46 protein-coding genes (2 of these 46 only partly in view) are annotated in these 56,424 nt (G+C 71.0%); 21 read left to right on the forward strand and 25 right to left on the reverse strand.

The annotated features are described in order from the left end of the window. The 4 genes from ACJ8AN_RS15930 to ACJ8AN_RS15945 all read left to right on the forward strand — a co-directional run. On the forward strand, positions 1–25 hold the end of the coding sequence (locus tag ACJ8AN_RS15930; protein ID WP_407756209.1) for a phospholipase D-like domain-containing protein. Its footprint begins 1,229 nt before the window's first position; only the last 25 of its 1,254 coding nucleotides appear in the window; its start codon lies off the left edge, out of view; its stop codon occupies positions 23–25. Between the two features lie 87 nt (positions 26–112). After that, entirely contained in the window at positions 113–1,021 is a 909-nt protein-coding gene (locus tag ACJ8AN_RS15935) for an energy transducer TonB (protein WP_407756210.1), read from the forward strand. 173 nt (positions 1,022–1,194) lie between these two features. Next, complete coding sequence (locus ACJ8AN_RS15940; RefSeq protein ID WP_407756211.1) at positions 1,195–2,037, forward strand: sterol desaturase family protein; 843 nt, start codon at positions 1,195–1,197, stop codon at positions 2,035–2,037. Between the two features lie 268 nt (positions 2,038–2,305). Then, a complete protein-coding gene (locus ACJ8AN_RS15945; protein ID WP_407756212.1) occupies positions 2,306–3,556 on the forward strand; it encodes an esterase/lipase family protein in 1,251 nt (416 codons plus the stop codon). Between the two features lie 9 nt (positions 3,557–3,565). Here ACJ8AN_RS15945 and ACJ8AN_RS15950 read toward each other — a convergent pair whose 3' ends face one another. Continuing rightward, the gene (locus tag ACJ8AN_RS15950) at positions 3,566–3,901 is read right to left on the reverse strand and encodes a ubiquitin carboxyl-terminal hydrolase 14 (protein ID WP_407756213.1); all 336 of its coding nucleotides are present in this window, start codon (positions 3,899–3,901) and stop codon (positions 3,566–3,568) included. Positions 3,902–4,144: 243 nt separating this feature from the next. Here ACJ8AN_RS15950 and ACJ8AN_RS15955 point away from each other — a divergent pair, with 243 nt between their 5' ends. The 5 genes from ACJ8AN_RS15955 (at position 4,145) to ACJ8AN_RS15975 (ending at position 11,040) form a co-directional block, all read left to right on the forward strand. Beyond that, a complete protein-coding gene (locus ACJ8AN_RS15955) occupies positions 4,145–4,756 on the forward strand; it encodes a DUF2378 family protein (protein WP_407756214.1) in 612 nt (203 codons plus the stop codon). Between the two features lie 200 nt (positions 4,757–4,956). Continuing rightward, the gene (locus ACJ8AN_RS15960; RefSeq protein ID WP_407756215.1) at positions 4,957–6,816 is read left to right on the forward strand and encodes a two-component system sensor histidine kinase NtrB; all 1,860 of its coding nucleotides are present in this window, start codon (positions 4,957–4,959) and stop codon (positions 6,814–6,816) included. Then, positions 6,813–8,162 (forward strand): ATP-binding protein, encoded by a 1,350-nt coding sequence (locus ACJ8AN_RS15965; RefSeq protein WP_407756216.1) that lies wholly within the window; start codon positions 6,813–6,815, stop codon positions 8,160–8,162. The genes ACJ8AN_RS15960 and ACJ8AN_RS15965 overlap by 4 nt, the downstream gene beginning before the upstream one ends. A gap of 3 nt (positions 8,163–8,165) precedes the next feature. Beyond that, positions 8,166–8,660 carry an N-acetyltransferase family protein gene (locus ACJ8AN_RS15970; RefSeq protein ID WP_407756217.1) on the forward strand — a complete coding sequence of 165 codons (495 nt, stop codon included), beginning with the start codon at positions 8,166–8,168 and terminating at the stop codon, positions 8,658–8,660. Positions 8,661–8,919: 259 nt separating this feature from the next. After that, a complete protein-coding gene (locus tag ACJ8AN_RS15975; RefSeq protein WP_407756218.1) occupies positions 8,920–11,040 on the forward strand; it encodes an alkaline phosphatase D family protein in 2,121 nt (706 codons plus the stop codon). A 12-nt stretch (positions 11,041–11,052) separates the two neighbouring features. Here the strand turns inward: ACJ8AN_RS15975 and ACJ8AN_RS15980 are convergent, their stop codons facing one another. The 12 genes from ACJ8AN_RS15980 to ACJ8AN_RS16035 form a co-directional block, all read right to left on the reverse strand. Then, positions 11,053–11,793, reverse strand: a complete 741-nt coding sequence (locus tag ACJ8AN_RS15980) for a hypothetical protein (protein WP_407756219.1) — start codon at positions 11,791–11,793, stop codon at positions 11,053–11,055. Positions 11,794–11,795: 2 nt separating this feature from the next. Next, positions 11,796–13,046, reverse strand: coding sequence for an oxygenase MpaB family protein (locus ACJ8AN_RS15985; protein WP_407756220.1), 1,251 nt, complete (start codon positions 13,044–13,046; stop codon positions 11,796–11,798). Between the two features lie 90 nt (positions 13,047–13,136). Further along, positions 13,137–17,159, reverse strand: a complete 4,023-nt coding sequence (locus ACJ8AN_RS15990; protein ID WP_407756221.1) for an AAA family ATPase — start codon at positions 17,157–17,159, stop codon at positions 13,137–13,139. A gap of 232 nt (positions 17,160–17,391) precedes the next feature. Beyond that, the gene (locus ACJ8AN_RS15995; RefSeq protein ID WP_407756222.1) at positions 17,392–18,018 is read right to left on the reverse strand and encodes a TetR/AcrR family transcriptional regulator; all 627 of its coding nucleotides are present in this window, start codon (positions 18,016–18,018) and stop codon (positions 17,392–17,394) included. After that, positions 18,015–19,355, reverse strand: a complete 1,341-nt coding sequence (locus tag ACJ8AN_RS16000) for a cytochrome P450 (RefSeq protein ID WP_407756223.1) — start codon at positions 19,353–19,355, stop codon at positions 18,015–18,017. Before ACJ8AN_RS16000 ends, ACJ8AN_RS15995 begins: the two co-directional genes overlap by 4 nt. 123 nt (positions 19,356–19,478) lie before the next feature. Next, positions 19,479–20,903, reverse strand: coding sequence for a reverse transcriptase family protein (locus tag ACJ8AN_RS16005; RefSeq protein ID WP_407756224.1), 1,425 nt, complete (start codon positions 20,901–20,903; stop codon positions 19,479–19,481). 413 nt (positions 20,904–21,316) lie between these two features. Beyond that, positions 21,317–22,045, reverse strand: a complete 729-nt coding sequence (locus ACJ8AN_RS16010) for an immunity 52 family protein (protein WP_407756225.1) — start codon at positions 22,043–22,045, stop codon at positions 21,317–21,319. 12 nt (positions 22,046–22,057) lie between these two features. After that, on the reverse strand, positions 22,058–23,437 hold the full coding sequence (locus ACJ8AN_RS16015) for a Tox-REase-5 domain-containing protein (RefSeq protein ID WP_407756226.1): 1,380 nt from the start codon (positions 23,435–23,437) through the stop codon (positions 22,058–22,060). A 28-nt stretch (positions 23,438–23,465) separates the two neighbouring features. Further along, a complete protein-coding gene (locus ACJ8AN_RS16020) occupies positions 23,466–25,310 on the reverse strand; it encodes an SWIM zinc finger family protein (protein WP_407756227.1) in 1,845 nt (614 codons plus the stop codon). Next, the gene (locus ACJ8AN_RS16025; protein ID WP_407756228.1) at positions 25,307–31,822 is read right to left on the reverse strand and encodes a HEAT repeat domain-containing protein; all 6,516 of its coding nucleotides are present in this window, start codon (positions 31,820–31,822) and stop codon (positions 25,307–25,309) included. Before ACJ8AN_RS16025 ends, ACJ8AN_RS16020 begins: the two co-directional genes overlap by 4 nt. 828 nt (positions 31,823–32,650) lie before the next feature. After that, positions 32,651–33,427: a hypothetical protein gene (locus tag ACJ8AN_RS16030; protein WP_407756229.1), complete on the reverse strand. Its 777-nt coding sequence runs from the start codon at positions 33,425–33,427 to the stop codon at positions 32,651–32,653. 3 nt (positions 33,428–33,430) lie between these two features. Next, complete coding sequence (locus ACJ8AN_RS16035) at positions 33,431–36,157, reverse strand: hypothetical protein (RefSeq protein ID WP_407756230.1); 2,727 nt, start codon at positions 36,155–36,157, stop codon at positions 33,431–33,433. Positions 36,158–36,450: 293 nt separating this feature from the next. Between ACJ8AN_RS16035 and ACJ8AN_RS16040 the strand changes: the two genes are divergently transcribed. Next, the gene (locus tag ACJ8AN_RS16040; RefSeq protein WP_407756231.1) at positions 36,451–36,909 is read left to right on the forward strand and encodes a DUF488 family protein; all 459 of its coding nucleotides are present in this window, start codon (positions 36,451–36,453) and stop codon (positions 36,907–36,909) included. A gap of 23 nt (positions 36,910–36,932) precedes the next feature. Here the strand turns inward: ACJ8AN_RS16040 and ACJ8AN_RS16045 are convergent, their stop codons facing one another. Then, positions 36,933–37,763: a hypothetical protein gene (locus tag ACJ8AN_RS16045; RefSeq protein ID WP_407756232.1), complete on the reverse strand. Its 831-nt coding sequence runs from the start codon at positions 37,761–37,763 to the stop codon at positions 36,933–36,935. Between the two features lie 244 nt (positions 37,764–38,007). Here ACJ8AN_RS16045 and ACJ8AN_RS16050 point away from each other — a divergent pair, with 244 nt between their 5' ends. After that, the gene (locus ACJ8AN_RS16050) at positions 38,008–38,547 is read left to right on the forward strand and encodes a hypothetical protein (protein WP_407756233.1); all 540 of its coding nucleotides are present in this window, start codon (positions 38,008–38,010) and stop codon (positions 38,545–38,547) included. Between the two features lie 238 nt (positions 38,548–38,785). On the opposite strand, the gene ACJ8AN_RS16055 is transcribed toward ACJ8AN_RS16050, so the two are convergent. Further along, on the reverse strand, positions 38,786–39,343 hold the full coding sequence (locus ACJ8AN_RS16055) for a Uma2 family endonuclease (protein WP_407756234.1): 558 nt from the start codon (positions 39,341–39,343) through the stop codon (positions 38,786–38,788). Between the two features lie 4 nt (positions 39,344–39,347). Next, positions 39,348–39,905, reverse strand: coding sequence for a Uma2 family endonuclease (locus ACJ8AN_RS16060; protein ID WP_407756235.1), 558 nt, complete (start codon positions 39,903–39,905; stop codon positions 39,348–39,350). Positions 39,906–40,039: 134 nt separating this feature from the next. Between ACJ8AN_RS16060 and ACJ8AN_RS16065 the strand changes: the two genes are divergently transcribed. Beyond that, positions 40,040–40,849 carry a hypothetical protein gene (locus ACJ8AN_RS16065; protein WP_407756236.1) on the forward strand — a complete coding sequence of 270 codons (810 nt, stop codon included), beginning with the start codon at positions 40,040–40,042 and terminating at the stop codon, positions 40,847–40,849. Positions 40,850–40,885: 36 nt separating this feature from the next. Here ACJ8AN_RS16065 and ACJ8AN_RS16070 read toward each other — a convergent pair whose 3' ends face one another. Together ACJ8AN_RS16070 and ACJ8AN_RS16075 are read right to left on the reverse strand one after the other, a co-directional pair. Beyond that, a complete protein-coding gene (locus tag ACJ8AN_RS16070) occupies positions 40,886–41,209 on the reverse strand; it encodes a type II toxin-antitoxin system RelE/ParE family toxin (RefSeq protein WP_407756237.1) in 324 nt (107 codons plus the stop codon). Between the two features lie 11 nt (positions 41,210–41,220). Beyond that, positions 41,221–41,478: an addiction module protein gene (locus tag ACJ8AN_RS16075; protein ID WP_407756238.1), complete on the reverse strand. Its 258-nt coding sequence runs from the start codon at positions 41,476–41,478 to the stop codon at positions 41,221–41,223. Between the two features lie 528 nt (positions 41,479–42,006). Here ACJ8AN_RS16075 and ACJ8AN_RS16080 point away from each other — a divergent pair. Beyond that, on the forward strand, positions 42,007–43,518 hold the full coding sequence (locus tag ACJ8AN_RS16080; protein WP_407756239.1) for an ATP-binding protein: 1,512 nt from the start codon (positions 42,007–42,009) through the stop codon (positions 43,516–43,518). Between the two features lie 94 nt (positions 43,519–43,612). Here ACJ8AN_RS16080 and ACJ8AN_RS16085 read toward each other — a convergent pair whose 3' ends face one another. Next, positions 43,613–44,371 (reverse strand): hypothetical protein, encoded by a 759-nt coding sequence (locus ACJ8AN_RS16085; RefSeq protein ID WP_407756240.1) that lies wholly within the window; start codon positions 44,369–44,371, stop codon positions 43,613–43,615. Positions 44,372–44,739: 368 nt separating this feature from the next. Between ACJ8AN_RS16085 and ACJ8AN_RS16090 the strand changes: the two genes are divergently transcribed. Next, complete coding sequence (locus ACJ8AN_RS16090; protein WP_407756241.1) at positions 44,740–45,537, forward strand: alpha/beta hydrolase; 798 nt, start codon at positions 44,740–44,742, stop codon at positions 45,535–45,537. Positions 45,538–45,541: 4 nt separating this feature from the next. On the opposite strand, the gene ACJ8AN_RS16095 is transcribed toward ACJ8AN_RS16090, so the two are convergent. After that, positions 45,542–45,997, reverse strand: coding sequence for a hypothetical protein (locus tag ACJ8AN_RS16095; RefSeq protein WP_407756242.1), 456 nt, complete (start codon positions 45,995–45,997; stop codon positions 45,542–45,544). Positions 45,998–46,163: 166 nt separating this feature from the next. On the opposite strand from ACJ8AN_RS16095, the gene ACJ8AN_RS16100 reads away from it, so the two are divergent. Beyond that, on the forward strand, positions 46,164–47,072 hold the full coding sequence (locus ACJ8AN_RS16100) for an aspartyl protease family protein (protein ID WP_407756243.1): 909 nt from the start codon (positions 46,164–46,166) through the stop codon (positions 47,070–47,072). A gap of 7 nt (positions 47,073–47,079) precedes the next feature. On the opposite strand, the gene ACJ8AN_RS16105 is transcribed toward ACJ8AN_RS16100, so the two are convergent. From ACJ8AN_RS16105 to ACJ8AN_RS16125, 5 genes are all read right to left on the reverse strand, one after another. Beyond that, the gene (locus tag ACJ8AN_RS16105) at positions 47,080–47,805 is read right to left on the reverse strand and encodes a hypothetical protein (protein WP_407756244.1); all 726 of its coding nucleotides are present in this window, start codon (positions 47,803–47,805) and stop codon (positions 47,080–47,082) included. Beyond that, positions 47,802–49,097: a sensor histidine kinase gene (locus tag ACJ8AN_RS16110; RefSeq protein WP_407756245.1), complete on the reverse strand. Its 1,296-nt coding sequence runs from the start codon at positions 49,095–49,097 to the stop codon at positions 47,802–47,804. The genes ACJ8AN_RS16105 and ACJ8AN_RS16110 overlap by 4 nt, the downstream gene beginning before the upstream one ends. A gap of 50 nt (positions 49,098–49,147) precedes the next feature. After that, positions 49,148–49,462 carry a hypothetical protein gene (locus tag ACJ8AN_RS16115; RefSeq protein ID WP_407756246.1) on the reverse strand — a complete coding sequence of 105 codons (315 nt, stop codon included), beginning with the start codon at positions 49,460–49,462 and terminating at the stop codon, positions 49,148–49,150. A gap of 73 nt (positions 49,463–49,535) precedes the next feature. Then, a complete protein-coding gene (locus tag ACJ8AN_RS16120) occupies positions 49,536–49,895 on the reverse strand; it encodes a hypothetical protein (protein ID WP_407756247.1) in 360 nt (119 codons plus the stop codon). Continuing rightward, the gene (locus ACJ8AN_RS16125; RefSeq protein WP_407756248.1) at positions 49,892–50,770 is read right to left on the reverse strand and encodes a Dyp-type peroxidase; all 879 of its coding nucleotides are present in this window, start codon (positions 50,768–50,770) and stop codon (positions 49,892–49,894) included. Before ACJ8AN_RS16125 ends, ACJ8AN_RS16120 begins: the two co-directional genes overlap by 4 nt. Positions 50,771–51,170: 400 nt before the next feature. Between ACJ8AN_RS16125 and ACJ8AN_RS16130 the strand changes: the two genes are divergently transcribed. The 6 genes from ACJ8AN_RS16130 to ACJ8AN_RS16155 form a co-directional block, all read left to right on the forward strand. Beyond that, positions 51,171–51,380 (forward strand): sensor histidine kinase, encoded by a 210-nt coding sequence (locus tag ACJ8AN_RS16130; protein ID WP_407756249.1) that lies wholly within the window; start codon positions 51,171–51,173, stop codon positions 51,378–51,380. A gap of 108 nt (positions 51,381–51,488) precedes the next feature. Beyond that, on the forward strand, positions 51,489–52,391 hold the full coding sequence (locus ACJ8AN_RS16135) for a halocarboxylic acid dehydrogenase DehI family protein (RefSeq protein ID WP_407756250.1): 903 nt from the start codon (positions 51,489–51,491) through the stop codon (positions 52,389–52,391). Then, positions 52,388–53,260 carry an alpha/beta fold hydrolase gene (locus tag ACJ8AN_RS16140; RefSeq protein WP_407756251.1) on the forward strand — a complete coding sequence of 291 codons (873 nt, stop codon included), beginning with the start codon at positions 52,388–52,390 and terminating at the stop codon, positions 53,258–53,260. The genes ACJ8AN_RS16135 and ACJ8AN_RS16140 overlap by 4 nt, the downstream gene beginning before the upstream one ends. A gap of 155 nt (positions 53,261–53,415) precedes the next feature. Next, entirely contained in the window at positions 53,416–54,603 is a 1,188-nt protein-coding gene (locus ACJ8AN_RS16145) for a tetratricopeptide repeat protein (RefSeq protein ID WP_407756252.1), read from the forward strand. Between the two features lie 117 nt (positions 54,604–54,720). Further along, entirely contained in the window at positions 54,721–56,145 is a 1,425-nt protein-coding gene (locus tag ACJ8AN_RS16150) for an MBOAT family O-acyltransferase (RefSeq protein ID WP_407756253.1), read from the forward strand. A gap of 4 nt (positions 56,146–56,149) precedes the next feature. Beyond that, positions 56,150–56,424, forward strand: the 5' end (the start) of a protein-coding gene (locus ACJ8AN_RS16155) for a hypothetical protein (protein ID WP_407756254.1). Its footprint extends 739 nt past the window's final position; 275 of the gene's 1,014 nt are visible here — the first part of the coding sequence; the start codon lies at positions 56,150–56,152; its stop codon lies off the right edge, out of view.

Raw genomic sequence — 56,424 nt, forward strand, 5'->3', positions numbered from 1 at the left:
GGTGCTCTTCGGCAAGTACCTCTGAGGCCTGGCGGTGCCTGGCGGGCCGCTCGCCCTGGGCCGTGGGGGCCGGTTGATGGCCGGAGCGCCATGACATACAGGCACGGAGGAGATGACGCCGGGAGCCCGCGACAGAGCCACGCAGCGCGATGCCTCGCGAGGGCCCGGGCGCTCCGTGTCCCGCGTCGGCCTGGCCCTGGGCGCCTCGGTGGTGCTGCACGCGCTCGGGGCCGTGGCGCTGTGGTGCGGTGCGTTGGCACCGGAGCCGCGGCCGGAGCGCGCCCCTCCGGCGCGGGCGTTGCTCGATGTGGAGCTCGTCTGGCGTGAGGCCGCGAGGACTGGAGGCCCCGGGCACGTGGAGCCGCTCGTGCCCGTCCGTCCGCCGCCCGAGCGGGTGCCGCGTTCGTCCCCGGTGGGGCCGGTTCGTGCGCGCGGGCCGGCCACTCCCGAGACAGGCGAGCAGACGTTGGCCACACGCGCGGAGCGGGTGGAGCCCCCACCCGAAGTCCGGGCGGAGGCCCCTGCCGCTCCTTCAGAGCCCGAGACGCCGGGAGCCACACCGGGCGCGGAGGGACTGGTGGCGACGGCTCCAGCAACCCCTGGGGGTGGAGGGGGAGGCGCGCCGGGCGGAGGAGGCCTGGTGGGGGAGGGGCGGGGCGCGGGCCCCTCGGGAGCGGGGGCCCCGGGAGGAGGCGCGCCAGAGGGGGGAGTGGACGCGGAGCTGAGGGCGTACGGCGAGCGGCTCTCGCGGCACATCACGCGGCAGCGGCGCTACCCGGCGCAGGCGATGCGGCTCGGCCTGGAGGGCACCGCGCTGGTCCGCATACGTATCAACCGTGACGGCTCGCTGGGGGCGCCGCCCCGGCTCGAGGGCTCCTCGCGCTTCCGGGTGCTGGACGCCGAGGCCCTGCGCATGGTGGAGGCGGCCGCGCCCTTCTCCCCCCTGCCCGCGGCGCTGAGCCGGGACTCGGCCGAGCTCGTCATCCCGGTGCGCTTCTTCCTCCGTGAAGGGGCGGGGTGAGCGCGGGACCCCGGAGGGTAGGGAGCGGCCACGTGAGAAGCATTCGAGCAGGGGACGGGGGTGATGGTCTCGCGGCCCGTGCGTTCACCCGCTAAGCTGGTGCCTTCGACAGGGAGGCTTCACGGAAAGGCCGGTTCAGGTGCTTCCCGTGTGCGTCACCGCGGGAGGGCGGTATGGACGGCATCAATACGCTCAACGGAATCCTGGCGATGTACCAGGAGGAGCGGTTCTTCCTCATCGCCGTCTGCTCCACGCTGTTGAGCATCACCGCGTTCCTGGCGTTCGCACTGCCATGGACGTGGGTGGCCTACAAGAATCCGGAGTCGCTGAAGAAGTACCGGGTGCAGGGCCGGGACTTCCCGGTGAAGCGCTGGCTGATGCCGTCGCTGGGGCGCTTCACCTTCAACAACCTGCTGTCCTTCATGAGCGTGCTGCTCTCGTGGCCGCTGCTGCGCCTGTCGGGCATCCACGCGGGGGAGCTGCCGGCCTGGTACGTCATCGTCGGGCAGGTGCTCTTCTTCATCGTCCTGGACGACTTCCTCTACTACTGGATGCACCGGACGCTGCACACGCCGTGGCTCTACAAGCACGTGCACTCGGTGCACCACCGCATCACGACGCCCTTCGCGCTCACGGGCAATTACATGCACGCCGTCGAGTTCATGTTGACCTCGACGCTGGTGATGACGGGCCCCTCGCTGGTGGGGGCGCACGTGGTGACGCTGTGGGCGTGGATTGTCTTCCGGCAGCTCGAGGCGGCGGATGGGCACTCGGGTTACGACGTGCCGTGGAACCCGGCGCTGCTGGTGCCCTTCTACAAGGGGCCGGCGTACCACGACTTCCACCACCGGCGTTTCTTCGGCAACTACGCGGGCTTCTTCGCGTACCTGGACAAGGTGTTCGGCGGCACGTACTCGAAGGGGTACGAGGAGTACCGCCGGGCGAAGCAGCCGCAGCTGGAGCCCGAGCCGCAGCCCCAGGCGGAGCCACGGGCCCAGGTGGAGCCGAGGCCGTAGCCGCGGATCCGTGGATGCCCCCTCGCCCTCCGGGAGAGGGCTGGGGTGAGGGTATCCGTCCCCGTACTCAGGTCCCCTGAATCAGGGCGCGGAGAGTGCGTCGTGCTCGACCCGGACGGCAACCGCCTCGAGCTCACCGTCTGAGTGTGGAGGGTCGGACGCCGCATGGGACCGGGGTGTGATTGTCTCGGGAGGCCTCGTCCTCTTAGCTGGCGCCGTTGACCCCGCCTCCCCGCGCCGGGGAGCGACTCCAGTTGAGGTGGTCCCGATGAACCGTCATCTCGTGCTCGTCCCAGGCTTCGGCGGGTTCGATGCCCTCGGCACCCTGCGCTACTACGAGGGTGTCACCGGTGTGCTGGAGCGCATGCCGCTCGTGCTGCACTACTTCCCCAACCTGCCCACCGCGAGCGTGCGCACCCGCGCCGAGCAGCTCCTCTCCTTCCTCAACGAGCGCTGGCGCCGCAAGGAGATCCGCCCGGGCGATGAAATCCACCTCGTGGGCCACTCCACGGGCGGGCTCGACCTGCGCCAGCTGCTGCTGCGCTACCGGGAGCTGGAGCGCGCCCCGGGCCCGCGCAAGGAGGAGTCCGCGCTGGAGGTGCTCGGCCGCATCCGCTCGGTGCAATTCCTCTCCACGCCCCAGCGTGGCACCAACCTCGTGTGCAGGCTGAACCACCCGCTGGCGCGCACGCTGCTCCTCCGTCCCCTGCTGCGCGCCTGCTACGAGAGCGTGCGCGGGCTGCGCGAGCGCGGCACCTCGGAGAGCGCCCGGCTGTTGCGTCTCCTCCTGCTGCGCGGCCGGCGCGTGGAGTCGGACAACTGGATTGATGCCCTGCTGGACACGGCGCAGGGCTGCTACTCGCGCGAGGGCGCGTACCCGAGCGCGCTGGCCCGCGCCTCCTACTTCGAGCTGCTGCGCTGGCTGCTGCACATGGCCAGCGACTCCTCGGCGCTGAGCGACCTGAGCCCCACGCGCCTGGGCGACGCGCCCCCGAGCCCCGCGCACGAGGACGACCCGGAGGGCGAGCGGCGCTTCCTCGACGAGCACGGCATCCGCTACGCCTCCATCGTCACCGTGGCGCAGCCGCGCTCGGGGCGGTGGTTGGACCTGTTCAACCGGCTCCACGCCTTCACCGCCGAGTCCCCGGTGCCGCGGCTGGGCCAGCCCCAGGGAGTGCGGAAGCTGCTGGAGCCGGGCTCGGTGCGCATGCTCTCGCTGGCGGACAACGACGGGCTCGTCAACACGCTCTCGCAGGTGTGGCCCGACGCGGCCTCGTGCTCCCTCGTGGACGCGGACCACGCGGACGTCATCGGCCACTTCCAGGCGGACACCGGCGGGGACACGCACGGCGCCTTCAAGCGCTACGACTTGCTCAACTCCGCCTCGGACTTCGACGCGCCGGCGTTCACCGCGCTGTGGACGCGCATCGCCGGCTTCGCGCAGGGGCGTGCCTACCACGAGGCCAGCGCCCCGCCGCACGCCTCACGGGGGGCCACCGGGAGCGAGAGCCACCCCTGAAGAAGGCACTCAGGCGGGCGGGGGGTGGGCCGCACGGCCGGAGGGGATGCGGGAGCGCAGCTCCTCCCCGTCGATCATCACCTCGTCCACGTAGCACCAGGCCCAGTCCTCGCCCGGCTCGAAGGAGCGGACCACGGGGTGGCTGGTGACGTGGAAGTGCTTCGTCGCGTGGTGGTTGGGGGACGAGTCACAGCAGCCCACGTGGCCGCACTCCAGGCACAGGCGCAGGTGCACCCAGCGGCCGCCGATGCGCAGACAGTCCTCGCACCCGGCCGTGGTGCTCGGGCGCACCTCGCGCAGGGACTTCAGGTGGGTGCAGCCCGAGGTATCGCCAGAGGTATCCATGGTGACGGCTCCTCTCTCTCTGGCTCTTCAAGTTACGCACCCCGGGCCCCGTCCCCGGCGGTGGCTCGGAGGGCATGCGATCAGCCGCTCCTCCCCGGCAGCCGGGAAGGGCGTCCGCCACTGAACAGCGCGGGGCTCCCGGCGGCGCATGCAACGTTGGCCAGTCATCACCGGATTGCCCCGCTGATCCCCCGTGGGCTGGGGAAACGAAGACTCCATTCCCAATTTTCCCATGTGACTGTCATGGGAGCGTGGAGCATGCAGGGGCTCGGGGAAACACGGGAGCTGGGGGTCAGGCGGCCGTCGGCGACCCAGCGGCGGTTGGTGTTCGAGCACACCGTCGAAGGGCTCTACCGCTTCTCGTTGCGCACCCGGCTGTCGTCGCAGGCCTGGCAGGCGCTGCGCGGGGTGGGCATCGACCTGTCCAAGCCGCTGCTGCCGGCCTACTCGTACGAGACGTGGCGGCGGGGGCTGGAAATCACCGTGGCGGACCTCTACCCGGTGTTGCCGCGCGAGGAGGCGTGGCGCCTGCTGGGGCGCGAGGTGGTCAACGGCATGGTGCACACGCTGATGGGCAAGGCGATGGTGGGGGTGGCGCGGCTGCTGGGGCCGCTGCGCTCGCTGCGCCGGCTGAACAACACCCTGCGCAGCGCGGACAACTACGTGGAGTCGCGCCTCACGGAGCTCTCGCCCACGGCGTGCGAGGTGTGGCTCAACGAGGTGATGGACCAGCCGGCGTACTACCAGGGGGTGCTGGAGGCGAGCGTGGCGCTGGCGGGGGCCCAGCGGGTGCGCACGCGGGTGGTGGCGCGGGAGGGGGCGGGCGCCCGGCTTCACGTGGAGTGGGAGGAGTAGCGCCGCCGGGCGTGAGGTGAACTCTACCCACGTGGGTAGTAGGGGACTCGGCGAGCGGATGTTTCCGCAAGAGGGGGGCTCGCACCACTCTGCGGGGCTCGCCGGGTTTCAGGCATACTCGGGCGCGGTTGTGGGGAGAGAGCGCCCGTTTCATGTCGAGCATTTCCACCAGGGTCGCGGGAGCACAGGGGGCTGGCGGGTTGGAGCCGTCGGGTCGGGGGCTCGCGCGCGCGAGCGTGACGGCGCGGCTGCTGTCCCGGCTGGACACGTTCCTCTCCGGCTCCCTGCGCCAGTCCGCCGCCGAGGAGCTCGGCCGCTGCCGCACGGTGGTGGGGGCGTGCCTGCTGCTGATGCTGGCGGCCGCCGTGCTCCTCGTCTACGCGCCGAGCACGCCCAACCCGCGCGCCGTGGGCACCATGTCCGTGGGCCTCCTGGTGGGCCTGGGGGGCGCGCTGGCGACGCTGCGCCGGGGGAGCTCGAGCCGGACCGCGGCGCGGCTGCTGTGCACCGTGCTGACGGCCGGGGTGCTCGGCATCGCGCTGCGCACGCACGAGACGAGCGTGGCCCTGCATCCCATCTGGATGCTGCTGCCCGTGCTGTCGCTCTACCTGCTGGGGCCGCGCGGCAGCCTGCCCTTCGTGGCGGTGGGGGCGGGGAGCGTGGGGCTGGTGCTGCCGCTGTGGCACGGGTGGCTCTTCCCCGACTGGTTTCGCGGGGGCTTCGCCGCGCTGGTGATGCTGATGGCCTGGGGGCTGAGCTGGCTGCTGATCGCCTCGCGCGACCAGACGGGCACGGCGCTGGTGCGGGCGCTGCGCACGCTGCGCGAGAGCGAGGCCAAGCTGTCGAGCCTGCTGGAGAACACGGAGGACGTCGTGTGCTCCGTGGACGCCGAGGGGCGGCTGATCGCCGCCAACTCGGCGCTCGAGGAGATGTACCGGGAAATCATCGGGGTGCGGCTCGAGTCCGGGGCGCAGCTGTTCCCCGAGCAGGCCCCGGAGTCGCTGCGCCGGCGCTGGCGCGAGTGCACCGCGCAGGTGCTCTCCGGCAAGCGGGTGCGCTTCGAGGCCTCGCCCTCGCGGCTCAAGCGGCCGCGGGTGTTGGACATCTCCGTCAACCCGGTGCACGACCTGACGGGCCGGGTGGTGGGGATGACGGTGTTCGGCCGGGACATCACGGACCGCAAGGAGGCCGAGGCGCGGCTGGGGGAGATGCACCGCAGCCTGCTGGACGTGTCGCGCCAGGCGGGCATGGCGGAGATGGCCACCGGCGTGCTGCACAACGTGGGCAACGCGCTCAACAGCGTGAACGTGTCCGTCAACGTCCTGTCCGAGCGGCTGCACCAGTCGCGGCTGGCGGGCCTGCGGAAGGCCACGGAGCTGATGGGCGCGAACGCGCAGGACCTGGGCGGCTTCTTCACCCGCGACCCGAGGGGCCAGCAGCTGCCGGCCTACCTCCAGGCGCTCACCCACCAGCTCACCGGGGAGCGCTCGGAGCTGCTGGAGGAGGTGCACACGCTGCAGAAGAGCGTGGAGCACATCAAGAACGTGGTGAGCATGCAGCAGGAGACCGCGCGCTTCTCGGGGGTGGTGGAGCGGCTGGAGGTGACGGAGCTGCTGGACGACGCGCTGCGCCTGCACGCGGTGGCCTTCGAGCGGCTGGGCATCCAGGTGAAGCGCGAGTACACCGACGTGCCCCTGGTGCGGGTGGACCGGCACAAGCTGCTCCAGATCCTCCTCAACCTGATGAGCAACGCGCGCCACGCGCTGCTGGAGAGCGGGCGGCCGGACAAGCTGCTCGTCATCCGGGTGGAGCGCATGGTGACCGGGCGGTTGCGCATCGCGGTGGTGGACAACGGGGTGGGCATCTCCCCGGACGACGCCCCGCGCCTGTTCAGCCAGGGTTTCACCACGAAGAAGGACGGCCATGGGTTCGGCCTTCACATCAGCGCATTGGCGGCGGCGGAGATGGACGCGTTCCTCTCCTGCACGAGCGAAGGCCGCGGCCAGGGTGCTACCTTTACGATTGATCTGCCCATCTCGGGCGAGGAGAGCAGGGCATGAGCGCCCCGACCGTAGCCAACCGCCGGATTCTCGTGGTGGATGACAACCAGGCCATCCACCAGGACTTCCGCAAGATTCTGTGCGCGCCCCCGGCGAGCACCGCGCTGGACGCGATGGAGGCGGCGCTCTTCGGAGGGGCGTCGGCGGCGCCCGTGGACTCGGGCTTCGAGGTGGACTCGGCCTACCAGGGCGAGGAGGGCGTGTCCCGGGTGAAGGAGGCGGTGGCGGCGGGAAGGCCGTACGCGCTGGCCTTCGTGGACATCCGCATGCCCCCGGGCATCGACGGGGTGGAGACGGCCCAGCGGCTGTGGAAGGAGGACGAGGACCTGCAGGTGGTGCTCTGCTCGGCCTACTCCGACTACTCGTGGGAGGAGATGACGCAGCGGCTGGGCATCAGCCAGCGCCTGCTGATTCTGCGCAAGCCCTTCGACAACATCGAGGTGCGGCAGCTGGCGCACGCGCTCACCGAGAAGTGGGAGCTGTTGCGCCAGAGCCACCGGCGGATGGAGGACCTGCAGCGCGAGGTGGAGGAGTGGACGCGCGAGCTGGCGGTCGCCAACGACAGGCTGCGCAAGGAGATGGAGGACCGGGCGAAGCTGGAGGTGCGCCTGGTACAGGCCCAGCGGCTCGAGGCGCTCGGACGGCTGTCGGCGGGGCTGGCGCACGAAATCAACAACCCGTTGAGCGTCATCATGGCGAGCGTGGGCTTCATCCGCTCGGAGCTGGACGACCAGGCGAAGGCCGGGCGGCCGGTGGACCCGGGCGAGCTGAGCGAGGTGTGCTCGGACGCGCTGATTGGGGCGGACCGGATTCTGCGCATCGTGAATGACTTCCGGCTCTTCTCGCGGCTGGACGGGCAGCCGCCCACGCGGGTGGATTTGCGCGAGGTGCTGGACCATGCGCTGAGCGGCGCCAGCTACAACCTGGGGCCCAAGACGCAGGTGGTGCGCGACTACCAGGACGTGCCGGCGGTGCACGGCAACGAGCAGGGACTGGAGCAGGTGTTCCTGGGCCTGCTGACCAACGCGGGCTACGCGGTGCAGGGCATGGCCGAGCCGCGGGTGAGCATCATCGCCCGCCAGCGGGAGGACGGCTGGGTGGTGGTGGAGGTGAAGGACAACGGGGTGGGCATCGCCAAGGAGCACCAGGGCCGCATCTTCGATCCGTTCTTCACCACCAAGCCGCCGGGCACGGGCACGGGCCTCGGCCTGTCCATCTGCTACGGCATCGTCTCCGGGCTGGGCGGCACCATCGAGGTGGACAGCGCGCCGGGCCAGGGCGCCATCTTCCGGGTGAAGCTGCCGAGGTCCGCGGAGATGGCGGCCACCTCGCTGTCGGGGCCGTAGGACATGCCCGTCTCCCTCCGTCCCGCGCGCCTCGAGGACGCGCCCGCGTTGGGCCGCATGGGTGCGGCGCTCGTGCGGCTGCACCACGCGTACGACTCCCGGCGCTTCATGACGCCCGAGGAGGACCTGGAGTCCGGCTACCGCTGGTGGCTGTCGCGGGAGCTCAAGCGTCAGGGCGCGGTGGTGCTGGTGGCGGAGCGGGACGGAGCGGTGGTGGGCTACGTCTACGCCACCGTGGAGGGGAAGGACTGGAACGCGCTGCTCGACGCGCACGGCCAGCTGCACGACATCTGGGTGGACGAGCCGGCGCGGGGCGCTGGCGTGGGCGCGCTGCTCGCCGAGGAGCTGCTGCGGCGGATGCGGGCCCGGGGCGTGCCGCGCGTGCTGTTGATGACGGCGACGCGGAACGAGGCGGCCCAGCGGCTCTTCACCCGGCTCGGCTGGCGCAACACCATGGTGGAGATGACGCGCGAGCTGGACGACTCCGAGCAGGAGTAGCCCTCCGGCGCGAGCCCAGGCGCCGGGGAGGACCTTCCGGTTCGAGTTCGTGTGAACTGGTACGACCATCGGACCAGTTGGGAAAAAACGCGCCCGGGAGGGGGCTGGCTCCGTACCGTGCTGGGAAGTGGACGCTCCCGGCGGCCCGCGTGCCCGGCGGAGGACACGCTGCCCCGGAGTCGCAGAAGCGTAGCCGTGAGCGCTCCGTACCCTCCTGCGCCCCGGGTTCCCCTGGCCCGGCCCGACGCGGAGGAGTCCCTTGTCCCAGCCCCTGCACCGCCGCACCGTCCTGCAGTGCATCGTCGCCGCGGCGGCGAGCACCGCCCTCGGCTGCCATGATGAAGAGTCGCCCGTGGAGGAGGGGCAGGCGTACTTCCCCCAGTCGGTGGCCTCGGGAGAGCCGCGCGAGGGCAGCGTGGTGCTGTGGACGCGCGCGGTGGACCCCGAGCACCCGCGCTCGGATGTCGTGCTCACCCTCCAGGTCGCGATGGATGCGGACTTCACGCTCCTCGTGGTGCAGCTCCGGGGACTGCGCGTCCCGTCCGAGCACGACCACACGCTCAAGGTGAAGGTGACGAACCTCGCGCCGCGCACGGACTACTACTACCGCTTCCTCGTCGAGAAGAAGGGCAGGCGTCTGGCCTCGCGCACGGGCCGCACCCGCACCGCTCCCGCCGCTGGCGCGGGAGTGCCCGTGCGCTTCGTCGTGGCCAACTGCCAGGACTTCCGCGGGCGCTACTACAACACCTGGCAGCACCTGCTGCAGCTCGACGAGGACCTCGACTTCATCCTGTTCATCGGCGACTACATCTACGAGGCTGACTCCTCGGCCGTCCCCTCGCCAGACCCCGCGCGCAACGTGAGCTTCACCGACCCGGGCTCCGCCATGCCGAGAGACCTCGGGGGAGGGCGCACCGAGCTCGTCGCCCACTCGCTGTCCAACTACCGTGACCTCTACCGCACCTACCGCTCGGATCTCTTCCTCCAGCAGGTGCACGAGCGCTACCCGTTCATCCTCACCTGGGACGACCACGAGTTCTCCGATGACTGCTGGGACGCGCACGCCACGTACACCAACGGGCGCGCCGACGAGCTAGAGCCCGGCCGCCGGCGCAACGCGGAGCTCGCCTTCTTCGAGTACCAGCCCATCGACGTCACCGACGCCCCCCCGGGTGCCATCGACGTGAGGAACGTGCCGCGCTACCCGGACACGCGCATCTGGCGCGACTTCGTCTTCGGCGGCCACCTGCGGCTGTTCGTCGCCGACTACCGCACCCACCGGCCGGACCATCTCATCCCCGAGGATGCCTACCCCGCCACGGTGGCCATGGACGCGGTGGTGCTCGGCTCGCTGGGCCTCTCGGGGGCCTTCGCATCGGACACCTTCGCGTACGTGGACATCGGTGAGTTCCCCGCGCAGCAGGCCGTGCTGCAAGGGGCGTACGTGCAGCTCGCGGTGGCGGCGGGGTTGACGGCGGCGGAGGCGGCGAAGCGGGCCTCGGAGGCGGTGAAGGGCAACCTCGCGCTGGCCTACGTCAACCCGGTGCTGGTGGGGGCGGCACAACCCGGAGCCGGCCCCATCGACCCTGCGGGCAGGCCGCGCGGACTGGCCTTCGTGCACCTGGGGAAGACGGAGCTGTTCACCCGCGTGGGCTCGCGCTACGTCGTCATCAAGGACACCTTCGACGTCTACGCGGCCTGGCGCTACGGCACCTCGGGGCACGCGGCGGAGGACGCGCTCGGCGAGGCCCAGGAGGCAGCGCTGCTGGAGTCCGCGAAGGGCCCCCAGACGTGGAAGGTGGTGGCGAGCTCGGTGTCCCCCACGTCGATGATCTGGGACCTGAGCAACAAGCCGGACGTCGAGCCGCCCTCGGTGCGCAACCGCTACTACTACAGCGTGGACCAGTGGGACGGCTTCCCCGACAAGCGGCGAGAGCTGCTCACCACCCTGAGAGACCTCACCCAGGGCCACGCGCTCTTCGTCGCGGGAGACATCCACGCCTCCTTCGCGTCGGTGGAGCTCGGGGTGCCGGCGCTCACCGCGCCCGCCATCTCCTCGACGGCGGTGCGGGAGGAGGCCGGTACCGAGGTGGAGGCCGCGGGCTTTCCTCCCGGCACGGCCGTCTACCGCTACGTCGTCACCGAGATGGAGGCCACCTTCCGCGAGGCCAACCCCGGCATCGCCTTCGTGGACACCGACGGCCACGGCTTCACGGTGGTGGAGGTGGGGCCCGAGGAGGCACGGGCCTCGTACCACCTGCTGCCGAGCGTTCACGTCCGGGAGGACTTCGCGGGCCGGCCCGAGGAGCTCGCGGCGCTCTTCACCCGCCGCGACTTCCGGATCCAGCCCGGTACCCCCGCGACCATCGACGGGCCGTGAGCCGCCCCGGGCTCAGGCCACCGCGAGGGCCGACTGCCGCGGCGCGAGCTCCGGCTCCTGCGACGTCGCCCTCGCCGCCTTCGTCACCATGTAGATGTAGAGGCAGTCGAACACGAAGATGGAGAGGCACAGGAAGGTGAGGAAGTTCAGCCCGCCCAGCCAGTCCTGCGTCTGGCCAATGACGAAGTGGCACTCGATGGAGGTGCCCAGCGTGCCGAGCATCTTGCACCACGCCGCCGGCACCGACAGCCCGCGCCCGCCCTGGTGCCGGCGCGAGAAGTAGAAGAAGACGAAGGTCACGCTCATGACGAGGTTCACCATGAACGCGCCCATCAGCCCCAGCATGTCGTGGTACTGCACGTAGAAGGCATACAGCCCGGAGAGCGAGAGCATCACCGTGCCGGCGATGACGGCATGGTAGTTCTGCTGAATCTCCGGAATCGTCTGCAGCTCACGCCCGTAGCGCAGCAGCTGGTAGACGATGACGAGGTCCACGAAGAACCACACCCGATCGAAGAAGTGCCAGAGCGGCACCGGATTGGGGATGACCCACGAGGCCAGGAACTCCCAGGCCAGGTTCATGCAGATGGCCACCATCGGCAGGCCGTAGGACTTGTCCTTGAAGCACTGCCGGATGATGAAGATGTAGGCGAGAATCCAGAAGGCACAGCCAATCTCGCCCACGATGTTGAACCAGGCGAGCGGATCGAACGGACCGCCGCGGAGCTGCTGAAGCGAAAAGGTCGGGTGCATGCTCAGGCCACCTTCGTGTGGGAGTCGCTGCGTCCGGCCTGGGCGGCCGCCGCCAGGTTGCGGGCCTCGGCCTCGGACCGGCGCCGGGCGTTCGCCGCGCGCGGGCCCTGCTCGAGGCGCCACCGGTCCTGCAGGTGGTCGGGAATGTAGAAGGGCGTGCGCTGGCCTCCGCGCTCCACCAGCAGCATCCCCTCGACGATGTCCTTGCTGATGAAGCGCAGCAGCTTCGCCGCGACGAAGGTGTTGTCCCCCACCCAGTCCGTCAGCGCGCTGAGGCCCTTGATGGCCTGGGGGATGATGGCCGTCCAGTCCGGCTTGGGCACCTGCAGCAGGTCCGCCACGTTCATCCCCTGCCACTGGTCCTGGTCGAGGAAGAAGTGAATCATGCTCACCGGCAGCCCATCCAACAGGTCCGGCGTGAGCCCCTGCATGCCCTCGACGAGCGCGGCCGTCATGGCCACGCCCTCCTGCGAGAAGGCCACCTGGCGCTGGCGGATGAGGTAGGTGAGCTCGCGCGCCTCGTCCACGTTGGCGGGAATCAGCCGCTCGTCCACGCCGATGATGCGGCCCACCGCCCGCCACGCGTAGAGCCAGGCCTCCTGCTGCGCGGGGGTGAGCTCGATGTGCAGCGCCTTCATGCCCTCGAGCACCACGTAGGAGAACGTCATCAGCGTGCCGGCCAGGTCCTCCTGGTTGATGGGCTGGCCCAGCTCCCGCGCGTCCCACGGGTGGCGAGGGTCGTGGCGGATCATGTAGCGGATGGCCGCGTGCATCAGCCGCACCTTCTGCGTGGTGCGCACGCCCCGGCCGTCGGGCTCCATGCCGCCCTCGGTCATCACGTCCACCACCATCTGCGCCGTCTCGAAGACGCGGCGGATGGGGCGCTTCTGCAGGAAGCCCGTGCGGTAGAGCACCTGCACGCCCTTGCGCGCCGCGTAGGACGCCGGCAGCGAGTAGAAGCCGAGGATCATCATCACCTCGGGCCCGAACAGCTCGAAGAGCTCCTGGCCCTGGCGCAGCTTCTCCGGGTCCAGCCGGGGCACCGACGCCTGCGTGTGCGCCAGGTACTCCATCACGTAGGGAGGCAGCCGGGCAGAGGGGAGGTCGTCATTCTCGACGAGGGTGCGCATCAGCTGGTTCACCCCGTCCACCTTGCCCTCGGTGAACAGCCTTTCGATGACGGCATCGGCGAGCGGATCCATCTTCGTCCGCAGCTCGTCCATGAAGTCGTGCGTCCAGAGGCCTGGTGCCATGTGAGTGCTCCCGCGGGTCGATGTGATGCGCTCCCCCCTCCCGCTGGCCCTGAAGTGTAGCGAGCGCGTGGCGCGATGCTGTGAAGCGATTCACAGGGCGGAGGATTCCGGTGCCGTCTCAGGTAGGGACTGAACGGGACGCTCCAACACGTCGAGGGCCTGCAACGAGCCCGTAGCACCCAGCCGCTCGAAGATGGCGCGGGCGCGCTCGAGGTGGAGGGCACGGGTGCCCCCGGGGCCGGGCGAGGTGCGCGCCAGCTCGTAGTGGGCGAGGGCCTCGTCGGTGGGCATGCGGTAGGTGCGCCCATGGTCGATGGCACGCTGCCAGAGCGTCCGGGCGCGCTCGGGGCGGCCCGCCAGCCAGGCCCGCGTCCCCTCCAGGCGCGCGGTGCGGCTGAGCGCGGTGGGGTAGAGCCGGCTCACCTTGCTGAGCACCTGGAGCGTCGCGGCGGACAGCTCCCGGGGCTCGGCCTCCGCGGCGCCTCCCGTGCCTCGCGCCTCCTCCCACAGCTCCAGGCTCGCCTGCACCAGCGAGGTGAGGGAGGTGAGGTCGGACCACACCAGCAGGGGGCGCTTGCCCACCATGCGCAGGGCCTCGCGCGCGTGCCGGACGACGCGGGCGTGCTCGCCCTTGCGCCGCGCCACCAGCGCCGCGTTGCAGTGGTAGCGCAGCACCGCGAGGGGGTCCGCGAAGGGCAGCAGCACCTCGGCCTCGCGCAGCCGCTCCACCGCCTCGTCCAGCCGGGAGAGCTGCAGGAGCGTGGGCGCCATCTCCGTGAGGGCCCACATCGCGTTGACGGCGTTGGTGGCCTCGTTGGCCACGCGCAGCATGGACTCGCGCACATACTGGGCGGCGCCCGGCTCGCGCGCCATCTCCAGCCCCATGCCCAGCACCTCCAGGCCCGTGCACATGGTGGAGCGGTCATTGACGCGCCCGGCCGAGGCGATGCCCCTCTCCACCTGGTCCAGGCCCTCCTCCCAGCGGCCGAACGTCAGTTGGTAGGCGCCCTGGACGATGTTGGTGATGGGCGGACACGCGTCCCCCGCGGCGCTGGCGCGGCGGAAGTACCGCTCCGCCAGCCCGTGCATCCGCCCCAGGCCCGCCATGTAGCCCATGGCGTTGTAGGCCACGGCCGCCGGGGTGTAGTCGCGCGCCGCCTCCGCGTGGTTGACGGCCGCGAAGTTGGAGGTCATGTGCTCGAGCATCCGGTCCGCGTAGAAGCTCTGCTCGCCGAGCGTGCTGAAGACGGTGGCGGCGAGCGCCAGCCGCTCGCGCTCCCCAGGCGACCCCGGCTCCGGCAGCCAGCGCCCCAGCGCCATGCGCGAGGCGTGCCGCATCAGCTCCCACGCCAGCCGGACGATCCAGCCCATGCGCGAGGCGGGCATGGAGAAGCCCAGCAGACGCAGCGCTTCACCGCAGTGCGTCCGGCTGAGCTCCGCCTCCCCGAGGACGTAGTACGCGCTGCCCAACCGCGCGTTCCACCGGGCCCGGCGCAATTCGTCCACCCGCTCGGCGCCGCTCGTGGCCAGCTCCAGCGCGCGCTTGAGCAGGGCCACCAGCTCGGCATGGGCCCCGCGCGAGAAGGCGGCCTGCGCGGCCTGCTCCAGGTGCTCCAGCGCCCGCTCGGGCTCCTCCGCCAGCCGCCAGTGGTGCGCCAGCAGCGGTTGGAGCTGCTCGCCCCGCTCCTCCTGCTCGCGCTCGTGCAGCAGCGCCACCGCCCGGTGCAGCTCCCGGCGCTGCGAGAAGGCCATCAGGTGGTAGGCCGCCTCCTGCACCAGCACGTGTTTGAAGGCATACACCGCGCCGTCCGGGGCGTCCTCCTCGCGCCGCACCAGGCCCAGCGCCTCCAGCGCGGCGAGCTGCTCGGGCAGGCTGGCCCTGTCCGCCTCCACCGGGTGCACGGCCCGCAGCCGCTCGAAGGGGAAGGTGCGGCCGAGCACGCTGGCCACCTTCAGGGTGAGCTGCTGCTGGGGCGTGAGCCGGTCGATGCGGCTGGTGAGCAGGCCCTGGATGGTGCCGGGCAGATCCAACCCCATCTTCTCCATCGCCCGCGACACCAGCCGGCACTCGCCGCCCTCGACGAGGAGGTAGCCCGCGTCACGCAGGGCACACGCCAGCTCCTCGCTGAAGAAGGGGTGGCCCTCGGCGCGGTCGCGGATGAAGGCGGCCACTGGGGCGGGCAGGTGGCGCACGCCGAGCCGCCTGCGCACCAGTGACAGCACGTCCTCGTGCGGCATCCGCTCCAGCGACAGGTGCACCGTGCCGGGGGCCTCGCGCAGCGGGTGGTACTCGGGAGGCGCGGACTCGCCCGGGGGACGCAGGGCGAGCACCAGCAGCAGCCGCTTCACCCGCCGCTGCACCGCCAGCGTCAGCTCCCACGAGGACGAGTCCAGCCAGTGCGCGTCCTCGAGCACCACCACCCGCGGCGCCTCCGCGGTGGACTCGTCGAGCAGTTGCACCAGCAGCTCGCGCGTGTTGGCGCCGCGCAGGGTGGCGGACATGTTGCGCACCACGTCGTTTTCCGGCACCGCCACCGGCAGCACGCCCTCGAGCAGCGGCGCCCAGGCCTCGCGCTCGGGCCAGGCCCGCAGCCGCTCCAGCACGTGCGCGGTGCGCGAGGCCTCGTCCGGCAGCGCCTCCAGCCCCAGCAGGCGCGAGAGCACCGGGCGCCACCCATGGTAGGCCGACGAGCGCTCCACCGCCGTGCCCGCGCCCCGCGCCAGGGACAGCCCCAGCGCCCGCGCCCGCTCCAGCACCTCGCCCACCAGCACGGACTTGCCGATGCCCGCCTCGCCCTCGAGCAGCACCGTGCCGCCCACGCCCCGCTCCGCCAGCGTCCGCACCCCCGCGACGAGCCGCGCGCGCTCCTCCTGCCGGCCCACCACCACCTGCGTGTTCCGCGCCTCGGCCTCCACGCCCGCGGGGCTCTCCTCGGGGCGGTATACCGGTACGGGGCCCGTAATCCCCTTCATCGGCAGCGGCGGGAGCGTCTCGAAGCGCTGCCTCGAGGAGGCCAGGCGCAGCGTGGTGCTGTCGCAGAGCACGTCGCCCTTCGCCGCCTGCATCAGCCGCGCGGCCAGGTTCACCGTGTGGCCCACCATCACGTACTCGCGCCGCGTGGCCCCGCTCGTGGTGCCGCAGAAGACGCGCCCGGTGGCCAGCCCCAGGCTGTGGCGCATGTCCATCGCCCGCAGCGCCGCCCGCAGGTCCAACGCCGTGCGCACCGCCCGCGCCGGGTCGTCCTCGTGCGACAGCGGCGGCAGCCCGAAGGCCGCCACCACCACCACGCCCTTGTCGTCCACCACCACCTGGTTGACGCTGCCCTCGTAGCGGAAGAGCACCGCCTGCACCGTGCGCAGCGCGCGCTGCAACTCCTCGGGCCGCTGCCCGGCGGCGAGCTCCCGCTCCCCCAGGTTGATGAACATCACCGTGACGGTGCGGAACTCGGAGAGCCACTGGCCGTGCCCGGCCTCCAGCCGGTGCTTCACCACCAGCGGCAGGTAGGCGTGCAGCGCCGGCTCCAGCTCCGGCGTCGGCTCCAGCGGGTACACCTCGGGCAGCGGCTCGGGCGGCATCGTCCCCAGCTTCCAGCCCGCCGCGCCGCGCGCCTCGCCCTGGGCTCCCTCCAGCAGGCACCAGGCGTTCGGGCCGAGGATGATGTCGCCCGGCTGCGCCGCGTGCTCGGCCTGGGCCATCTCCAGCAGCGGCTCGCCCGAGGCGAGGAAGTCCCAGCGCCCCTTCTCGCCGCCCACGTCGGAGAGCCGCACCGTCCCGGCGCCAATGCCCACCTTCAGCCGCAGCGCCTCGCCGTCCACCGGCTCGCTTCCCGCGATGAGGGCCTGCGCCGCCTGGGCGCACCGGGCCGCCAGCCGCACCGCGCGCGACAGCTCGCCCCCCGGCTCCACCGGCCACAGCGCCACCAGCGCGTCCCCGGCGAAGCGCAGCACGTCTCCTCCGTGCGCGGCGATGGTGCCGATGAGCCGCGAGAAGCACGCGTCGAGGATTCCCCGCAGGCGCTCGGCTCCCGAGGGGCCACTCTTCTCCAGCGTCTCGGCCAGCGAGGTGAAACCCGTCAGGTCGGCGAAGAGCACCGCGCCCTGTTGCTCGCGCACGGCCCCCTCTCGCGGGCGCGTGGCGTCTTCCAGGAGGGCGCGCACCAATGAGCGGGGCAGAAATGCCGCCAGTGCGTGCTGCCTCGAAGGGGAATTCATGCCAGGGCCACCGCCGCCGGGAGGGGGGTCCGGGGCGGGAGTGGCTCATTCGTAGCAGATGGTTGCCGCTCCAGCCACCTCGTGGCCGGGCACGGGAGAGCAGGCAGGCGAGCGGGTTCTGGCTTCCTGAATCCTAAGAGCGCGCTCCCCTGGTTTTCTCCGCCGGGCGTGAACGGGCTTCGCGCCCGGTGCGGATTCCGTCCAGCATCACCCCCAACATGCCGGGGAGGACCTGCTCGGCCGTCATCCCCAGCTCCCCCAGGACATCCGGCCGCATCACCTGGTCCACCAGCGTGAGCACCATGCGGATGAGCAGCCGCGGCTCCACGTCCGCGCGCAGGGCGCCGGCCTTCACCCCCTGGGCGATGAGTCCCCCGAAGTTGGCCTGCACCGCCGCGCGCCGCACCTCCAGCAGCCGCTGCCACAGCGCCGGAGCGTCCCGCTGCAAATCCCTCAGCACCGGGCCCGCGCGCGCGTAGCGGCCCGCCAGCACCTTCACGAAGCCGTGGAAGCGCTCGGCGAAGTCCCGCCGCTCGTCCCCGGCCACGCGCGCGAGCTCCTCGCCGATGCGCGCGAAGCTGGCCACGATGGCCGCCTCGCCCAGCTCCTCCTTGCTGGAGAAGTGGCGGTAGAGCGTCTTCTTGCTCATCCGCAGCTCGGCGGCGAGCTCATCCATCGTCACCCGCGAGTAGCCATGCGTGAGGAAGAACTCCTCGGCCTTCTCGAGGATGCGCGCGCGGGCCTCGTCCGCCTCGCTCATGCGAGCGCCCCGTGCCGGGGCCCCTCGTACACCAGCCCCACGCCGCCGCCGGGGCCGAGGGTGATGTTGCGGCGCACCGGGCGCTCGGGCTCGGGGCTCGCGAGCGAGAAGCGGTGCGCGGCCAGCAGCGTGCCCAGGGCGATGCGCATCTCGTACAGCGCGAAGGCCGCGCCGATGCAGCGCCGCGCTCCGCCGCCGAAGGGCAGGTACTCGAAGGGCGAGTACTTGCGCTCGAGGAAGCGCTCGGGACGGAAGCGCTCGGGTTCGGGGTAGAGCACCGGATCCATGTGCGCCACGCAGATGGCGGCCATGACGCCAGTGCCGGGGGGCAGCTCGCGCCCGCGCAGGGTGAAGGGCGCCAGGGTGCGGCGGCCCACCACCGGCACCACGGGGTACAGGCGCAGCGCCTCGTCGCACACCGCGCCGAGGTACGGCAGCTTCGCGAGCACCTCCGGCTCGGGCTCCGCGCCCAGGGGCGAGAGCTCCTCGAGCAGCCGCTCGAGCGTCTCGGGCTGGTGGTGCAGGTGGTGGAGCGCCCAGGCCATGCCGATGGCCGTGGTCTCATGGCCCGCGAGCAGCAGGGTGCGCAGCTCGTCCTTGAGCTCCGCGTCCGCCATGGGCTGGCCCTCCTCGTCCCGTGCGCCGAGCAGCAGGCTGAGGATGTCGATGTGGCCCTCCGCGTGTCCGCGCCGCGTGGCGAGCTCCTCGGTGAGCAACCCGTCCAGCTCCGTCACGTAGCGCTGGAAGCGCGCCCAGGGGCCCATGCCGCCGAACGAGCGGCGCAGGGGTTTGGCCGCCATGAGCAGGGGCGTATAGGACTCCATGTAGGCCGTCAGCACTTCGCGGTAGCGCCGCATGCGCTCGGGCTCGTCGATGCCGAAGACGGCGCGGATGATGACGTCGAGGGAGATGTCCTGGGTGACGTCCTGCGCGCGGAAGGTGCCGCCAGGGCGCAGGGAGCCGGCCGCGCGCAGGGTGACGTCGCGCATGAGCAGGCCGTAGGCGCGCATGCGCTCGCCGTGGAAGGGGGGCATGAGCAGCTTGCGCTCGCGCTTGTGGCGCGGGCCGCCCATGAGCAGCAGCGAGTTGTCCCCCAGGGCGGGCGCGAGAATCAGCTGGCCGAGCGGCTCGAAGACAGTGGGGTCGGCGCTGAAGATGTCGCGGATGCCCTCGGGGTCCGCGGTGATGACCACGTCGCCCACCGGCAGCGGCGCGGTGAAGGGGTCCCCGTAGCGCGAGCGGCAGTCGGAGAGGAAGCCCGCGGTGTTCTTGAGGAAGCGGAACGTCTGCAGGGGCTTGAGGTAGCGGGGCCCGGGCGGCAGCTGCGGGGTGGACATGGCACGTCCTCCAGGAGGCGAGCGGCGGAAACCCTGGAAACCCTATGCGTTTCCGGAGTTTCCGGCAACCCGTGGCTGCCTGCTCGTTTGGGGACTGGCGCGTGCGTCAGGGGGAGTCGGGCTTCACGCCCCGCGCTTCTCCAGCACGGCAATGCGCTCGAGGAACGCGCGGCCCTTCGCGGGGTCCGTCATGTGGATGAAGGCGGCCATGCCCTTGAGCTGCTCGAGCGTCTCGCCCTCCTTGCCCGGCTTGCCCTTCTCCCGGTTGTGCAGCGCCGCTCGCAACTGGCGCATCACCTCGCGCGGCACGCGCGCTCCCGGCTGGCCCTTCGGCGCCTCGTTCACCACCAGCCCCGTCACCACCTGCCGGTTCCCCGGACGCATCACCCGCGTCTTGTCCGGGTGCACCCGGAAGCCCTCCGCCTCCAGCACCTTCTCCACCCGGGCAATCAGTACCGACACCGGCGCTTCCGTCTTCCCCCGGCTCCGGCGCCAGGAGAACGTCATGTCGTCCGCGTAGCGCGTGTACGCGAAGCCCAGCCGCCTCGACAGCGCCGACAGCCGCTTGTCCAGGCGCAGGCACAGCGCGTTCGTGATTCCCGGCGACGTCGGCGCTCCCTGCGGCAGCGCTCGCGGCCCCTTCGCCACGTACAGCGTCTTGCCGCGGAACTGCACCACCTCGCGCGGCGCCTCGGTGGCCATCAGCGCCAGCAGCGTCGCCGTGCCCTCCGCCAGCCCGCCCTTGCGCAAGAGGCCCTTCACCCGCTGCCACGTGACGGACGGGAAGAAGTCCTTGACGTCCATCTTCACCACCACGTCCGCGCCCTTGTGCGCCAGCGCGTTGGTGACGATGGAGCGCCCCGCCACGAAGCCGTGCGCCGCGCCGTGCACCGGCAGCCGCTCGACGACGTTCGCCAGCACCCAGCGCTGCGCCTGCTTCAGCTCCTTCTTCGGCGAGGTGATGGTCCGCTTTCCACCGTCCCGCTTGGGAATCTCCCAGCTGCGGTAGTGCGTCCCCGTGTCCACCTCGCGGTGGTACGTGAACCAGCGCAGCCTCGCCACGCTCAGCCCCAGCGCCTTCGCCAGCGTCTGCGCCGACTCGAGCTCCGGCAGCCCGTTCGCCTTCGCCCGCTCCTCGCGGTCCTTCAGGTCGAACTTGTCCGGGCCCCCCGTCTCCTCCCAATGCACCCCCGCGCCCAGGTGGTTGATGTGCGTGGTGCGCCACGCCTCCCACGCCAGACGCTGGAGCGCACGGCGCTCGGCGGCCTCGGCCTTCTTCTTCTCCTTCCAGGCCGTCTTCTCCTTCTCGGAGAGTCCGCTCGGGTCCTCGTGCTCGGGCGCGAGCCCCCTGGCCTTCAGCTCGGCCTCGACCCAGGCCTTCTGGCCGCCAGCCTCTTCAATCGCCTTCCAACGGGCGAGCCGCGCCTGCTCCTCGCGCTGGGCGACTTCGCGCTGGGCCACCACGTTGGCCGAAGGAGTGGAGGGGGCGGGGGCGGGCACCACCACGGGGGCCGCGGCGGGAACGAACGTCTCGAGCTTCGCGGTCATCACGGCACCTCGGGTGTGGCGAGGAGGCGTCTGGGGGGAGGGGGCTGCGCGAGCGGTCGAGAGAGGCCTGGAACCACCACCTGCTCACCTGGGGCACGGTAGCCTCACCGGCTCTCCCTGGTACGGGGGCTCCGGCCGCCTGGGGAAACGGCGGTTGCGTCGTTGGCTCAGCTCCCCGGGCGGCCGGAGCCCCCGTACCAGGAGAGAGCCAAGAACAGGCTACCTTGCGGAGAGTGTCCTGCATTGCTTCCAGAGCGGCGCAGCGCCGCTCCCGCGCTCGAGGCGCGAAGGCTGATGCTTTCCGGACCTCTCTCGACCACTCGCGCTACCTGGCGCGTCTGCCGTGCTTCGTCGCGTCCACCCCTCCTGTTGGGATTTCTACACCATCCCGTGGGCCGAGTCGATGAAGGGCATCAGGTCTCCCATGGTCTCAGCGGCGTGAGCAGCCCGGCCTGCGCGAGGCGCTCGGCCACGTCGCGTGCCAACTCCACGTGGGCGGGGTTGGAGGCTGTGAATCGCTCGGGGGTGAGGATGACGAGCGTGCCCTTGTCCTCCACGGGCTCGACCTGGATGGGCGCGGGCAGGGGCGGCAGCGAGCCGCGGCGGTGGGAGAAGTACATGAGCCAGCCGACGAAGGTGCCGGCCTTGCTGGAGTCCGACACCAGTTGCCGATGCTCGTCGGAAGTAGCGACACCCCACTCGGGCTCGAAGGCTACGGCCATGGCGCGCAGTATCCGGGCGAGCACGGGGGCCTGGAGCACGCGCTGCTGGGCGGGGCCTTCCTCTGGTGGGTGGTACAGGCACAAGTTGGAGACCCAGACGGATGCATCTCCGCAGAGGATGGAGAGGCTGCTCGCCGCTTCGTGGATCTCCCCATTCCAGCCCCGCAGAGAGAATCCGTCGTCGGCGAGGCGTCCTTCCTTCTGCGCTTGCTGGGTGAACATCTCCGAGAGACTCGCCGCATCGGACGCAATGCGATGCTTCAGAGCCGCTTTCAGGGTTCGGCCTTTTCTGAACCATTTTGCGAGGCTCGGGTCGCATGAGGCCAGCAGGCGGAAGAAGGACTCAGCACGCTGAGCACAGGCCTCGGCCGATTCCCGCCGTGCCAGCCAGTAGGCACCCACATAATAGGTTTCTCTCATTCGAGTGAGTCCTCACTGTGCTGGGGGAGGGATGACCTTGATGCTGTCGAGGGTGTTCTCCTCGAATAGCCTTCTCATGAGGTCAGACACTTCCCGCTCAGCGAAATGCCACTGGATGGGAGTGCTTCCGGCTGCCTTGAGCTGTCTCTTGGCCTGATCAATCATCTCCTCGGCGCCTTCGAACCACGGCTTGCCATGCATCTTCTGGAGGAGCTTCTTGTAGCCGGGCCCTTTGACCTCGAGCAGCACGCCGTTCTGGAAGCCATCGAAGTCCACATAGTCCTTGGGCCCGGGGCCCGTGCGGACCCGGTAGACCCAGCCCTCGGGAGCGCCCGTCATCTGGGACTGGTAGCGCCGGGCTTCGTCGCTCATGCGCTCCAGCTTCTTCGTCCATTGGCCGGGGCCCGCGGGAGGCGGGGGCCAGGTGCTGTTGCCTCCGGAGGCACGGCCTCCCTGCGCCATGAGGACGATGGAGACCGAGGCGGCGCCCGCTCCGACCACGGCCGTCACGGCTCCGGCTGGCACCGCCACCTCGTGCACCACCAGCGCGCCCCGGGCAGACACGGTGAGCACGGGTAGCCGAGAGGCCGAGGCCAATCGCGGACCCACCGCGCTCGCGCCCCCCTGGAGCGTCAGCACGTGGGTGAGCAGTCTCGCCGTCTCGCGTAGCTGGTCTTCCCGGTTCATCGCCCCGAAGCGGGCGAGGTACTCGGGAGAGCTCGCGATGAGGCCGGATACCGCCGAGGGCAGTTGGGCCAGTCCCTCCAGTGTGCGCACCGGATGGGTGATGAGAGCCGCCAGGCCCCTGGCCATTTCCTCCAACGCGTCCTCCGCGCCCAGCAGAGCGGCGGTCGCGGGGTCTCGTCCCAGGGGCCGTTCGCCCGCGGGAGGGCCCTCCTGCTTGCGCAGGGCTTCGTCCACGGCGAAGAAGACGCCCCCCTCATCGAGGTAGAAGGCGCCCACGCGCAGACCCTGCACGTACAACTCACCCCCTCGCAGGGTCGGGCGCCCCAGGTCGGCCATGGGTCTGCCGGTGAGCGCCACGGCGCCGTAGCCATCGGGCCGCACCACGACCAGTTGGCGGAAGCGCCCGGTCCGCGCGAGCAACTCAGCGTAGCTCAGGGGTTGTCCGGTGCCGAAGGCCTCGTGTAACAGCCGAGCCAGTACGGTACGGGGAGCGAAGGTTCGCGGGGTGGCGGGGCTGTCCAGCAGGCCGCGCCATAGGGCCTCGGCCTTGCCAGCAGTGAGGGGCTGGCCCGGAGGCAGCCAGGTGGACTCCGGTAATCCAGTGTGCCGCAAGAGCACCTGGACCTCATCGGCCTCGGCGGCGAACGCACTGGAGGCCAGCAACAGCACGAGGGCCAGGAGCGCGGAGAGGGTCGGAAATCTCATGGCTCCTGGCTCGTGCCGTGCCCGCTCGCTACACCGTCCCGCCCACCGAGTCGATGAAGCCCTCGGCCGCCAGTGACTCCAGGCGCGTGAAATAGGCCGTGCGCGCCTCCGAGTCCGTGTCGAACCACAGCCGCTGGTGGCGCTGCTCGCCCAGGCGCGGGCCCCACTCCACCGACACCAGCTTGCCGTCCAGCGACACGCGGTACACCTGCTCCTGGCCCGACTCGTCGCGCCGCACGTACGAGCGCGTCTCGGCGCGGATGAGCGCCCGGCCCTTCGGCGTCTGCCGCAGCGCCTCCTCCTGCACCCGCTGCCGCGCGTACGCGAGCCGCAGCGCAATCATGTGCTCGCACGGGCCCTCGCGCAGCCCCGAGCGCCGGTAGTGCGGGCAGCCGCAGTTCGCCTCGCGCACCCGGCCCTCCAAATCCAGGAGGAAGCCGGGGAAGAAGCTGCGCACCGCCTCGCGGTCCACCACCTCGCCGCTCAGCCGCGTGCCCACGCCCACCACCTCGTGCACCTTGGTGAGCTTCACCTCGCCCGCTCCCGCGCCGCCGTCTCCCAGCAGCCGGTGCGCCCGCTCCTCGCGCTCGTTGCCGTAGCGGATGACGGCCTCGTCCACCGGCGTGGAGAGCAGCTCGCGCGGCCGGTAGGTCCCCTTCGCAATGTCATACAAGACACGCCCGCGCAGGCACTCGAGCTGCAGCGCTCCGCGCACCGCGTCCTTCGGCGCATCCGTGCCCGAGGCCAGTTCCTCGAAAGTCTTCGGGCCCTCCTTGCGCAGCCGGGTGCGAAGCTTCTCCGCGAGCCCGTCCGGCACCGCGCGCGGCATGAGCGCATCGAAGGCCGCCGCGCTGGACCAGCCGCTCTCCGTCCACCCGGTGAGCGCCAGCGTCAGCGTGGCCGGCCCCAGGTCCATCACCCAGAACACCGGCAGCCCCGGCCCGAGCATCTGCACGCGCACGCCCTGCGCATGGGGCAGGAGCCTCGCGAGCGCCGCCAGCCGCTGCCGTCCGAAGGTGCGCACCACCGCGGGCGTGCTGCCCTGGTACTTCGGCCCGTGGCACTCGAGCACCAGCTCCCACGGCTCCAGCACCAGTCTCGGCTGCGCGCCGGGGACGAGCTCGAAGCGCAGCGCGCGCGGCGCCTTCTTCGCCTTCCGGGTGCGCAGCGCGAAGAGCAGGTTGTACAAATCAATCGGCGCGAGCGTGCAGGTGCTCGCGGGCAGCGTGGCGGCGGACTGCACCTGGAGGAAGCCGCGCAGCCAGGCGTGGGGCACCTCCACGTTGCGAGCGGGACGGGCCTCGGCGCCGCGCGCGGGCAGGGCCACGTGGGCCTCCAGCGACACCGGCACGTAGGTGCGCAGCCGGTCCACCTTGGCCAGCAGGTCCGCCGGCACGTCCAGGAAGGTGGAGCCGTGCGCGGCCTCGCGGCCCTCGAAGAGCGAGTTGTCGAAGGACAGGCGTGCGTACGCGCTCTCGTCGCGGGAGAATACCTCCAGCGACACCTGGTCCGGATCCACCGTGAGCACCGGATCCAACACCGCGTCCGCCTTCTGCTCGCCCTCGAGCGACTGCTCCAGGAAGGCCTTCTGCGCCTCCCAGATCTGGGCGGTGGCGCGCTTGCCCTGCTTCATCAGGTAGGCGAGGTACGCGGTGCGGTCCTTGCCCCGGTAGCGCAAGTCGGAGGAGAGGATGCCGAGCGCGGCGGCGAGCGCATCCCGGAAGAGCGCGGGCTCGCGGACCCGGCCGCGCACGCCCACGGTGCCCCGCGAGCCCTCGAGGGCCAGCAGGAGGCGCGAGGCGTCGGCGCCCGTGTCCACGTCACTCGTGGTGGCGTAGCGCAGCTCGACGGCGTGGGTGGTGGCGGTGCTCACGACGGGCTCCCTTCCTTCGTCCGGGCGCGCTCGGCGGCGCGGAGTGCTCGTTTGTGGGCGCGGTAGGCGGCCTTCCGCAGCTCCACGGACTGGTTCTTGTCGAAGGCCTGGCCGCGCAGCAGCTCCGCGGCCTCGGTTCCGCCCAGGCGGCCCAGCGCGGCCCATGCATCCTGCCGCACCTGCTCGTCCTTGTTCGTGGCCAGCGGGCGCAGCGGCTCCAGCTCCTTGCCCGCCAGCACCGAGGGCAGTGCCATGCGGCGGGCGTCGGACGAGGCGAGCTGCCTGGCACTGCGCACCGCTCCTCCCGCGGGGCCCGTGGCCACCGGGTCGAACGGCTGCACCGCGAGCGCCCACTCGGCGGCGCGCTCGGGGGCGATGCCCGCGAGGGCGGTGGTGGCGGCCTCACGCACCTCGGCGTCCGGGTCGGACAGCGCGGCTCGCAGGGCCTCGGGGGCGGTGTTCAGCCGGCCCAGTGCCCGGGCCGCTTCGAGGCGCACTCTCGCCGGAGCCTTGGCCTCACCGCCCTGGAGGATGTCCTTCGCGGCCTTGGCCAGCTCGCTCACGCCCAGGCGCGAGCCCGCCCACAGCAACCGGGCCCACGCGTTGGCGAGGGGCTCGCGCTTGGGCTCGGGCATGGAGGCCCACTCGGTGGCGGTGCGGCGCTCGGCGGTGGTGACGGCGCGGCCCAGCGTGGCCCTGTCTTCCGCCGACCAGGCCCGGGCCGGCTCCTGCTCACCCGTGCGTGCGCCCACCAGCCACGCGGCTTCCTCGCGCGCCGAGGGCTTCTCGTGGCCGAGCAGCATGGCCAGCGCTCCGGCGGGCAGCGACGCGCGCCGCACGAGTCCCCGGCGCAGCCGCTGCCGCAGCTCCTCCGCCTCCAGCGTGGCCAGACGCGGCAGGAGCAGCATCGGGTCCGCCTCGGTGGCGAGGTAGCTGGCGGCGGGCTCGGAGATGTCCTCCTGCTCGCTGGCCACGGCGAGGAACTCCACCCGGACGCGGTCCTTGGGGAAGAGCGCGTCGAGCGCCTTGCGCGCCGCCATCCGCAGGTCATCGTCCCAGTCGTCCAGCACCGAGGCCAGGGCGCCCTCGGCCGCGACGTCTCCCAGCTTGCCGAGCTCCTGGGCCGCGGCGGTGCGCACCTCGTTGCCGGTGCCGCCGTCGTCACGCAGGAGCGTCTCCAACCGGGAGCGGGCGCGCTCGCCGCCGATGTAGCGCAGGCCCCGGACGCCGGCCTTCTGCGACTCGTCGTCCTTGGCCTCCAGCGCGGCGAGCTCCACCTTCTCCTCGGCGCGGCGTCTGTCCTCACCCTCGGGCAGCTTCGGCGCGAGCCGGCCCAGGCCCTCGAGGGCCGCGGCCACCATGCTCGTCTCCACCGGGGCCTCGGGCGTGCCACCGGCCGCCACCTGCTCCAGCTCGGACAGGGCGCGCGCGTCTCCCAGCGTGCCGAGGGCCAGCAGGGCGCGCTCGCGCTCTCCCTCCTCGCCCGCGCGTACGTACAGCAGCAGCGGGCGCAGGGCACTGGTGCGGCCTCGCGAGGCCACGCCCTCGGCGGCGGGGAGCATCAGCTCGCGAGTCCCGCCACGCAGCACCTCCTCGAGGGGCTCCACCTTCGCGCCCTTGTGGATGACGCGCGAGGCGTAGCGCGCCACCGACTCCATGCGCACCGTCACGTCCCGGTCCGCGAAGAGGCCGGTGAGCAGCTCGTCCTGGCCCACGTCATCGCCCTGCTCCAGCTCGGTGGCGGCGGCCTTGCGCACCATCGGGTCCGCGTTGCGCACTGCCGCGCGGAGGAAGCGCACGGCGAGGGCCGCGTCGCGCTTCGGCTCGTCCTTCTCGTCCCGCTCGTCCTTCTTGGGCGGGGTGGCCACGTCCATGGCCGCTTCCACGCAGGCCAGACGCACGGGATTGCTCTCGTCGTCGAGCTGCCGTGCCAGCGCGTCCACGGCCTCGGGGCGGCGGGTGCGGCCGAGGGCCTTCACCAGGGCGAGGCGCTCGGTGGCATCCGTGGCGGTGCGCAGCCGGGCGGCGAGCGCTCCCACCGCGGCAACCGAGCCGAGCCGCGGCAGGGCCTCCTGGGCGCGCTTCACGGCGGCGGCGTTCTCCGAGCGCAGGAAGGCGGCGAGCACCTCCACGGCCCGGTCATCCTGGCGCCAGGCGAGCAGCTCGGCGGCGCGCAGGCGCAGGTCCTCGTGCTCGCTGCCCGCGGCGCGGCCGAGGGCCTCGGTGACGCGTGCGTCGTTGGCTCCGGCGAGGCGCTCGATGACGCCCACGCGCAGATCCGCGTGCTCGCTGCCGAGCGCGGCCAGCAGCGGCTCCAGGCTGCCCGGAGGGCTGAGGCGCTCGAGCAGCTCGAAGGCGTACTTGCGCACGTCGGCCAGGGGCGAGTTGAGCGCGGCGGAGATGCGGCCCTTGGCGGATTCTCCCCGGGCGGCGAGCTCATCCAGCGCGGCGCGGGCCACGTCCGGAGAGAGCGAGGCCAGGGCGAGCGACAGCGGCTCGTCGGAGCCCGAGGGATACAGCTCCTTGAGTCCGGCCAGCGCCGCCTTGCGCACGAGCTGGTGGGGGTCTTCGAGGGCGCGCAGGAGGGCGGCCACGGCGGCGGGCGTGCCGGCATGGCCCTCCTGGGTGAGCTTCACCACGCGGTCCACGGCGTCGCGGCGGACGCGGTGGCCCTCGTCGTCACCCGAGGACACCTGGCGCAACAGGCCCACGTACGCACCGAAGGCGAGCCGGCGCAGGTGTTGCTTCTCGGCGGAGACGAGCGCCTCGGGCGAGGGCTCGGCGGTGGCGGCCTTGCCGGTGCCGGTGGAGAAGAGGCGGCGCAGCCAGTTGCGCGCGGGCTTCTCCTCCACGGGGCGCGACTGCGTGACGGGCGACGTCTCGGGCTTCCACGGCGCTTCGAGCGAGCGCGGGCGGGCCACCTTCGCGGCCTCGCGGAAGTAGTCGAGCGGCTTGTGACGCAGCTGGAGCACCTGGGCCGCGGCGTAGCGCTGCTCGGGCACGTCGCTGGCGAGGGCCTCGGCGAGTCCCACCATGCGGCGGGCGCGCTCGTCCTCGGCGGGCCAGTCCTTCATGTCGCCGGCCTTCTCGGGGCGGGGCGGTTGCAGCACCTCCACCAGGTGGGCGTGCGAGGCCTCCGTCTCGGTGCGCAGCTCCAGCGCGCGGGCGGCGGCGTAGCGCACCTCGGGCCGTCCGCTGGAGAGGGCGCTGGTGAGCAGGTCGGGCGGCTCGCCCCGGCGCGAGGCGCGCAAGTCGCGGGCGAGGATGATGGCGAAGACGGTCTCCTGCACCTCGCGGGCCCTGTCCTCCAGGCCGTGCAAGAGGCCACTGTCCCCGTCCGGGCCGAGCGCCGCGAAGGAGAGGATGGCGCCGATGCGGATGGGCTGGTGCTCGTGGCGCAGGTTGCCGGTGAGGACGGGCAGGGCGCGCGTGTCCCCGAGGCGCGACAGGCCATCCGCGGCCCACGAGCGCACGGCGACATCCGCGTGCCCGAGCGCGTCCAGCAGGTAGCCCTCGTCTCCCCGGCGGCTGGCGGTGGCGAGCCCGCGGGCGGCCTGCTCGCGCACCTCGCCCGCGTCGTCCTTGAGGAGCGTGGTGGCGAAGAAGGACAGCAGCCGGCGCGAGCCCAGGGTGGCCAGGGCCGTGGCCGCGCGGTGGCGCAGCGGCGCGAGGAAGGCCGCCGGGTAGAGGCGCTGCAACTCCTTGTCGGTGAGGAGGTTGCGCATCGGCTCGATGATGTCCTCGGCGCCGCGGGCGGCGAGCAACTCCGCCGCGCGCACCTTGAGCGGCAGCTCGCTGGAGCCGAGGCCCGCGAGCAGGGGCCCGTTCTCGTCCTTGATGAGCTTGTCGAGCGCCTCGATGGCGGCGAGGTAGACCTGCGGCTCCTCGGCCAGCAGCAGCTTGAGGAGCGGCGAGCGCATCGTCTCGGCGGGGGCCTGGGTGGAGCTCTTCGCGGCCAGGGCGCGCAGCGACGCGTGCGCCGTGTCGAAGGTTGCGAGGTGCGGCTCCGCCTGCTCCTTGCCCACGTGCTTCACCCACGCCTCGTAGGCGGCCTGGGCCACACCGGCATCGCGGTCACCCACGGTCTTCTTCAGCCGCTCGAGCGCCCAGCCTTCCTTGATGCGGGCGGCGAGCTCGTCCACGGCGCGGCGGCGCAGGTCGGGGAAGCGGCCGGAGAGCGCGCGGTCCAGCGCCTCCTGGGGATTCTTCTCGTTCCAGGCCCAGAGGGTGCGGAAGGCCTCGTCGCGCACCTTGGCGGACTCGTCCTCGAGCGCATCGCCGAGCAGGCGCACGGAGGCCTCGGAGCGCTTGCCCGGGAGCTTCACGAGCCTGTCCAGGCCCCGGACACGCACGTCCTCGAAGGACGAGCGCAGGGCGGCCTCGGCGCTGGAGAGGGGCGCCTCGGTGTCGAGCGTCACCACCGCGTCGAGGGCGGTGGCGCGCACGTCGGCGTTCTCGTCGTCCAGCATCCACACGAGGCGCTCGCGGGCGCGGGCGTCCTGGAGGGCGCGGAGGGCCTCGGTGGACTGGCGGCGGATGGCCGCGTCCGGCTCACGAGAGAGTTGCAGCAGCGCGCCGAGCGCCCGGGCATCCCCGAGCTGCGCGAGGCCCCGAGCCCCACGCACGGCGGTGTCCGCAGTGCGGCAGGCCATGGCGGCGAGCAGCGGCTCCAGATCGGACTCGGTGAGCGTGGCCCCGGCCTTGCCCGTGGCGGGCATGGCGGCGCGAGCGCTACGGGCCTCCTCGTCCGTGGGCGCCTTCGTCCCCGTCTCGCCCGGCTGCGAGCGGCGGGCACGCCAGGCGAGGCGGCGGGCCACTTCGAGGGCAGCGCGGGAGAAGTCCTCGTCCTTCTCCTCCAGCACGTGGGCGAGCGGCCGGCGCTCCAGCACACGCACGGTGAAGGCCACGCGGCGCACCTCGCCGTCCGCGTCATCCAACGCCCGCGCCACCAGGGGCTGCAACTGCGGCGAGCCCAGCCAACCGGCACCCGCGGTGCGGATGAGCACCTCGGCGCGCAGGTGCGCGGGGCCGCGCTCGAAGGCCATTTTCAGCGGCTCGGTGCTGTCCTTGGGGAACACCTGCACCAGCGCGTCCAGCGCCGTCATGGTGACGGCACCGTCGGAGTCCGTCAGCTTGCTGGCGATGAGGCCCGGCACCAGCGGCGAGGCCCCGGAGAGCGCTGCGAGCCGGCGCAGCCCGGCGATGCGCGTGTCCGCATACCGCGAGTCCAGCGCGGCGCGCGGGGCGGCCAGCGGGGACTCCTTCTCCAGCGCGGCGAGCGACTCGAGCGCGGTGAGGCGCACCACCGGGTGCTCGTCGTCGAGCCTCTCGCGCAGCTTCGCGCGGGCCCCGGTGCGGCCGAGCCGGCCCAGCTCCTCGGCGGCCAGCTTGCGCACCTCGTGCTCGCGGTCCGAGGAGAGCATGGCGAGGACGAAGTCGAGCGCCTCGGGCTCCTCGAGGGCGGCGGCCTCGCGCACGGCGGCCTCGCGCTTGGGACGGTTGCCCCGGCGCGACTCCTCCAGCAGCTCGAAGCCATGCGCGAAGGAAGTCGCGTCGGTGGAGGGCTTGCCCTCGGTGTCCAGCTCGAAGCGGCGCACCGTGCGGTCCTCGCCGCCCGCGTAGACGAAGCCGAGCTGCGACTTCGCCTGCCGCGCGCTCACCGGCGGAGCGAAGGCGATGGCATGCACGGGCTTGCTGCCGCAGTCGAGCGTGCGTGGCTTGCGGCGCTCGTCCAGGCGCCACGCCTTCACCTTGCCATCATCTCCGGCGGAGAAGATGCGGTCGGCGGCCTCCTCGCCGCGCTCGGCGGTGGGCGTGGGCGGGAAGAGCAGGGCGAGCACGGCGCCGGTATGGCCCGAGTCCTTGTCGCCGCGCACCTCGCTCTCCACGGCGCCCACGAGGTACCAGATGCGCAGCTTGCCATCGTCCCCGGCGGACACGAGGCGCCCGTCGCGAGGGGTGAAGGCGAGCGCCCGCACCGCGCCCTCGTGGCCGGGCATGTCGCGGCGGGCCCCGTTGGCGAGCGTGAAGGAGCGCACCACGGAGTCATCCCCGCCGCACGCGGCATACGTCCCCGTGGGGTCCACCGCGACGACGCGCAGGGGCTGGGCCGAGGCCTGCCACTCGTGCACGCGCTTGCCCTTGGTGAGCTCCCAGGCGCGCAGGAAGCCATCCGTGCCCACGGTGAAGGCGCGCGTGCCGTCCGCGTTCACGGCGACGGCGGTGCAGGCCCCCTTGTGGGCCTCCTTCACCTCGCGCTGCACGGCCCCGTCCCCGAGCGCGCCGATGCGCACGGCTCCATCCGCGCAGGCGGCGACCCAGCTGTCCCCGGCGAGCGCGAGCCCCAGCACGGCGGCGGGCAGCTCCACGCTCCAGGCCACCTTGTTGGTGGAGGGCTCGTAGGCGGTGAGGCGGCTGAGGGCGGAAGCGCGAGCGCCTCCGACGAGCAGCAGGCGCGCGTTGGCCGCGAGCGCGCGGACCTTCTCGTAATGGCCGATGGCGAGTGAAGCCATACGTCAGAATCCTCCGAGTTCCACGCCGGGGTGCGTCGCGCGCGACCGCGGGAGCGAAGCCATGACGGCCTCCGCGAGATTGGGCCCTTCGGCCCGGCGGAGGTGTTTAGCACAGTGCATGAGGGGGACGGCTGGGACGCGGACGGGCAGGGGACGCCGTCAGGGGAGTCGAGGCGCCGCGGGTGATCCTTCCGGGTGCGTCGAAGCGGGCTCCGGCCTGGCTGGCACCGGGGCTGGAGGCGGAGCTTCGGGAGCAGTGGGCGCGGGAGCAGGCGCGGTTGAGGGGGGCGGCATGGGGGGCGTATCGGCTCCGGGACCTGGATGCTCAGCGGCAGGTGGCGGTGCCTGCTCGGGCTGTGCAGGAGGGCTGCTGGGAGGTGCAGGGGAAAAGAAGTCGTCGTCTGCGGGCGGGGGCGGGGCCTCGCCCACCACCACACCCTGCGGAGTGACCGCGTACACATGCCACCAATCGAGGACGCGGTAGCGTGGGCCACTGCACCGGTCGAAGTGCTCCTCCACCATCACGTAATACAGGCCCGGCGTAGGGCCTTTGTAGACAGCGACGTCCAGTCCCTGTTCGGGGCTCGAGCACCCCCAGAACAGACCTGGATCCGCGGCAAGGCTCTGGCTCACCAACTCACGAATGGCAGCCGCCGCGGCGAGTGCGGCCCCCGCCTCCATGAACGGGACGATGTTCTTGCCCGAGTAATCATCCAGCCACTCGACGTTTCCCTTCCAGGCCGTGGCGGGCGTGACACACCCCGGAAGCACCACCGCGAGCCCTGCGAGCGCATACGCCTTGAGCATCTTTCTCTCCTGAACTGGCGCCTACTCGCGCAACAACCGCAGAGGCTCATCGCATTGGGGCGGGCGCCCCTCTTCACCCGGGCTGCAGCGAGCCAGCGAGACCCAGCGGGCCTTCGCCGCACTCCACTGTTGGATTTCGCCGGTTGGAAAGTAGCGCAGGAAGAGACGTGTCCCATCTGGGCTCGCCGCCACCAGCGCGGAGGCCATCTCGATGCCCGTGTCTCTGTAGACCGCCGGAGCCGGGTTGCCTGGAATCAGGCGGACCTCGGCCATGGCCATGGAGGGGTCGAATGCATCGGTCGGCCATACCCTGATGTCACGAGAGGAGGGCGGTGCTCCACACGGATGGTTGTGGACGTATCCCACGACCCACACCTGCGAGGCCGGGTGGTCACCATCCTGGACCACGAAGAGCGGGCGGCATGAATTGTGGCTTCCCTGGATGGGCTCGGTCACCCTCCAGGAAAGCGATTCGCGGTCTCCGGCGACATACACCGTCGAGCAGTATTCGGTGGACAGGCCCACGATGGGCCTCTTCGTTACCGGGTCACAGACCTTGGCGCCGGGACGCCTGAGGAGCGCTTCGGCCACGTCCCGCAGCAGGTCAATGGGGATGGAGGTATCCCCCGTGGGCATTTCGACGGCGGGCACCTCGGACCAGGGACCTCGCGCGATTCTGGCGTCCCGGGCGGTGGAGTTCGGCGGGGACGGAGTGGCGCAACCGGCCGCCAGCATGCAACCCACCACCATGAGGGGCGGGAACGTGCCCTTCATGAGCGTGCCCCGGTGGTGGGCCATGCGTCAGAATCCTCCGAGCTCCACGCCGGGGTGCGCCGCGCGCAGCCTCACCAGCGATGCCAGGCAGCTCTGCCACTCGCCCTTGGCCAGCGAGCCGGTGAACTCACCGAGCACCGGGGCCACCACGCGCGCGAAGCTCTCGTCTTCCAATCCCAAATCCCGCACCAGCTCAATCACGCGGCGCTTGGCCTCGCTGGCCGACACGCGCCGCACCACATTGCCCTCGCGGCCCTCCTTCGAGCGCCCCGGCGGCAGGCCGAACAGCATGCGCCGCAGGAAGGTGCGCAGCGCCTCCACGTTGGCGAAGCGCTCGGTGGCGGCCACCGGAGACTCCGTGGCCCCCGAGGGCTTCCACCCCTCGGGCAGGTGCAGCGGCCGGTGCTTCTCCCACAGCAGGCGGATGGCGAAGAGGCCCACCTCGCGGTCCGCGCTCTCCATCAGCCATGCGAGCCGCTCGGGCCCGCCCAGCCGCGCGTAGTGGCGGCGGATGAGCTCCACGGCCACCTCGCGCGTGGAGCGCTTGGTGCTCTCGGTGAGGGTGAAGACCTTCACGGCATCCAACTCGTCGGGCGTCAGGGTGCGGCGCTTGTCGGCGCCCTCCTCGCCCGCGTCGAGCAGCGCGTCATAGGCGAGGTTGCGCACTTCCTTGGCGTTGGCCTCGGCGAGCTCGTACACGCGGGTGTGCCAGCCCCAGGCGCGCAGCTCCACGCGCGTCACCGCGAGCGCGAAGTGGCGCACGTCGTCGCGCGCATCGAAGAGCGCGGGCCACAGGCGCTCGGGCGTGTACGCATTGCGCGGCGCCTTCGGCTTGAGCTGGTAGGACTTGGACTCGGGCTGCTCGGGGCCGATGACGGGGTGGTGGCAGCGCAGGTACGTCTGGGCGAAGGTGCGCACCGGGGCGGGCTGCTTCGCGCCGAGCGCCAGCTCGAAGAGGCGCTCCAGGCCCGCGCTCGCGTCCCCGGACTCGCTGAAGTCCGCGGGCGCCACGTTCTCCAGCAGATAGCGGTGGGCGAACTCGTGCAGCGTCGGGTCCGCGCGCCGGGCGAGCGCCAGCAGCCAGGGAATCCCCACGTCCCGCGGGGCGAAGAGCTTGCGGTTGCCCAGCAGCCTCAGCGCCACCTGGCGGTACTTCGCGTTGAAGACGAGCCCCTTCACCCGCTCCACGTCCAGCCCCGGCAGCGCGTCCGCCTCGGTGAGCCAGTCGGAGACGGTGTCGCCGAAGCTCGGGTGGATGGAGCGGTCCAGCAGCCAGTCCGCGCCGAGGTCCGCGGGCTTGAAGGCCTTGAGCGACTCGAGCGCCAGGTCCTCCACCTCGCTGCCGTACTCCTCCAGGCGCTCGTCATCCAGCAGCGCCTTCCAGAAGGACACGGGCAGCTCGCCCTTGCCGTACTTCGCCTTGAGGTACTTCGCCGCCCACTCGCGCTGCTCCTCGTCGCCGAAGAGCATGTCGAAGAGGAACTTCTGCGTGAGCTCGGCGCGGTCGAAGCTCTGCTCGAGCGCCTTGGCGGCGAACTTCGCCGTCTGCTTGTGCACGAGCAGCCGGCCGAGGAAGTCCGGGCCGAGCTCGCGCGGGTTGCGCTTCTCCAGTACCGCGGCGGCGAAGGCCTTCACGTCCGGGTTGCCGCTCTCCACCAGCAGCGAGGCGAGGCGCTCGGCGGCCATGTCCTGCGCGTGCGCGCGGGCGTACTCGATGGCGTAGGTGCGCGCCTTGTTGCTCTCGGAGAGGAGCAGCGCGAGCACGGCCTCGTGCAGCCCGAGCGCGCGCAGCTTGCCCTGGTGGAACTCGGGCGAGCCCTGGAGGGTCTCGATGAGGAACTCGTGGGCGCTGGCGAGCGGGCGGCGCGCGAGCCGGTCCAGCCACGCGGGGGTGACGTTGCCGCGCAGGGTGTCGGGGAAGTCCTTGCGCAGGCCTTGAATCGCGAAGCGGGCGGCGGGGTCCGACTGGCAGGTGTCGAGCAGCCGCATGAGCGCATCGGGCGAGCGCTTCCACGCGTCGGTGAAGGCGCGCTTCTTCACCATGTCGCTGGGGGGCTCGATGGGGAAGGAGCTGGCCGAGTAGCTGTCCGCCTCGTGGGCCCAGAGGTGGTTGGACACCCAGCACGAGCGCCACGTGGTGTCGGGCTCGTAGTGGCGGAGCACCTCGATGGCGAACTGGGGGTAGAGCTCGGGGACGCCCTGGCCGAGCTGGCGCAGGTAACGCCAGGCGCGGCGCTGGAGGTAGGTGAGGGTGCCGCGGGAGACGTCGCGGTTGCGGTAGGGGTTGGAGCGCTCGGTGTCGAAGCGCCAGGCGAGCACGCCGAACATCTCGGCGTCGTGGCGCTCCTCGGCGAGCTTGTAGATGCGCTTGAGGCCGCCCCAGAGGCCGAAGCGGAGGTCGGCCTTGCGGGCGAGCTCGAAGAGGGCGGCGCGGGAGGCGTTGGAGTTGCGCTCGTAGAGGGCGACGAGCAGGTCGGCGAGGGCGAAGCGCGGGGGGAGCGGGACGTCCTTCTGGGCGAGGAAGCGCTGCCAGGCGTCGCGGGCGCCGGTGTGGCGGGCCTCGGCGCCGTGGAGGGACTGGGACTGGCGCAGGAGGTTGAGGAGCCCGTTGAGGGAGAGGGCCCCTTGGGGGAGCGTGTCGGGCTCCTTGTCGGGCTGCTCGAGGAAGGCCAGCACGGCCTCCGCGAGGTCGGGCGCCTCGGCCCGTGACAACCGCTCCAGGTCTGCTGTCGTCAGCTCGTCGCTCGTCGCCATCGAGGGACGGGATTTACCACAGGTGAACAGGGGAGCGGCGAAGGAGAACCACCCTGCGAGGGGCTCGTCCCTGGCGCAGGCTCTTTAAAGGGGGACCTTGTGCATGCCCAACCGCCCACATGTGCGCAGGCCGTGTAGGGGATGACTCGCCCCTCCAGGCTGCGGCTTCGTGAGCGAGCTAGTGTCCTGACGTTGCCCGGTTACCGCTCGATGCCTGCTGCTCGTTGCTGCACGAACGCGCCCTGTAGTCCCGTGTGGAAACTGCCTCTAACACAGCCTACTCTCGGCCAGCTATGTCCCCAAGCGGCCCTCACACGAAGAACCTCTACACATTTGGCTACGAAGGTCTCGACATCGGAGACTTCACAGCCCGCATGCGCAAGATGGGCGTACAGCTTGTCGTCGACGTTCGCCAGCTTCCTCTGTCCCGCAAGAGGGGCTTCTCCAAGAACTCGCTCTCGGACGCGCTTGCTTCTTCGAGCCTTGAATACATTCACATGCCTGCATTGGGCTGCCCGAAGCCAATCCGCGAGCGGTACAAGGTGGACGCTGACTGGGCCGCCTATGTCAAGGCCTTCAATGCATATCTGTCAACCCAGACTGAAGCCATTGCCGAGCTAGTAGGAACTGCTCGCACGAAGACGGCCTGTCTCATTTGCTTCGAGTCGGACTTCAACTTCTGCCATCGCAGCTTGGTGGCCAGCGCTGCCTCCTCTCGCGCTGGTGATCTTGCGCCCGTCCATCTGTCCTGATGCGTCCTGCTTGGTCGTTTGCCTTAGAAGAGGGTTCCCTGGGCTTCTGCCAGGGGGCGCTGCTTGGGCGGATAGATGAGGCTTATGATCAACCACTGGTGTTGGAACCGGTGGATGTTCCCCATCAGGATCATCAAGTCCTTGCTCGCGAACTCGGTTTCGAGCCTGGCGCGGAATGGTTCTTCCCAGCCATTCCCATGTGATCGTCGGCAGTTCCAGTACAGTGCGCCAACCTCCCAGTCCACTAGTTTGTGACGCCTTTCGATGGGGCCTTCAGGGGTGTCGCACTCGTAGCGGTAATAGAAGTCGAATGGCAACTTCCGCAACGAGCGCAGCTCCTTTGCCTCCTCCCGCTGATCGAACAGGTCACCCTGCACCTGAGCCTGCAGCAGCTTCGCCCTCTCATCTTCAGTCCAATCTGGACTCTCGGCTTTCTCGACATCCAATCCAAGGAGCCGTTTCGGTCGAAGTAGTGCGAGGCTTTCGCTGGTTTGGGACCGGCGGCTTTCGATGGCTTCAAAGCTCGAATAGATTGTTAGTTTCTCAAGCCATTTTCGGCGATCGCGCCAGTTGTCTTGGGTCGAAATGCTGTTTGGGTCACAGCGGATTGTATCGACATATATTTTATGGCTTTCAGGACGATTGTCCGTATTCGATTTGTATATCCGTGCATTGATCCACTGCCACTTCTTGAATTGCTGTTCATCCCGAATGAGGCGAAACGGGACCGGATAGAGGCGCCGGAATTTGTCGAGTTCATTGATTCCAGCAACGCAGGACGTCTCGGTGTATTTTAAGCTAGGTGATGGATAGGTCTTGCAAAGGATTAGAATACGCTCTTCCGTCCACGCCATGAAGGCCCCCTTACTCACTCACGAGTCGACCTGTCGATTATGCCGGATTCCTGAAGACGCTGCAAATGCATGGCCAGAATAGAACCCAGGTAGAGAAGGTGCCGGGCGACTCATGTGGCTTTGGTCCCTGGATGTAGTGAGGTCTGGATTCGCCATTCCTGGGTTCCAGGAAGGTACGGCATATGTATGTGCTGCGTGGCATACCGGGCCCCTTCATGCCATCGTGCACTCCGAGGAGGATGCCTTGGATCTCTGGACGGCGAACGAGCGTGAATTCCGGGTCTACGTCGAGGAGCACCACTGGGACGACATCGACCCGGAGGTTCCCCTCTTGAAACCGAGCGCCGCCGAGGTGCGGATTGGTGCGCTCATCCTGGACCTGGTCGCGCGGAACAAGGCGGGGGGCCTCACCCTCGTCGAGTTCAAGGTGAAGGCCTCCAAGGACACCCTCGCCCAACTCCTGCTCTATCCACGCGCCTTCGAGAAAGCCTTGAGGGCGGCAGGTTGTCCGGAGGTTCCCAAGCTCCGGGTGGTACTGGTGTCCCCGTTCATCGACCGCGGAGTGGTGGAGTTGGCCGGGAAGATCCAACCGCCACATCCCATCCACATCCGGTTGTGTGTGCCGGACGGAGACCAGCGCATCAAGCTCATGTCTCCGAATGAACCGGGCGTTCCCGAGCAACATTGCTGGGAGCAGTCCGAAGTCGCTGGCCGGTCGAGTCAGGTGGGGTGGGACAAGGATGGGGGTCTGCTCATTCGCGGGCAGCGGCTCGTGGCTGTCTGACGTGGCGATGGTGCGACTCGCCTGAACAGGGCGCGCACGAGGCCTACCGTTTCCGGCGAAGCCGTTCGAGGTGTTCGACTATGTGGCGTCGAGCCTCCTCGAGGCTGACGAGTTCCACCTCGCCGCCGATGACCTCTCGGGCTTGGCGCTCAAGTTCTTGGTCCACTCGACATTCACGTCACCTCCCTCTGCTTCAAGACCGAGCAGCAACTCGTCCGTAGTGGCCATGCGAACCAGGTCACCGCGCCCAGAGGAGCGTGAGCTTCAACGAGAGTACGGAGAAGGGCTCGGCCTGCACGGTGACGTCTCCGCGCCAGTGCCCCTGCGAAATCCAATGTCGGCCCTCCAGCCGGAAGACCTCCAGCGAGCGCTGGAGCGGCTCCACCAACCACACGTAGCTCACGCCTTCGCGGGCATAGGCCGCCATCTTCTTGTCCCGGTCCAGCGCCTCCGTGACCGGCGAGACCACCTCACAGACCCAGTCGGGGGCCAGGGTGACGGCCGCTGTGTGCGGCATCTCAGGCATGCGCTCCTGACGCCAGCCCGCAAGGTCAGGCACCAGGGCGTCATCCCCGAGATGCAGCTCGGGCTCGTCCACGATGAGCCAGCCTCCGGGCCCTCCCTCGCCCAGGTCGAACGGCCCGCCCAAGAGCATCCCGAGCCGAGAAGCAGCCCGGAAATGGGGCGAGGCCGGGCGAGGGCTCACGTACAATTCGCCATCGACGATCTCCCCTACGCAGTTGGGAGGGACGGTCTCCAGGTCCTCGTAGGTGGCCCTTCGCTTCGACCCACTCATGCCGTCACCACTCCCAGAGGGGCGCGAGCCTCAGCGCGAGTGCCGTGAAGGGCTCGGCCTGCACGAGGGCGTCCGCGCTCCAGTTCCCCTGCGGCGTCCAGTTCTGGTTCTCCAGCCGGAAGGCCTCTAGCGACTTCTGGAACGGGTCCACGAACCACAGGTGGGCCACGCCTTCGCGGGCGTAGGCCACCATCTTCGTGCCCCGGTCCAGTTCCGCCGTGGCGGGTGAGAGCACCTCGCAGATCCAATCGGGGGCCAGGGTGTAGATCTCCGTCTTCGGCATCTCCGGCATCCGCTCGCGGCGCCAGCCCGCGAGGTCCGCCACGAAGACATCATCCCCCAGGTGCAACTCGGGTTCGTTCAGGATGACCCAGCCTCCGGGTCCTCCCTCGCCCAGGTCGAAGGGGGCTCCCAACAGCATCCCGAGTCGCGAGGTGGCTCGCACCTGGGGCGGCAGTGGGCGGGAGTTGGAGAACAACGCGTCTCCGATGAGCTCCCCCACGCAGTTGATGGATACGTCCTCCACATCCTCGAAGGTGGCCCGGCGTTTCCGACCGCTCATATGCGGCGCATAGTGACCTCAAAAATGGTGTCCGTCAACGCGACATGATAGGTCACCTCTCCGCGTGGTGACGCTGCACCCCCGCGAGACGGGGGACAAGCCGGAGTGTAGAAGAGGGGAGAGGAGGCACTCGCATGACGGACGCGAAGCGCGGGAAGGACGGGCGGCTGGGGCCGTTCCGGCTCGGCAGGCGGCAGAGGAGCGAGGACCCGGGGATGGGAGACCTCGGCTGGCTCTACGAGGCGCACAACGTGCACACGGATAAGCCCGCGCTGGTGCTGCTGCCAGGACCCGAGGTGGGCGGCGAGCCCGAGGAGGACTGCCGGGTGCGCATCACGATGAAGGCCCGCCCGCCGTACCTGGCGGTGGAGATCGAGCAGGCGCCAGCCTCTGGCAGGTTGGCCGTGCTGGCGGCGATCTCCGAGGTGCTCACCCGCATGGTGGAGCGCATGGAGTGGAGCGACGAAGCGCGCGGTCACCTGATGCGGCAGCCGGAGCGGAAGCTGAAGCGGTGGGCCTCGAGTGCGCGCCGGCTGTTGGGGCTGGGGGTGGAGTACAGAATCGAGCTGAGCGTCATGGCCCTGGTGCTGTACCTCGTGGTGGCGCATGGCTGGGCCTACCAGAGCGAACGGGACGCGAGGCGCGCGGCCGCCGCGGTGGTGGTGCGGACCGAGGCGGCGAATCACGCGCCCACGACGGTGGACACGGGCGACGTGGGCCCGGCGGCCATCTCCTATCCCCTGCCGGAGAAGCCTTTCAGCGACCAGGCGAAGGTGCCCTGCAAGCTCAACCTGGACGAGCTGGAGATCAATGGCGGCTGCTGGCTGGAACTCGCCAAGCGTCCACCCTGCGGGGACAACTACGCCGAGTACCAAGGCAAGTGCTACGTGCCCGTCTCGGCGAGCTCACGCAAGCCGCGACCGCCGCAAGCCATCCAACCGTGAGTCACCGGAGGCGTCAGACATTGCTGACGCCTGGCTTCAGCTCGTCCGGAGTTGGCGAATGCGCTTCAGCCAGTACCCCGGCCGACGGCGCACGTGGGTGACGGCCAGGACGACCACGCGGTCTTCGAGCACCATGTAGGGGACGGCGAAGGGAAAGTCCGGCAAGAGGAGTCGGCGGATGGGCGGGGTGTGGTGCACTCCGGGCCATTCGGGCCAGGTCTCGGGACTCTCCTCAATGGCATCGAGCGCTCGGAAGACAGCGGACGAGAAGGCCGCGCCCAACCCGAGCTGCTGCCTTTCATACCACTCGAAGGCCGCGGCCAGCTCCGTGTTGGCTTCCGGATGGAGACGCAGAAGCATGCGGGCGGGGCCTACCGCTCCCGGCGAAGCCGCTCGAGGCGCTCGGCGATCTGGCGTCGAGCCTCCTCGGGACTGACGAGTTCCACCGTGCCATTGATGACCTCCTGGGCGCGGCGTTCGAGCTCTCGGGCCCACTCGGTCTCGGCCGCTGGAGCTTCTCCCTCCGGCTCGAGACTGAGCAGCAGCTCATGCGCGAGCCGAGCACGCTCCTCGGGCGTGAGCCTGAGTGCATCGGAGAGAAGGTCGTCCACGCTGGCCATTGGTTCCATTTTACTCTCCTGGACGAGTGGCTGCTCGACCCTCTCGGGAGCTTCGAGGACGCCACCTCGCCTGCGCGGCTGGCGGGGAAGGATGCTTCAACAGCTCCAGGTCGGTGAGGGCTTCGCCTTCCACCCGCGCGGGCGCTCGCGAGAGCCCCGTGCCCCATTCCCCTCGCCCTCACCGACCCATCGCCCGCGGACCCCGCCTCTCCACACCGTCCTCCTCGCCACCCGCCCTCGCCGCCCGTCCCGTCCGCGCCCGGCGGCCAAAGCAACCCGCGTGCCGGAGGCGCCTTCCTCGGAGCGCCTCGCGCCGCACCGTCCCGGCCCGCTCGCGCCGGCTCCCCGCTGGGACGGGACTTCTTGCCGACGGGCTCCCCCTGTCCCGCGGTACAGGGGAAGCGTCGGGTGCCGGACAGAGGGGGCGTGGTTTGTTCGGGTGGGAGACTTCCCGGGGGGTTGCCCCGTGCCTACTTCCGTCACGCCATGAACGAAAGGCGTGTGTCTGCCGAGGCCTCGGAGAGGGCTCGGGAAATCGTGTGGGAGTGTCCGCCGGAGCCGTCAGGGATTCCCGCACCACCGGAGCTGCCCTACCGGGAGCTCTTCCTCTCGCTCGCCGAGGCGATGCCGGACCCGGTCTTCACCAAGGATGTCCAGGGCCGCTACACCTACCTCAACGGCGCCGGAGCCCGCTGGTTCGGCCTGCCCATGGAGCGGATTCTGGGCCGAACCGACCGCGAGCTGCTGCCCGAGCAGGAGGCGCGGGACTCCCTGGAGCTCGAGCGGCGGGTGCTGCTGGTGGGCGGTCCCCTGTACTCCGAGGCGAGCGAGTCCCCGTCGGGAGGTCCGCGCGTGTGGCGCTCCATCCAGTGGCGCCTCCACTCGCCGCGAGGGGAGGTGGTGGGGCTGCTCGGCACCCGGAGGGACCTGTCGCAGCAGTGGCGGGGCGAGGAGGCCTGGCTGCAGAACGAGGCGCTCTTCCAGGCGGCGGCCGGCAGCGGCTCCGGCGCGTTCTTCATCCTGCGCACCGGGGGCGAGGGCCCGCGGCTGGTGCGCCTCAACGCCCTGGCGGAGTCGTTGCTGGGCTGTGGGGCGCGGGCGGCGCAGGGGCGGCTGCTGTCCGAGTTCCCCCAGGCGGCCTTCATCGCGCCCGCGGACGTGTGCGAGCAGGTGTCGCGCACGGGCGAGCCGCATGACGCCGAGGTGGAGCAGGTGCTGCGCAGGCGGGGGCGGCGCTGGTTCCGCCGCCACGTGAGCGCGGTGGGCGGCTGCCTGGCCATCACGGTGCGCGACATCACCGAGCAGCGCGAGAACGAGGCGCGCCTGCGGCTCAACGAGCGCATGGCCTCCATCGGGATGCTGGCGGCGGGCGTGGCCCACGAAATCAACAACCCGCTCGCGTACGTCTCCAGCAACCTGGGCTTCATCGGCACCGAGCTGCGCCAGCTCGCGCTGCCGGAGGACGCCCTGCGCGAGCTGCTGGAGGCGCTCTCCGACGCCCGCGAGGGCACCGAGCGCATGCGGCTCATCGTCCAGAGCCTCCAGGCGCTCTCGCGCGGGGAGCCGGTCATCTCGCAACCGCTGTACCTCAACGAGGTGCTGGAGAGCGCCCTCCGCCTGGCCTCGGGCCGGCTGCGCGGCCGGTGCCGGCTCGAGCGCGACTACGACGAGGTGCCCCCGGTGCTCGGCAACCCGGTGCAACTCGCGCAGGTGTTCACCAACCTGGTCGTCAACGCCGCGCAGGCGCTGCCCCCGGGGGGCGGGGAAATCCGCCTGGTGACGCGCCTGCACAGTGCCTCGGTGGCGGTGGTGGAGGTGCACGACACCGGCTGTGGGATTCCCGCCGAGTACCTCGAGCGCATCTTCGAGCCCTTCTTCACCACCAAGCCCGTGGGCGAGGGGACAGGGCTCGGCCTGTCGCTCTGCCACGACATCATCCGGGGGCTGGGCGGGGTGATGACGGTGGAGAGCACCGTGGGCGAGGGGAGCACCTTCCGCGTCTTCCTGCCCGTGGTGGACAAGGGCCAGGAGGAGCCGGAGGGGGGCTGACGAGGGGCCCGGCAGGACTTCCACCTGCCCCGGGCGCTCCCGCGTGGCTCGTGGAGAAGACGGGGCCGGTCGTCCCCGCGCGGTCTGACGCGAGTCAGCGCGTGGCGGCCGTGGCCTTCGCGGCGCCGCCGGCGGGCACCAGGTTGGAGTAGCGCGCGGTGATGCGCAGGTGCTTGCGGTAGAAGAGCAGGCCGCCCTCGGCGTCCACGTGGAGCGTGTCGATCACCTGGCCCACGCCCGGCTGGGGGCGGAAGTCCATGCGCACGTCCACCCGGTCCGCCAGGTGCGGCAGCTCCGTGGGGCTGTAGTCGAGCCTCATGAGCTGCCCGGTGCTCGGGTCCACGAGCGCCTCGCCCTTGTGCACGCTGGGGGCGGGGTCCGCGCGCGGCTCGAAGCGCAGGCGCAGCTTGTGGGGGTCCTTGGGGTCCGGGCCCGCCAGCGAGAAGCGGTGCTGCCCCAGGGAGGACGCCGCGAAGGGCAGGTTCACCGAGTTGAACTCGGTGCGCACCTCGCCCTTGCGCTGGCGCTCCTCGAGCTCGCGGCGCATGGACTCGGTGGCGTCCTGGCCGTCCTTGCGCGCCTGGAGGATTTCCCGGTGCTGCTGGCCGTCCTTCACCGTGAAGCGGTCCACCCGCTCCTCGGCGTGCTTGATGTTGCCGTCCCCGTCCAGCTCCTCCACCCGCACGGTGACTGTCACTTCCTCCACCTTGCCGCCGAGCAGCTCCTCCATGCCCCACGTCGTCTCGCCCAGGCGGCGGGCGAGGGTATCGGCATCGGTGGGAGAAGGGCTCCCTTGTGCCCGCACAGGTAGGCAAAAGAGCAGGAGACTCACCAGGGTGAGCGCGCGAGGCATGCAAGGCTCCTGGGTGGTGCCGCCAGGATCGGCGGCGGGTCAGCCAAAATGCACCACGCCAAGCAGCAGCGGAAGTGCGGAGTTCACGTGTTCTGCGCTCCACCTCACGTCGCTCGACTTCCAAGGATTCGATGGGCACTACCCGCCCATGGGCGGAGAGGCGTTGACGGGCTCGGGAGGGTTCATGGGTGGGCGGCGTGTTGGAGGGAGGACGCGGGCGGGTGCTCGGAAGGAAACAGGGGCGGGCCAGGTTGTCCGAGGTTCCCCTCACGCCGACACGCCCGTGCACCGGCCGCGGAGGGCGGCCAGGCAGGCCCATGACGGCATGAAGACACCGTCCCCGTATCGCGCGGGGAGGGTGTTGATCCATGCTCACCCGGGTGGGGGGAACCGGGGCCGTGCTGCTGCTCGCGTGGGGAATCCGCTCGGCGAAGGAGTCGACAGACATGGCGAGGACGGGAACGCAGGCGGCAACCTCCGGAGACGCGGTGAAGCAGGGACGGCTGAGCGCGCGTCCCCAGCCGCCCCCGGTGGTGGCGCCGGCCCGGGGCCTGCTGCCCCTGGGACTCGGAGGCCGGCGCGACGGGCTCCTCTTCGTGCCCAGGAGCTACCGGGTGGACCGGCTCGCGCCCCTGGGGGTGATGCTGCACGGCGCCGGAGGCAATGCGCGCCACGCCCTGAGCCCGTGGCAGAAGCTCGCGGACGAGGCGGGGGTGCTGCTGCTCGCACCGGACTCCCGGGGCCTCACGTGGGACCTCCTCGCCGAGGACGGGTTCGGCCCGGACGTGGCCTTCCTCGACCGGGCGCTCGCGTATGTCTTCGCGCACTACGCGGTGGACCCGGGGCGCCTCGCCCTCGAGGGCTTCTCGGATGGGGCCTCGTATGCCCTGTCGCTGGGGCTCACCAATGGGGACTTGTTCACCCACGTGGTGGCGTTCTCGCCGGGCTTCCTCGCACCGGCGGCGCAGCGGGGCGAGCCGAAGGTGTTCGTCTCGCACGGGGTGAAGGACGAGGTGCTGCGAATCGAGCCGTGCAGCCGGCGCCTCGTGCCGCTCCTGGAGCAGGCGGGCTACGCGGTGCGCTACCGCGAGTTCGACGGGCCCCACACCGTGCCCGCGGATACCGCCCGCGAGGCGCTGGACTGGTTCACCGCGCCCGCGGAGTGAGGCGCTACGTGGGGAAGCCGGCCGCGTCCTCGGGCGAGGTGTACCGGGGCGCGGGAGGCTCGGCGCTCCGGCCCTTCCAGAGGCGCGCGGCGGCCACGCACCAGCCGGTGATGAGGAGGCCCTCGAGCACCGCGTCCAGCAGGTACACGGGTGAAATCCGCTGGGGCGAGTAGCGGATGTCCACCGCCGTGAGCGCCGCGGCGCTGCCCGCGGCCAGCAGCATGAGCTCGGGGGTGACGCGCTTGCGCAGGCCCGCGGTGAGCAGCGTGCCGCCGACGACGGTGATGAGCGCGCCCACCGTCTTCACCAGCCAGCCCTCGCGCTTGGGGCCCGTCACCGCCTCGAAGCTGCGCAGGTGGACGATGGGCCACACGCCGGTGACGACATCGAAGACGCCCTGCGCCACCGCCAGTCGCGAGGCCAGCGGCCCGGCGCGCTCCAGCTCCTCGAGTGCCTCCATGTGCTCTGCTCCTCCGGTGTCTTGCCTTGGAGGAAGAAGATGGGGACGGCCCGCCGGGAATGGCTTGCCCGCCTGCTGACCTGACTGGCAGCTTCGCGCCTCGCGATTTCCCACGAGGATGGACATGCGCGCGAGTCACCGGAGCGGGAGCGGAGCGAGGAGTTTCATGACGGCGATGGCCGTCGCGGGATGCTGTGAGGTGTTCGCCGGTTGCGCGGGCACCCCGGGCGCACCGCCGGCTCCGAGCGGGGAGAACCGGGCCACCGCTCCGAGCGCGCCCGTGAAGATTCCCCTCCCGGCCTGGCGGAAGCGGTTGCGCACCATCACGGTGAAGGCGGGCTCGCAGACGGGGACCTTCATGTTCGACACGGGTGGAGGCATCACCCAGATCTCCCCGGAGTTCGCCCGGAAGGTGGGGTGCGAGCCGTGGGGGCGCATCACGGGCTTCCAGATGATGGGCGCGCGGTTCGAAACGCCGCGGTGCAACGACCTGCGCCTGGAGGTGGGGGGGCTGCCGCTGACGGTCCCGGTGGCCGCCGTGTACGACACCATGGCGGCGTTCCCCCATGAGGCCGAGCCGGTCGATGGAGTGCTCGCCCTGGATGCCTTCGCCGGACAGGCGCTGACGTTGGACCTGGGTCACCATTGGATGACGGTCGAGACCCCGGAGAGTCTGGCCGAGCGCACCCGGACGATGCGCGAGGGCCAGGCGCGGCTCAGCCGGGAGGCGCAGGGGGCGGCGCTGAGCGTCTCCGCGGCGGCACGGACGCCGAAGGGGCTCGCGTGGTTCGAGCTCGATTCGGGCAACGGAGGGACGCTCCTGGTGTCCCAGCACATCGCCCCGCTGCTGGGGTTGGACCCGAAGGGGGAGCAGCCCCAGCCCGCGCGCTTCGACCTGGTGGGCGGGGTCACCGTCGAGGGCAACGTCCATCTGCCGGACATGATCATCGACGGGAACGTGGGGATGCCGTTCCTGAGCCGGTGGGTCATCACGCTGGACCTGGCGCGCTCGCGCGTGTGGTTCGAGCCCGGAGGCCCGGGAGCCGACGTTCCTCCCCCTCCTCCGCCCAAGTGACGGAGGGCTACGCGCCGCCGAGCACCGGATCCACCGTGCGCAGCACCGCGTCCAGGCACCGCAGGCCCTGTTGGCGCAGCGCCTCGGCGGCGTCCCTCGCCCAGGACAGCACCTGGCGTCTGTCTTCCTCGGGCATGCCGTGGAAGCGCGCGTCCTTCGAGCGGATGTCCTCGGCCACGTGCGCCACCACGCCGAGGTTCCGTCCCACCTCCACCGCCCGCTCCGCCAGCGGCGTACCTTCCCACAGCACGCGCAGGTACAGCGACCACTGCGCTCCGGCGATGCCCTCGGCCACGTGCTGGAAGCGCGGCGCCGTCCACGCGTCCGTGCGCACCTCGAGCGCCTGCAGCGCCGCCATGGCCACCTGCGCCCGGCCCATCTCCGCCAGCACCGGGGCCGGCACGTCCGCCCGGGCCACCGTGGCGGTGCACAGCCCCTGTAGGGCGAACTGCACCCCCGGCCCCGTGCGCACCGGCTCCGCGTAGTACGTGCAGTCCCCGTCCGACAGGTCATCCGCCAGGTTGGCCGCGCAGAAGCAGAAGAACAGGCCCGCCGCCCGCCGCAGCATCACCCCGCGCGCCAGCCCCGCCTCCGCTCCCGCCGCGTACAGCAGCGCCAGCGGCCCGGGCCGTCCCGCCTCCAGCGCCACCAGCACGTCCCGCTCGGCCTCCTCCGGCAGCGCGTGCTCGCTCAGCACCCGCAGCGCCTCCTGGAACACCACGCCCGCGCTCATCGCAGCTCTCTCGGCAGCAGCATCCGCACCTGCGCTCCTCCCACCGGCCGGTTGTGGCGCTCCAGCGTGCCGCCACTGGCGCGGATGAGGCACTCGGACGTGTAGAGGCCCAGGCCCGTGCCATGCGGCTTGGTAGTGGACAGGCCCTCGATGGGCGCGGCCAGCTTGTCCGCGGGGAAGCCCGGCCCATCATCGGCGATGAGCACCTCCAGCCGCCCGCTGTAGGGCTCCACCCGCGCGGTGATTTCCACCAGCGTGGCGCCCCGCTGCCCATCCCCCTCGCACGCGTTGAGGATGAGGTTCTCCACCACCCGCCGCATGGTGGTGACGCCGCCGCGCACCAGCGCGTGGGCCGGGCCCTCCACCTTGAGCTGGAAGCGTACGTCCGGGAAGCGCCAGCCCAGGCTGGTGCGCACCGACTCCAGCACCGGCTCCAGGTCCACGTTCGCCGGCTCGTTGATCACCGAGCGCCGGCCCTTCTGCCGTATCTCCGTCACCATGTCGCGGATGCGCGTGAGGCCCTCGTTCAGCTCGCGCACCAGCTCCTCGAACTCGGCGCGGGGGAGGTTGTTGCGCTGCACCCCCATGACGGCGAGCATGTCCGCCGCGGCGCTCACGCTCATCAGCGCGTTGTTGATGTCGTGGTTGTAGCCCAGAATCTGCACCAGCGTCTGGGACAGCCGGCCCACGTCGCGATCCTGCTGCTCCAGCAGTTGGGCCTGCACGGCGGCGCGCAGCTGCTCGGCCTCGCGCCGGGCCTCGTCGTGCTTCACGGCGAAGATGCCCAGGTACAGCTCGGCCATCACCGCCGCCGGGCCGATGACGGCGAAGAGGGCCAGGTGCTCCTCCGAGCGCCGCAGCAGCGCCGCCAGCCCCACCGCCACCACCGTGCCCAGCGCGAGGAAGGGCTGGCGCGGCGTCACCCGGTGCAGCCGCCCATGGAAGGCCGCGGTGAAGAGCAGCAGGGCCGCGAACACCGTGGCCCCCCGCATGTCCGAGAGCGCCGCCACGCCCGCCATGAAGAAGTGCAGGCTCGCCGTGCCCGGCACCAGCCACAGCCAGCCCCACCCCTCGATGTGCTGCCGGCCCCGGTGCACCAGCGCGAAGCCCACCCCCAGCACGAAGGCGGGCACGAAGCACAGCAGCGCCGGGCGGAAGGACAGGCCGAAGAAGGTGCGCGCCCCCGGGGCCCAGGTGGCGGCCGCGAGCACCCCCGCGATGACCACGCCCAGGCTCACCCAGCCGCCGAGCGTGGCCGCGGGCAATACCTCCCGCGCGTCCTGGGCATTCACCCAACGACGGAACGAAGCCTGGAGGGCTCGGGATGCGCGGGAGGCGGGGCTCATATGGTCGCGGTCAGATAGAAGCCCGCCGCCTTGTTGATGGCGTTGGCTTCCTGCCCCACCTGCTCCACGCGGCGGTTCAGCTCGTTGTAGATGTCCGGATTGCCCCGGTGCGTGACGTTGAGCTCCACCGTGCCGCCCGAGAGCACCTGGTGCAGCGCGTGGATGACGGGCATGACCTCGGGGCTGATGAGGAGCGCGCCGTCCGCTCCCTCCACCGCGCCCAACTCCTGGATGCGCATGATGTACTCGCTGAGCGAGGAGGCCACATTCAACCCCACCACACGGGGACCACGGACATTGTTGTAGTTCATCGTTGTTTTACCTCCGCCGGCATGCGGGCCGGACTGTTGTCTGGGTGAATCGGGGGGGTAGGGGGGACTTTCTTCACGCGCCCGGGTGGGGCGAGCCGAGCAGGGCCTCCAACTCCTTGCGGCCGAAGGGCTTGGCCTGGAAGCACTGCCTGCCGGGCTGCTCGACGAAATCCGGAGGGCAGTGCGTGCCCGAGATGAGCACGCGGCGCGCGCGGGGGACGTGGGCCTCGGCCCAGCGCAGGAAGCCGGTGCCCGTCTCGCCCTCCTCCAGGTGCTGGGCGGCGAGGATGACGTCCACGGCGGCGTCTGCCTGGAGGGTGGAGCGCGCCGCGGCGGCGGAGGTGGGACAGCGCACCTCGTGGCCGAGCACCTGCAGCGTGCGCTCCAATGCGCGGGACACCCGGACGTCACAGTCGAGCACCAGCACCTTCATGAGGCGGCCTCCTGTGGGGAAAGGGCCTGGAACCAGCCGAGGGGCGGCGCGAGGTACAGGCCGCCGCCCACGGCGGTGGCGTAGCGGAGCAGCGCGTCCGGCGTCTGGCCTCCGGCGCCGAGCAGTGCGTCCAGCGAGCGCTGGTAATGGGCGGGGTCGGCCGACGCGGCGACGAAGGCCAGGCCCTCCTCGCCCCCGTGGCGGAAGGGGAAGCCGCGGCGGATGAGGGGCGAGCTGTCGCCGGCACCGGCCGCGCGCGCCCGGAGGATGTGGGCCTCGGCGGGAGGGTCCACGACGAGCTCGCCCTCGCGGGTGCGGCCCACCACGTGCGCCTGGGCCCGCTCCTTGAGGCGGCTGAAGCGCTCCAGGTCCTGGTGGAAGCGCAGGTAGAGCAGCCACGAGGCCCCGGCCAGCGGCCCCGAGGGCACCAGCGCGGTGCGCTTCACCTGCTCGCGCGTGGGCTTCACCAGTCCATCGCGGAAGCCGAAGGCCTCGCGCCCCTCGCCGATGCGGCCGCCGAGCAGCTCCTCCTCGAGGGACAGCACCCCCTTGGAGAGCGCGAGGACGCGCCGCAGCGAGCCCAGCAGCAGCTCGCGGTTGCCCGCGCTCACCTGGACGAGCACGTGCGACTGGGAGGAGGGAAAGCGCGCGGTGGGGCCCTCGCGAGGCAGCAGTACGGGCGTTGGGGGAGCGCCAGGGAGCAGCGCGGGCTGGAGGCCGAGCACCGCGTGCAGCCCGCGCGTCGTGCTCAGCTCGTGGTGGAGGGAGGAGATGACGTCGCGCAGCTGCGGGCGGGCCACGTCACGAAGGAGGCGCAGAATGGCGATGCCACTGAAAGCGCCAGGCGAGTGGAAGAGCCCTTCCTGCGGCAGCATCGCTGTATCCCCCCACCCGCGCACCGCCAGGACGGCACGTGGGTTGTCATGCGCGGGAGCGGAGTGCGCCCGCCACGCAGGGAAAGGAGAACCCGGCGGCTCCCATGAAGTCAAACAGCGGCCGGTAGGAATGTTGCGTTCGCGGTCTCAGTGAAAGCGCGTAGGCCCCATCAGGTCATTCGGGCGGAAAGGCCCTGGGAGGTGACACCCGTGCCCCCTGGGGCGGGATTGGGTGACGGTCTACCCGTCGCGGCCACTGTCCCCCCACGCGGGGGGCCTCATCTTCCAATCACAGTCATGGACACGTCCCCTCGCGAGAGCGTGCCTCGCCACGGCGGTGCACTCCTCACGGACTACCGCCGCGACGTGCAGGCCCTGGTGGACCGGCTCCAGCAAATCCGTGCGCGACCACGGCATCGGCATGTCGGCGGGCGAAGCGGCCCATGTCTTCGACCGGTTCTCGCGCGGGGTGTCGGAGCAGCATTACGGGGGACTGGGCATCGGCCTCTACCTCGTGAAGCAGGTGGTGGATGCCCACGGGGGGACGCTCTCCGTGGAGAGCCAGCCGGGCGAGGGCTCCACGTTCACGGTGGAGCTCGCAGCTGCGTGAACGGGCAGAGAGGCCGTTGCCTGGCGTACCGTGAGGCAAAGGACCTGGCGCGTGTTCCCTGCCCTCGCCTGACTCGCGCCACATCTTCCGACCGGAGGAGGTGCGTCCATGGCCAGACCCAGGCAGGTGAGCGAGCGCGAGGCGAATGGCGACCTGGAGCGCGTGCTGCACGAGCTGCGGCAGACGCTGCGGGTGACGGGGCTGGACGTGACGGTGCGCACGTGGGCGGGCTTCGAGCGCTTCCTGGTGGCGATGTGGGAGGCGATGGGGCCGAACACGGAGACGCGGGCCTTCGAGTCGGCCGCGGACGAGGTGCGCGCGCGGGCCGCGGAGGCGGTGGACGGGTGGGAGCGGCTGGGGGCGTGGGACGCGGTGCCGCTGGGGGAGAGCCAGCGCTATCACCTGCGTGGGGCGTTGGAGCTGTACCACTACCTGAATCCGAAGATGCTGGTGTTCACGTCGGCGGTGCAGCTCGCGTTGCAGGACGAGGCGGTGGGGGCACTGCTGCCGCTGGGGAGCGCCGAGCGTATTGAACGGGGGGCTCCGGCGCGGATGATGGCGATGGAGTGGGTGTCGGAGCGGCCGGACGACGCGCGGCTGCGCAAGCTCTTCACGGACATTTTGGAGACGGTGGGGCCGCCCTCGCTGCCGGGGGACTTCCGGGGACTGGCGTTGTGGCCGAGCTACCTGGAGGCGGCGTGGGAGCGGCTCGAGCCGAGGCTGAAGAGCGAGGAGTGGGCACGGGCGAGTGACCGGCTGCTGGCCACGTCGAGGCACCTGGCGCGCGGCCTGCCCTACGAGGTGGCGCTGTCGGCGAAGCGCCTGGTGGTGCTGCACGAGGACGCGGAGGCAATCCAGCGGGTGACGGCCCAGTGCGAGTGGAGGCTGCCGATGCTGGTGCTCGTGATGGCGGCGCTGGTGAGCGACGTGGGAGACCTGGAGCGGCGGGTGCCCTTCCCGGCGGAGGCGCGGCTGGTGCCGGACTTCGTGGTGGGTGAGGAGCTGCGATGAACTGGCGCGACTATCAGACGAAGCAGAAGGTGGTGGAACTGGGCCAGCGCTTCATCAGCTACGTGGACGAGGGGCGGGGCGAGCCGATGGTGCTGCTGCACGGAATCCCCACGTGGGGATTCCTGTGGAGCGGGCTGCTGCCGGCGCTGGCGATGACGCACCGGGTGCTGATTCCCGACCTGTTGGGGTACGGGTACTCGGACCGGCGGGACGCGTTCGACAGGTCCATCGCGCGGCAGGCGGAGGCGCTGGATGCGTGGATGGACCGGCTGGGCGTGGAGAACGCGGTGGTGGTGGGGCACGACATTGGCGGAGGCGTGGCGCAGCACCTGGCGCTGCGCTTCCCGCGGCGGGTGTCGAGGCTGGGCCTGATGAACAGCGTCTGCTTCGACGCGTGGCCCCTCGAGCTGATGGTGCAGCTCGGGCACCCGGGCGTGGCGAGGAAGTTCTCGGCGCAGGCGGTGCAGCGGACGCTGAAGACAGCCCTGAAGCGAGCGGGCTTCGCGACGGCGCCCCCAGAGGGCGTGGTGGAGGGACTGCTGGAGCCGTACGCGACGGAGGTGGGAAAGCTCTCCCTCGTGCGCAACGCGGCGGCGCTGAACACGAACCAGACACAGGAGCTGGTGCCGAGGCTGGCGCACGTGGGAGTGCCCACGCGGGTGATATGGGGCGTGGACGACACCCTCCTGCCGGTGAAGTGGGGCGAGCGGCTCGTGTGGGAGATACCGGGAGCGAAGCTGGTGCGGGTGGAGCACGCGAGGCACTTCGTGATGTGGGACCAACCGCACGCGGTGATGACGGCGCTGTACGACTTCCTGGAGCTGGAGGCGAGGACGGAGGTCCCCTTCATCCAGGGCCCGTTGCTCTGAGAGCCAACGTTGCCCCCGGTACGTTCATCTTTCGTCATGAAGGGGCAATCAATCCGTAAAGACAACGTAAGAGATTCTCAAGACCGAGAGACCACATTGCTCGCAGCCAAGGAGATCCTGTGGGAGCCAATCGGTTCGGATTGAGTGCACTGACGATGGGTCTGTTCGTTCTCGTGGGCTGTGGCACCTCTAGCGGGGCGGTGCGGCCGCTCGAGCCGGCACCTACCGGGGACACCGCGAGTGCGCTCTGCGCGGAGGCCGCGAGTTGCCGCGACACGCTGAAGGCGCTGCTGCGAGTCCCCGCCACATCGGCCTGCGATACCCAGAAGCGGACCGAGGTTGCCCGGAGGGCCTGCGCCCTCGGAGTGGGAGAAGGCTGCACGCAGCTCGGAAGGGTGGAGGGAGAAGCGTCGCGCGACCTGTTCCAGCGGGCCTGTGAGCAGGGAGATGGCGAGGGCTGTGCCCGGCATGGGCTCTCGACGCTGCTGGGCGAAGGGGCGCCCCGGGACGAGGCGGCGGGAAGGGCGGAGCTCCAGGAGGCCTGCGACAAGCACCCGGAGGTCGGGTGTGGAATCGCAGTGCTCGGGCTCACGGAGGACGCGCGCCGGAGGGACGCCTCGCCGGAGCAGGAGTTGCTGGCGTTGTTCGCGCAGCGGGGCTGCGACGCGGGGGATGGCCTCGCGTGCCGGTTCCTGGGCGAGGCCTTCCACGAGGGGCTGGGCGTCTCGCGAGACGCCGGCAAGGCCTTCGAGCTCTACGCGCGTGCGTGTGAGGCGGGCAATGGCGCGGCCTGCGCGAACGAGGGCGTGCTCTCGCTCCAGTCCGGCGCGGGAGCGTCCACGCGCGCCGATGACCTCTTCACCCGGGGGTGCGCGCTCGGCTCGTCGGAGGCCTGCCGGCTCCTCATGGTGGAGACGCTCGAGCACCGGGGGGGCATGAAGGATGATGCCACGCAGCGGGCGCTCTTCCGCGAGGCGTGTGACCGGGGCGCGGCGGTGGGCTGCCTGGCGCTCTACGACGCCCTGCGGCACCAGCCGGCCGAGAACGGGACGCGGCTCGAGCTGCCGGGGCTCCTCAAGCGCGCGTGCCGATTGGGTGAGGCGCGGGCGTGCGAGTTCCTCGATGACGTCTCGCGCGTGTCGCAGCGGCAATGCGGGGCGGGCTCCGCGCCGGCCTGCGGGGTGCTCGGGGCGCTGCTGCTCAGCGAGCCCACCGTCGAGAGCGAGGCCACCGAGGGCATGCGCTTCCTCCAGCGGGCCTGCCAGGAAGGGGATGCGGCGAGCTGCGCGCTGGTGCTCGAGGTGGCGCCCCGCTCGAGCGCCCTGACGTGCCGCTCGCGGTGAGCCCCGGACAGCGCGGAGGCCATCCAGGCGAGCAGGCCCCCGGCTGCGGCCACGCGGAGGTCGACCGCCGACCGCCCCCCGGGGCAACATGCGCGCTCCCTCGCGGGGGCTCGGCGCATGGTCTTCAACTCCCTCTCCTTCCTGCTCTTCCTGGCGGTCTCCCTCGGACTGCATTACCTGCCGCTGCCGTGGCGGGTCCGGAAGGTGAACCTGCTGGTGGCCAGCAGCCTCTTCTACGCGGCGTGGAATCCGCTGTTCCTGCCGCTGCTCTGGTACGCCATCACGCTCGACTACTTCCTCGCGCGTGCCCTGGCCCGGGCCGGGACGCAGCGGCGCAAGAAGGCCCTGCTGATGGTGAGCCTGGTGAGCAACCTGGGGCTGCTCGGCTTCTTCAAGTACGGCCCGTTCCTCGCGGACAACGCCAATGCCTTCTTCCAGGCGCTCGGCGTGCCCCTGGTGGTGCCGCGCATGGACGTCGTGCTGCCGGTGGCCATCTCGTTCTACACGTTCGAGTCGCTCGCCTACACCATCGACGTCTACCGGGGCCATGAGAAGCCCTGGGACTCGTTCCTCGACTTCTCCCTCTTCCTCACCTTCTTCCCGCACCTGGTGGCCGGGCCCATCGTCCGCCCCGGAGACTTCCTCCCCCAGTGCACCGGGGAGCGGCGCGCCAGTGCCCCCCAACTGCTCTGGGGCCTGCTGCTGCTGGTGCTGGGCCTCTTCGAGAAGACGGTGCTCGCCGATGGGTTGCTCGCCCCCGTGGCGGACTCGGTCTTCGCGCCCGGCGTGCGGCCCAATGTCTGGGAGGCCTGGGGCGGGGCGCTGGCCTTCTCGGGACAGATTTTCTGTGACTTCGCGGGCTACTCGCTGTGCGCCATCGGCGTGGCGCTGTGCTTCGGCTTCCAGCTGCCCGACAACTTCAAGAGCCCCTACGCGGCCCTGGGCTTCAGCGACTTCTGGGAGCGCTGGCACATCTCCCTGTCGAGCTGGCTGCGCGACTACCTCTACATCCCGCTCGGCGGGAACCGGAAGGGCCCGGGGCGCACGTACTTCAACCTGCTGGTGACGATGCTGCTGGGCGGCCTGTGGCACGGCGCGGCGTGGACGTTCGTCGTCTGGGGCGGGCTGCACGGGCTGTTCCTCATCGCCGAGCGCCTGCTGCGGCCGCGCCTGACTCGCTTTTCCTGGACGAAGGGCACGGCGGGGAGGCTCGCGGGCGTGGCGGTGACGTTGCTGGGCGTCTGCGTGGCGTGGGTGTTCTTCCGCGCGCCGGACTTCGCCTCCGCGTTCACCGTGGTGAAGGCCATGGCGGGAGTCACCGCGGCCGGGGCCGGTGGGTTGATGAGCCGAGGGGACACGCTCCTGGCGGTGGCGTGCCTGGGGGTGATGGTGGCCTGCCAGTGGCGCTTCCGCGACGTGCCGCTGCCTCGCGTCTTCGAGTCCGTGCCCTGGTGGGCCTCGGCGGGCGCGCTGACGGCGATGCTCGTGGCCCTCGTCACCGCGTCCGGAGTGGACCGTGCGTTCATCTACTTTCAGTTCTAGTCAGGTGCCCGCGTCGGCCCCGGCGGGGCGCGTGTGGTGGGTGGCCCTGCTGCTGGCCGGAGGGTTGTTGCTCGGGGCCGAGCTGGGCTGGCGCCACCGGGGCTTCCGGCCCGAGCCCAAGGACACGCCGGAGCTCTGGTCGTGGATGCGCACCCGCGCGAGCGACGAGGGAGATGGGCGCGGGGTGGTGTTGCTGGGCTCCTCGCGCTTCCGCACGGACGTGGTGCCCGAGGCGCTGTCGAAGGCGCTCGGGGGGCAGCCGGTGTTCGAGCTCGCCCT

This window comes from Archangium sp. (assembly GCF_045802675.1).
GTDB lineage: Bacteria > Myxococcota > Myxococcia > Myxococcales > Myxococcaceae > Archangium.

What these genes read in the sequence shown, in the direction of transcription:
- ACJ8AN_RS16145 (WP_407756252.1), top strand. Translation starts at nt 53,416, where the DNA reads ATGGGTCTGTTCGTTCTCGTGGGCTGTGGCACCTCTAGCGGGGCGGTG.
- ACJ8AN_RS16085 (WP_407756240.1), bottom strand. Translation starts at nt 44,371, where the DNA reads ATGCCTCGCGCGCTCACCCTGGTGAGTCTCCTGCTCTTTTGCCTACCT.
- ACJ8AN_RS16035 (WP_407756230.1), bottom strand. Translation starts at nt 36,157, where the DNA reads ATGGCGACGAGCGACGAGCTGACGACAGCAGACCTGGAGCGGTTGTCA.
- ACJ8AN_RS15970 (WP_407756217.1), top strand. Translation starts at nt 8,166, where the DNA reads ATGCCCGTCTCCCTCCGTCCCGCGCGCCTCGAGGACGCGCCCGCGTTG.
- ACJ8AN_RS16095 (WP_407756242.1), bottom strand. Translation starts at nt 45,997, where the DNA reads ATGGAGGCACTCGAGGAGCTGGAGCGCGCCGGGCCGCTGGCCTCGCGA.
- ACJ8AN_RS15935 (WP_407756210.1), top strand. Translation starts at nt 113, where the DNA reads ATGACGCCGGGAGCCCGCGACAGAGCCACGCAGCGCGATGCCTCGCGA.
- ACJ8AN_RS16075 (WP_407756238.1), bottom strand. Translation starts at nt 41,478, where the DNA reads ATGGAACCAATGGCCAGCGTGGACGACCTTCTCTCCGATGCACTCAGG.
- ACJ8AN_RS16005 (WP_407756224.1), bottom strand. Translation starts at nt 20,903, where the DNA reads ATGACCGCGAAGCTCGAGACGTTCGTTCCCGCCGCGGCCCCCGTGGTG.
- ACJ8AN_RS16070 (WP_407756237.1), bottom strand. Translation starts at nt 41,209, where the DNA reads ATGCTTCTGCGTCTCCATCCGGAAGCCAACACGGAGCTGGCCGCGGCC.
- ACJ8AN_RS16090 (WP_407756241.1), top strand. Translation starts at nt 44,740, where the DNA reads ATGCTCACCCGGGTGGGGGGAACCGGGGCCGTGCTGCTGCTCGCGTGG.
- ACJ8AN_RS16100 (WP_407756243.1), top strand. Translation starts at nt 46,164, where the DNA reads ATGACGGCGATGGCCGTCGCGGGATGCTGTGAGGTGTTCGCCGGTTGC.
- ACJ8AN_RS16105 (WP_407756244.1), bottom strand. Translation starts at nt 47,805, where the DNA reads ATGAGCGCGGGCGTGGTGTTCCAGGAGGCGCTGCGGGTGCTGAGCGAG.
- ACJ8AN_RS16030 (WP_407756229.1), bottom strand. Translation starts at nt 33,427, where the DNA reads ATGGCCCACCACCGGGGCACGCTCATGAAGGGCACGTTCCCGCCCCTC.
- ACJ8AN_RS16125 (WP_407756248.1), bottom strand. Translation starts at nt 50,770, where the DNA reads ATGCTGCCGCAGGAAGGGCTCTTCCACTCGCCTGGCGCTTTCAGTGGC.
- ACJ8AN_RS16065 (WP_407756236.1), top strand. Translation starts at nt 40,040, where the DNA reads ATGACGGACGCGAAGCGCGGGAAGGACGGGCGGCTGGGGCCGTTCCGG.
- ACJ8AN_RS16045 (WP_407756232.1), bottom strand. Translation starts at nt 37,763, where the DNA reads ATGGCGTGGACGGAAGAGCGTATTCTAATCCTTTGCAAGACCTATCCA.
- ACJ8AN_RS15965 (WP_407756216.1), top strand. Translation starts at nt 6,813, where the DNA reads ATGAGCGCCCCGACCGTAGCCAACCGCCGGATTCTCGTGGTGGATGAC.
- ACJ8AN_RS15950 (WP_407756213.1), bottom strand. Translation starts at nt 3,901, where the DNA reads ATGGATACCTCTGGCGATACCTCGGGCTGCACCCACCTGAAGTCCCTG.
- ACJ8AN_RS16120 (WP_407756247.1), bottom strand. Translation starts at nt 49,895, where the DNA reads ATGAAGGTGCTGGTGCTCGACTGTGACGTCCGGGTGTCCCGCGCATTG.
- ACJ8AN_RS16015 (WP_407756226.1), bottom strand. Translation starts at nt 23,437, where the DNA reads ATGAGATTTCCGACCCTCTCCGCGCTCCTGGCCCTCGTGCTGTTGCTG.
- ACJ8AN_RS16115 (WP_407756246.1), bottom strand. Translation starts at nt 49,462, where the DNA reads ATGAACTACAACAATGTCCGTGGTCCCCGTGTGGTGGGGTTGAATGTG.
- ACJ8AN_RS15945 (WP_407756212.1), top strand. Translation starts at nt 2,306, where the DNA reads ATGAACCGTCATCTCGTGCTCGTCCCAGGCTTCGGCGGGTTCGATGCC.
- ACJ8AN_RS15980 (WP_407756219.1), bottom strand. Translation starts at nt 11,793, where the DNA reads ATGCACCCGACCTTTTCGCTTCAGCAGCTCCGCGGCGGTCCGTTCGAT.
- ACJ8AN_RS16010 (WP_407756225.1), bottom strand. Translation starts at nt 22,045, where the DNA reads ATGAGAGAAACCTATTATGTGGGTGCCTACTGGCTGGCACGGCGGGAA.
- ACJ8AN_RS15940 (WP_407756211.1), top strand. Translation starts at nt 1,195, where the DNA reads ATGGACGGCATCAATACGCTCAACGGAATCCTGGCGATGTACCAGGAG.
- ACJ8AN_RS15955 (WP_407756214.1), top strand. Translation starts at nt 4,145, where the DNA reads ATGGGAGCGTGGAGCATGCAGGGGCTCGGGGAAACACGGGAGCTGGGG.
- ACJ8AN_RS16055 (WP_407756234.1), bottom strand. Translation starts at nt 39,343, where the DNA reads ATGAGTGGGTCGAAGCGAAGGGCCACCTACGAGGACCTGGAGACCGTC.
- ACJ8AN_RS16025 (WP_407756228.1), bottom strand. Translation starts at nt 31,822, where the DNA reads ATGGCTTCACTCGCCATCGGCCATTACGAGAAGGTCCGCGCGCTCGCG.
- ACJ8AN_RS16135 (WP_407756250.1), top strand. Translation starts at nt 51,489, where the DNA reads ATGGCCAGACCCAGGCAGGTGAGCGAGCGCGAGGCGAATGGCGACCTG.
- ACJ8AN_RS15985 (WP_407756220.1), bottom strand. Translation starts at nt 13,046, where the DNA reads ATGGCACCAGGCCTCTGGACGCACGACTTCATGGACGAGCTGCGGACG.
- ACJ8AN_RS16060 (WP_407756235.1), bottom strand. Translation starts at nt 39,905, where the DNA reads ATGAGCGGTCGGAAACGCCGGGCCACCTTCGAGGATGTGGAGGACGTA.
- ACJ8AN_RS16000 (WP_407756223.1), bottom strand. Translation starts at nt 19,355, where the DNA reads ATGTCCACCCCGCAGCTGCCGCCCGGGCCCCGCTACCTCAAGCCCCTG.
- ACJ8AN_RS16150 (WP_407756253.1), top strand. Translation starts at nt 54,721, where the DNA reads ATGGTCTTCAACTCCCTCTCCTTCCTGCTCTTCCTGGCGGTCTCCCTC.
- ACJ8AN_RS16040 (WP_407756231.1), top strand. Translation starts at nt 36,451, where the DNA reads ATGTCCCCAAGCGGCCCTCACACGAAGAACCTCTACACATTTGGCTAC.
- ACJ8AN_RS16140 (WP_407756251.1), top strand. Translation starts at nt 52,388, where the DNA reads ATGAACTGGCGCGACTATCAGACGAAGCAGAAGGTGGTGGAACTGGGC.
- ACJ8AN_RS15995 (WP_407756222.1), bottom strand. Translation starts at nt 18,018, where the DNA reads ATGAGCGAGGCGGACGAGGCCCGCGCGCGCATCCTCGAGAAGGCCGAG.